This is a genomic window from Vibrio sp. SG41-7 (assembly GCF_014164465.1).
Classification (GTDB): Bacteria; Pseudomonadota; Gammaproteobacteria; order Enterobacterales; family Vibrionaceae; genus Vibrio; species Vibrio splendidus.
Map to the genome: position 1 here is coordinate 1 of NZ_JACJFF010000018.1, position 57,671 is coordinate 57,671.

Annotated in this window: 40 protein-coding genes and 1 pseudogene (1 of these 41 running past the window's edge); 18 read left to right on the plus strand and 23 right to left on the minus strand. The window is 45.3% G+C overall.

What is annotated here, in order from left to right; translation table 11 throughout:
- Nucleotides 1-116 (plus strand): annotated as a pseudogene (locus H5300_RS07185) (IS630 family transposase); the annotation flags it as partial.
- Nucleotides 117-325: 209 nt separating this feature from the next.
- The gene (hpt, locus tag H5300_RS07190; RefSeq protein ID WP_004735452.1) at nucleotides 326-856 is read left to right on the plus strand and encodes a hypoxanthine phosphoribosyltransferase; all 531 of its coding nucleotides are present in this window, start codon (nucleotides 326-328) and stop codon (nucleotides 854-856) included.
- A 78-nt stretch (nucleotides 857-934) separates the two neighbouring features.
- On the opposite strand, the gene can is transcribed toward hpt, so the two are convergent.
- The gene (can, locus tag H5300_RS07195) at nucleotides 935-1,594 is read right to left on the minus strand and encodes a carbonate dehydratase (protein WP_004735453.1); all 660 of its coding nucleotides are present in this window, start codon (nucleotides 1,592-1,594) and stop codon (nucleotides 935-937) included.
- A 287-nt stretch (nucleotides 1,595-1,881) separates the two neighbouring features.
- On the opposite strand from can, the gene H5300_RS07200 reads away from it, so the two are divergent.
- The 3 genes from H5300_RS07200 to H5300_RS07210 all read left to right on the plus strand — a co-directional run bounded on the left by H5300_RS07200 (nucleotide 1,882) and on the right by H5300_RS07210 (nucleotide 5,525).
- Nucleotides 1,882-3,513, plus strand: a complete 1,632-nt coding sequence (locus H5300_RS07200) for a SulP family inorganic anion transporter (RefSeq protein ID WP_029222729.1) — start codon at nucleotides 1,882-1,884, stop codon at nucleotides 3,511-3,513.
- Nucleotides 3,514-3,835: 322 nt separating this feature from the next.
- Complete coding sequence (locus H5300_RS07205; protein WP_017087409.1) at nucleotides 3,836-4,753, plus strand: ABC transporter ATP-binding protein; 918 nt, start codon at nucleotides 3,836-3,838, stop codon at nucleotides 4,751-4,753.
- Nucleotide 4,754: 1 nt separating this feature from the next.
- On the plus strand, nucleotides 4,755-5,525 hold the full coding sequence (locus H5300_RS07210; protein ID WP_004735456.1) for an ABC transporter permease: 771 nt from the start codon (nucleotides 4,755-4,757) through the stop codon (nucleotides 5,523-5,525).
- Between the two features lie 106 nt (nucleotides 5,526-5,631).
- Here H5300_RS07210 and panC read toward each other — a convergent pair whose 3' ends face one another.
- The 7 genes from panC to sfsA all read right to left on the minus strand — a co-directional run bounded on the left by panC (nucleotide 5,632) and on the right by sfsA (nucleotide 11,786).
- Complete coding sequence (panC, locus tag H5300_RS07215) at nucleotides 5,632-6,522, minus strand: pantoate--beta-alanine ligase (RefSeq protein ID WP_017079968.1); 891 nt, start codon at nucleotides 6,520-6,522, stop codon at nucleotides 5,632-5,634.
- 8 nt (nucleotides 6,523-6,530) lie between these two features.
- Nucleotides 6,531-7,325 carry a 3-methyl-2-oxobutanoate hydroxymethyltransferase gene (panB, locus tag H5300_RS07220; RefSeq protein WP_004735458.1) on the minus strand — a complete coding sequence of 265 codons (795 nt, stop codon included), beginning with the start codon at nucleotides 7,323-7,325 and terminating at the stop codon, nucleotides 6,531-6,533.
- 22 nt (nucleotides 7,326-7,347) lie between these two features.
- Nucleotides 7,348-7,833, minus strand: coding sequence for a 2-amino-4-hydroxy-6-hydroxymethyldihydropteridine diphosphokinase (gene folK, locus H5300_RS07225; RefSeq protein ID WP_004735459.1), 486 nt, complete (start codon nucleotides 7,831-7,833; stop codon nucleotides 7,348-7,350).
- Entirely contained in the window at nucleotides 7,830-9,185 is a 1,356-nt protein-coding gene (pcnB, locus tag H5300_RS07230; protein WP_004735460.1) for a polynucleotide adenylyltransferase PcnB, read from the minus strand. Before pcnB ends, folK begins: the two co-directional genes overlap by 4 nt.
- A 183-nt stretch (nucleotides 9,186-9,368) precedes the next feature.
- Nucleotides 9,369-10,244, minus strand: a complete 876-nt coding sequence (gluQRS, locus tag H5300_RS07235) for a tRNA glutamyl-Q(34) synthetase GluQRS (RefSeq protein WP_182795718.1) — start codon at nucleotides 10,242-10,244, stop codon at nucleotides 9,369-9,371.
- A gap of 198 nt (nucleotides 10,245-10,442) precedes the next feature.
- A complete protein-coding gene (dksA, locus tag H5300_RS07240; protein WP_017073117.1) occupies nucleotides 10,443-10,889 on the minus strand; it encodes an RNA polymerase-binding protein DksA in 447 nt (148 codons plus the stop codon).
- 135 nt (nucleotides 10,890-11,024) lie between these two features.
- Nucleotides 11,025-11,786, minus strand: coding sequence for a DNA/RNA nuclease SfsA (gene sfsA / locus H5300_RS07245; protein ID WP_019350583.1), 762 nt, complete (start codon nucleotides 11,784-11,786; stop codon nucleotides 11,025-11,027).
- Nucleotides 11,787-11,820: 34 nt separating this feature from the next.
- Here sfsA and hrpB point away from each other — a divergent pair, with 34 nt between their 5' ends.
- From hrpB to H5300_RS07295, 10 genes are all read left to right on the plus strand, one after another.
- The gene (gene hrpB, locus H5300_RS07250) at nucleotides 11,821-14,319 is read left to right on the plus strand and encodes an ATP-dependent helicase HrpB (protein WP_182795719.1); all 2,499 of its coding nucleotides are present in this window, start codon (nucleotides 11,821-11,823) and stop codon (nucleotides 14,317-14,319) included.
- Nucleotides 14,316-16,715 carry a penicillin-binding protein 1B gene (gene mrcB, locus H5300_RS07255; protein WP_182795720.1) on the plus strand — a complete coding sequence of 800 codons (2,400 nt, stop codon included), beginning with the start codon at nucleotides 14,316-14,318 and terminating at the stop codon, nucleotides 16,713-16,715. Before hrpB ends, mrcB begins: the two co-directional genes overlap by 4 nt.
- A gap of 38 nt (nucleotides 16,716-16,753) precedes the next feature.
- Nucleotides 16,754-19,087, plus strand: coding sequence for a patatin-like phospholipase family protein (locus H5300_RS07260; protein WP_004735524.1), 2,334 nt, complete (start codon nucleotides 16,754-16,756; stop codon nucleotides 19,085-19,087).
- 272 nt (nucleotides 19,088-19,359) lie between these two features.
- On the plus strand, nucleotides 19,360-21,948 hold the full coding sequence (acnB, locus tag H5300_RS07265; RefSeq protein WP_102534896.1) for a bifunctional aconitate hydratase 2/2-methylisocitrate dehydratase: 2,589 nt from the start codon (nucleotides 19,360-19,362) through the stop codon (nucleotides 21,946-21,948).
- 267 nt (nucleotides 21,949-22,215) lie between these two features.
- On the plus strand, nucleotides 22,216-22,584 hold the full coding sequence (locus tag H5300_RS07270; protein WP_017088701.1) for a YacL family protein: 369 nt from the start codon (nucleotides 22,216-22,218) through the stop codon (nucleotides 22,582-22,584).
- A 259-nt stretch (nucleotides 22,585-22,843) separates the two neighbouring features.
- Nucleotides 22,844-23,182, plus strand: a complete 339-nt coding sequence (glnK, locus tag H5300_RS07275) for a P-II family nitrogen regulator (RefSeq protein ID WP_004738200.1) — start codon at nucleotides 22,844-22,846, stop codon at nucleotides 23,180-23,182.
- Between the two features lie 27 nt (nucleotides 23,183-23,209).
- A complete protein-coding gene (locus H5300_RS07280) occupies nucleotides 23,210-24,439 on the plus strand; it encodes an ammonium transporter (RefSeq protein ID WP_182795721.1) in 1,230 nt (409 codons plus the stop codon).
- A gap of 297 nt (nucleotides 24,440-24,736) precedes the next feature.
- The gene (locus tag H5300_RS07285; RefSeq protein ID WP_017093921.1) at nucleotides 24,737-25,750 is read left to right on the plus strand and encodes a Fe(3+) ABC transporter substrate-binding protein; all 1,014 of its coding nucleotides are present in this window, start codon (nucleotides 24,737-24,739) and stop codon (nucleotides 25,748-25,750) included.
- A gap of 245 nt (nucleotides 25,751-25,995) precedes the next feature.
- Nucleotides 25,996-27,621, plus strand: a complete 1,626-nt coding sequence (locus H5300_RS07290; protein ID WP_017088371.1) for an iron ABC transporter permease — start codon at nucleotides 25,996-25,998, stop codon at nucleotides 27,619-27,621.
- Nucleotides 27,621-28,649: an ABC transporter ATP-binding protein gene (locus H5300_RS07295; protein WP_004734523.1), complete on the plus strand. Its 1,029-nt coding sequence runs from the start codon at nucleotides 27,621-27,623 to the stop codon at nucleotides 28,647-28,649. Before H5300_RS07290 ends, H5300_RS07295 begins: the two co-directional genes overlap by 1 nt.
- Before the next feature lie 152 nt (nucleotides 28,650-28,801).
- Here H5300_RS07295 and H5300_RS07300 read toward each other — a convergent pair whose 3' ends face one another.
- The 14 genes from H5300_RS07300 to hemL form a co-directional block, all read right to left on the minus strand.
- Nucleotides 28,802-30,214, minus strand: a complete 1,413-nt coding sequence (locus tag H5300_RS07300; RefSeq protein ID WP_182795722.1) for a phosphoglucomutase/phosphomannomutase family protein — start codon at nucleotides 30,212-30,214, stop codon at nucleotides 28,802-28,804.
- Nucleotides 30,215-30,288: 74 nt separating this feature from the next.
- Nucleotides 30,289-32,694, minus strand: coding sequence for a GH36-type glycosyl hydrolase domain-containing protein (locus tag H5300_RS07305; protein WP_182795723.1), 2,406 nt, complete (start codon nucleotides 32,692-32,694; stop codon nucleotides 30,289-30,291).
- Nucleotides 32,695-32,822: 128 nt separating this feature from the next.
- Complete coding sequence (locus tag H5300_RS07310; protein WP_182795724.1) at nucleotides 32,823-34,784, minus strand: beta-N-acetylhexosaminidase; 1,962 nt, start codon at nucleotides 34,782-34,784, stop codon at nucleotides 32,823-32,825.
- 12 nt (nucleotides 34,785-34,796) lie between these two features.
- Complete coding sequence (locus H5300_RS07315) at nucleotides 34,797-35,681, minus strand: N-acetylglucosamine kinase (protein WP_054541855.1); 885 nt, start codon at nucleotides 35,679-35,681, stop codon at nucleotides 34,797-34,799.
- Between the two features lie 2 nt (nucleotides 35,682-35,683).
- Nucleotides 35,684-37,405 (minus strand): glycoside hydrolase family 9 protein, encoded by a 1,722-nt coding sequence (locus H5300_RS07320; RefSeq protein WP_182795725.1) that lies wholly within the window; start codon nucleotides 37,403-37,405, stop codon nucleotides 35,684-35,686.
- 98 nt (nucleotides 37,406-37,503) lie between these two features.
- The gene (locus H5300_RS07325; protein WP_102487635.1) at nucleotides 37,504-38,499 is read right to left on the minus strand and encodes an ABC transporter ATP-binding protein; all 996 of its coding nucleotides are present in this window, start codon (nucleotides 38,497-38,499) and stop codon (nucleotides 37,504-37,506) included.
- An 87-nt stretch (nucleotides 38,500-38,586) separates the two neighbouring features.
- Entirely contained in the window at nucleotides 38,587-39,570 is a 984-nt protein-coding gene (locus tag H5300_RS07330; RefSeq protein WP_146454918.1) for an ABC transporter ATP-binding protein, read from the minus strand.
- A gap of 2 nt (nucleotides 39,571-39,572) precedes the next feature.
- Nucleotides 39,573-40,598 carry an ABC transporter permease gene (locus tag H5300_RS07335; protein WP_004734531.1) on the minus strand — a complete coding sequence of 342 codons (1,026 nt, stop codon included), beginning with the start codon at nucleotides 40,596-40,598 and terminating at the stop codon, nucleotides 39,573-39,575.
- Between the two features lie 2 nt (nucleotides 40,599-40,600).
- Nucleotides 40,601-41,587 (minus strand): ABC transporter permease, encoded by a 987-nt coding sequence (locus tag H5300_RS07340; RefSeq protein ID WP_004734532.1) that lies wholly within the window; start codon nucleotides 41,585-41,587, stop codon nucleotides 40,601-40,603.
- A gap of 169 nt (nucleotides 41,588-41,756) precedes the next feature.
- Nucleotides 41,757-43,439: an ABC transporter substrate-binding protein gene (locus H5300_RS07345; protein WP_182795726.1), complete on the minus strand. Its 1,683-nt coding sequence runs from the start codon at nucleotides 43,437-43,439 to the stop codon at nucleotides 41,757-41,759.
- Nucleotides 43,440-44,149: 710 nt separating this feature from the next.
- Nucleotides 44,150-47,539 (minus strand): response regulator, encoded by a 3,390-nt coding sequence (locus H5300_RS07350; protein ID WP_182795727.1) that lies wholly within the window; start codon nucleotides 47,537-47,539, stop codon nucleotides 44,150-44,152.
- Nucleotides 47,540-47,755: 216 nt separating this feature from the next.
- Nucleotides 47,756-48,778, minus strand: coding sequence for a 16S rRNA (guanine(1207)-N(2))-methyltransferase RsmC (gene rsmC / locus H5300_RS07355; protein WP_017080763.1), 1,023 nt, complete (start codon nucleotides 48,776-48,778; stop codon nucleotides 47,756-47,758).
- Between the two features lie 110 nt (nucleotides 48,779-48,888).
- On the minus strand, nucleotides 48,889-49,974 hold the full coding sequence (locus H5300_RS07360) for an AI-2E family transporter (protein WP_004734536.1): 1,086 nt from the start codon (nucleotides 49,972-49,974) through the stop codon (nucleotides 48,889-48,891).
- Between the two features lie 343 nt (nucleotides 49,975-50,317).
- Nucleotides 50,318-51,613: a glutamate-1-semialdehyde 2,1-aminomutase gene (gene hemL, locus H5300_RS07365; RefSeq protein WP_017084255.1), complete on the minus strand. Its 1,296-nt coding sequence runs from the start codon at nucleotides 51,611-51,613 to the stop codon at nucleotides 50,318-50,320.
- A gap of 296 nt (nucleotides 51,614-51,909) precedes the next feature.
- On the opposite strand from hemL, the gene erpA reads away from it, so the two are divergent.
- The 3 genes from erpA to H5300_RS07380 all read left to right on the plus strand — a co-directional run bounded on the left by erpA (nucleotide 51,910) and on the right by H5300_RS07380 (nucleotide 56,839).
- Nucleotides 51,910-52,251 carry an iron-sulfur cluster insertion protein ErpA gene (gene erpA / locus H5300_RS07370; protein WP_004734539.1) on the plus strand — a complete coding sequence of 114 codons (342 nt, stop codon included), beginning with the start codon at nucleotides 51,910-51,912 and terminating at the stop codon, nucleotides 52,249-52,251.
- A 339-nt stretch (nucleotides 52,252-52,590) separates the two neighbouring features.
- Nucleotides 52,591-53,715 carry an efflux RND transporter periplasmic adaptor subunit gene (locus H5300_RS07375; RefSeq protein ID WP_182795728.1) on the plus strand — a complete coding sequence of 375 codons (1,125 nt, stop codon included), beginning with the start codon at nucleotides 52,591-52,593 and terminating at the stop codon, nucleotides 53,713-53,715.
- Nucleotides 53,716-53,725: 10 nt separating this feature from the next.
- Nucleotides 53,726-56,839, plus strand: coding sequence for an efflux RND transporter permease subunit (locus H5300_RS07380; RefSeq protein WP_182795729.1), 3,114 nt, complete (start codon nucleotides 53,726-53,728; stop codon nucleotides 56,837-56,839).
- A 71-nt stretch (nucleotides 56,840-56,910) separates the two neighbouring features.
- Here the strand turns inward: H5300_RS07380 and H5300_RS07385 are convergent, their stop codons facing one another.
- On the minus strand, nucleotides 56,911-57,671 hold the 3' portion of the coding sequence (locus H5300_RS07385) for a peptidoglycan DD-metalloendopeptidase family protein (protein WP_050645391.1). 529 nt of this gene lie beyond the right edge of the window; only the last 761 of its 1,290 coding nucleotides appear in the window; the start codon falls outside the window, past its right edge; it ends in the stop codon at nucleotides 56,911-56,913.

The window sequence follows — 57,671 nt, forward strand, 5'->3', positions numbered from 1 at the left end:
AATTCAGAGAAGCCATCGAGAATTTTTGCATTGTGACTCTACCTGAGATCGCAGACTCTTTGACGTCTCGAATAAATGATAATTTTCAAGTGCTCAAGCCCGCATCTTCAAGTTGATTGGGTATAAAGCGTGATCAGGATTGATGTGAAAGGAAGCGAGTATTGGATAGGGCATCAGCGCACATTTAATTGAGAATCTCACAGTAAATTAGAACCATAAGGTGGTGTGGGTATTTGAGCAGTGCTAGACTTACTCACAAAATTGAGCGACACAACTGACGAAACTGTCAACATTCGTCGCAATCACCAAATAAAATGAGAGCAGTATGAAGCATACAGTTGAAGTCATGATCTCTGAGCAAGAAGTTCAGGATCGAGTGAACGTACTAGGCAAGCAAATCACGGAGCACTATAAAGGCAGTGAAGATCTAGTTTTAGTTGGCTTATTACGTGGATCTTTTGTCTTTATGGCGGATCTTGCTCGTGCTATCGATTTAACTCACCAAGTTGATTTCATGACCGCGTCTAGCTACGGCAACGGCATGGAAAGCTCACGTGATGTTCGTATTTTGAAAGACCTTGATGATGATATCCAAGGTAAAGATGTTCTGCTTGTAGAAGACATTATCGATACAGGTAACACACTGACTAAAGTGAAAGAAATTTTGAGTCTACGTGGCCCTAAATCTATCGAAATCTGTACGTTATTAGACAAGCCTTCTCGCCGTGAAGTGATTGTCGATACAAAGTGGATTGGTTTTGAGATTCCTGACGAGTTCGTTGTTGGTGTTGGTATCGACTACGCACAAAAATATCGTCACCTACCGTACATCGGTAAAGTAGTACCTCAAGAGTAATCACTGCTCTGTAAAGAAAAACAAAAAAGGCTCGCACAATGCGAGCCTTTCTTATATCTATTGGTTAGACGTTAAAGGTTAACCAAGAGTTGGAGACGATAGGATTTTTTCAAGAGCTTCTAAGTGACTATTTTCTAACGTGTCATTACTTGAACAACGAACGCCAAGGTCTTGTAGCTTGCCGTTACCAATACCATAAACTACGCCGTGGATTTCAATATCTTGTCCACGTTCCCATGCGGTTTGCATGATGGTTGAGTTACCAAGGTTATAGACTTGCTCAGCAACGTTAATTTCGCACAACTTGTCACCCCATTGTTCACGAGGTAGAGATTCAATTTGCTTACGGTACTTAAGGTAGTTATCGCGAATGTGGAGTAGCCAGTTGTTGATCAGGCCAAGTTTAGGGTTATCAATCGCTGCATTAACACCACCACAACCATAGTGACCGCATACAATGATGTGTTTAACTTTGAGTACGTCAACGGCGTATTGCACAACGGATAAGCAGTTGAGATCTGTATGAACCACTTGGTTTGCTACATTTCGATGAACAAACAGTTCGCCAGAATACAAACCAGTGAGACGCTCGGCCGGTACTCGGCTATCAGAGCAGCCAATCCATAGAAAGCCAGGGCTTTGCCCTTCTTCAAGCGTTGTAAAATACTCAGGTCTTTGAGATCGAATTTCTTCAGACCATTTAGAGTTGTTTTCAAAAAGCTGTTTAATCTCTGGCATTTTGCGTCTTACATCCCTTCATTAAGAATTGTAACTATACACAATGTTACAAATTCAATCCCGTAAAAACTGCGTCAACACGTACTCATCTGACGTGTTCTAGTCGTTAAGATCATTAACTTAGCACAGAAACTACCATCTGGTTATAAGTCATGAATAATGTGATTGAATTAACACTTTCTGTCTGATTAACTCATTTGTTAAAGTGATAAGGTTTGTCATTTTCATCATCAGGAAGGTGTGTTTTGTTTGGAAGTCGTTTTGCGGATATCAGTCTCAAAGGAGACATGTTTGGCGGTGTCACCACAGCCATCATTTCATTGCCTTTAGCGTTGGCATTTGGTGTTGCGTCTGGTGCGGGCGCGGAAGCTGGCCTTTGGGGCGCCATCATGGTCGGCCTATTTGCCGCCCTGTTTGGCGGCTCAAGCAGCTTGATATCAGAGCCTACCGGTCCGATGACGGTGATCATGACAGCAGTGATGACAAGCATGGTGGCCAAATATCCTGAAACCGGAATGGCAATGACCTTTACCGTGGTCATGATGGCGGGTGCTTTTCAGATATTACTTGGTACCTTAAAGCTTGGAAAATACGTTACTTTGATGCCATATAGCGTGATTTCTGGGTTTATGTCGGGTATCGGCGTTATTCTGATTATCTTGCAGTTATCACCATTGTTAGGACATGCGGCTCCATCTGGCGGGGTGATGGGCACGCTTTCCGCATTGCCTGATACGTTAGCCCATCTGAAAATAAGTGAACTGTTTTTAGGGGCATTAACACTCGGTATTCTGTTTGGCTTTCCGGCTAAATATCGTAAGTATGTGCCCGCTCAACTGGTTGCTTTGGTTGCTGTCACCCTTTTATCCGTCATTATTTTCGATACCGACTCTATTCGCCGTATTGGTGAGATCCCTGCTGGTTTACCCTCTCTCGTTATTCCGACAATCAGTTCTGAACAATTTACGACCATGGTTATTGATGCCTTGGTGCTGGGTACGTTGGGTTGCATTGATACGCTTCTGACTGCGGTTATCGGAGATTCACTGACTCGTAAAGAACATGATTCAGATAAAGAACTTCGTGGCCAAGGCATCGCGAATATGATCTCTGGTTTGTTTGGTGCGCTACCCGGTGCGGGCGCAACCATGGGTACCGTAACCAATATTCAGGTGGGTGCTCGCTCTCCACTTTCTGGTGTTATTCGAGCCTTAGTTTTGGCATTGGTGGTATTGGTTGCTGGTGGCTTAACCGAACCGATCCCTATGGCGGTATTGGCTGGCATTGCGATGTATGTTGGTTTCAATATTCTTGACTGGAGCTTTATCCAGCGAGCACACAAGGTGAGTTATGCCGGCATGGGTGTAATGTACGGCGTGATGCTGTTGACTGTATTCGTGGACTTGATTATTGCTGTCGGACTGGGTGTTTTTATCTCGAACATCCTGATTATTGAAAGATTGAGCCGAGAGCAAGCCAGACAAGTTAAGGCGATCAGTGATGGTGATGATGAAGACGATATCCCATTGACCGATAGCGAACGTCAGCTACTGGATAGTGCCAATGGTAAAGTGCTGTTCTTTTACCTTTCTGGGCCAATGATATTCAGTGTTTCAAAGGCGATTTCACGTCAGCACTCTAGTATCTCTGATTACGAAGCGATGATTCTAGATCTGACAGATGTGCCTATGATTGATGTGACGGTTGGGCTTGCACTAGAAAATGCGATTAAAGATGCGTTGGATGCGCAGTGTGAAGTGTACTTACTGTGTCCGAATGAGAATACTCGTCAGCAGCTAGAGAAATTCCACGTGCTTGATCTTGTGCCGGAATCCAACACTTACCGATTCAGATATGAAGCTCTGACAGCTGCAACAAGCTATGTTGATAGAGATGAACATCAATTTGAGTCAGTCTAATTTTCAGCAATAATCTGACATGAATCAGTGATAGACGCCAAATCTAGTATTGGTGATTAATGCCGTTAAGTGAATAACTTAACGGCATTTTTATGTTTACTGAACACTGAACTGGCCTTTACGTAGCTAATATTCTTGTTCGCTTTCGAAAGAAACCCTCACTCGGTATTTGTATTAATCGTTAATCAACGATAAACTTGTTTGCAAAATGGCCGAGTAAACAAGTTTGGGTTAGTTTTCTGCTAGCTCGTTTTAAGCAATTACTCTCTTCCTCAAGCTTGGTCATCAACATCTTATCTATAGCAAATGGCAGTCTATCTCTATGTATGCATTAGAAATTGAGCAATTAAGAAAAACTTATGCAGGGGGCTTTGAGGCTCTTAAAGGCGTTAGTTTACAAGTAGAAAAAGGCGATTTTTACGCTCTGCTTGGTCCAAATGGTGCAGGTAAATCAACCACCATTGGTGTTATTTCTTCACTGGTTAACAAAACTTCAGGCAAGGTTAAAGTGTTCGGCTACGACATTGATACCGATCTGGAGTTGGCGAAACAGAACTTAGGTCTAGTCCCGCAAGAGTTTAACTTTAACCCGTTCGAAACCGTTGAGCAGATCGTGCTACAACAAGCGGGTTATTACGGTGTGCCAAAAGCACTGGCGAAAGAGCGAGCGAAAAAATACTTATCTCAGCTCGATTTGTGGGAAAAGCGTGGCGAACGTGCACGTAACTTGTCTGGTGGTATGAAGCGTCGCTTGATGATCGCACGTGCACTGATGCATGAGCCTCATTTGTTGATTCTTGATGAGCCAACGGCGGGCGTTGATATTGAACTGCGTCGTTCAATGTGGGGGTTTCTGAAGGAGATCAATGAGAAGCAGGGCATTACTATTATCTTGACGACGCACTACCTAGAAGAAGCGGAAATGCTGTGTCGTAACATTGGTATCATTAACCGTGGTGAGCTGATTGAGAATACAACAATGAAGTCGCTGCTGGGTAAGTTGAGTGCAGAGACCTTTATTCTTGATCTTGAAGAGGGCGCGACTGAACCTAAACTTGAAGGTGTGAATAGCCAAGTGATGGTTAATGGTTCGCTAGAAATCGAAATCGACAAGAACCTAGGTTTGAATACCATCTTTGCTCAATTGAGTGAACAGCAGGTGAAAGTCCTCTCTATGCGTAACAAAGCAAACCGTTTAGAAGAGCTATTTGTGAGTATTGTCCGTGAGGGGAGTAAATAATATGTACAGCCTATATTGGACCGCTTTCTGTAGCTTGTTGACCAAAGAGATCAATCGCTTTACTCGTATCTGGGTGCAAACGCTTGTTCCGCCAGCGATTACCATGACGCTGTATTTCATCATATTTGGCAACTTGATTGGTGCGCGTATTGGTGAAATGAACGGCTTTAGCTACATGGAATACATTGTTCCCGGCCTGATCATGATGTCGGTGATCACTAACTCATATTCCAACGTTGCTTCGTCGTTTTTTAGTGCCAAATTCCAGAAGAACATTGAAGAGCTGCTTGTAGCGCCAGTCCCTAACTACGTGATCATTGCTGGTTTCGTAATGGGCGGTGTGGTGCGTGGCTTGCTAGTGGGTACCATAGTCACCTTCGTATCGCTTTTCTTTGTCGACCTGCAAGTTGACCATTGGGGCGTGATTATTGCGACAGTATTTCTAACGTCGGTTGTGTTCGCTCTGGGCGGCTTAATCAACGCTGTATTTGCACGCACGTTTGACGATATCTCTATTATCCCGACCTTTATCTTAACGCCGCTGACGTACCTTGGCGGTGTGTTTTACTCGATCAGTCTATTGCCTGAATTTTGGCAAGGTGTGTCGAAACTGAACCCAATTGTGTACATGGTTAACGCGTTCAGATATGGCTTCTTGGGCGTGTCTGATGTGGGTATTGTAACGTCGTTTGGTGTATTGGGGGTGTTTATCGTAGCGCTGTATGGCGTTGCACACTATCTAGTGACTAAGGGGATTGGCTTACGTAGCTAACCTTTGGTTAATCTAAGTCATAGGTAAAGAAAAAGGTCGATATAACATCGACCTTTTTTATGTTTTGCGTTTGGTGTTCTTGTTTTGCGTTAAGAGCAGAAGCCGACTATTCAGCCGTTTCTTCTTTTAATTCTTCTTTTGTTTCCGTAACCAAATCTAGAACTTGGTTATCGATAAGACGCGTCTTACCTAGGAAAGCTGACATCAGAATCACAGCTTGAGTCGTTTCTGACGTGATCGCTTGCAGCGTTTTCGCATCACAGATAAAGATCTCATCTGGTTGTAAGTCAGCTGCGCGTAGCTGGTCAGTCGCATCTTCAATCACTGACGCGTAATCATCGCGGCCACCACGAATAGCGCTGCTGATCCAACGCATAGTGCGCGCTAGAACTGGAGCTCGTTGACGCTCGTCAATCGTTAGGTTGCTATTGCGAGAGCTCATTGCCAAGCCATCCATTTCACGAACGGTCGCTACGCCGACAACTTCAATGTCTAACGCTAAATCTGTTGTCATCTGGCGAATAACAGCAAGTTGCTGAAAGTCTTTCTCACCGAAGCATGCAAAGTTTGGCTGAACGATATTAAACAGTTTAGCGACAATCGTTGATACGCCGCGGAAGTGACCTGGACGAGACGCGCCTTCAAGCATGTGAGATATGCCTGGAACTTCAACAAACGTCTGTTTATCTAATCCATCTGGGTACATGACTTCTGGTGTCGGTGTAAACACGAGCTCAACACCTTCGGCTGTTAACTTACTTAAATCAGCTTCTAACGTACGAGGATAGTTGTTCAAGTCATCAGTACGATCAAACTGCATCGGGTTAACAAAGATGCTTACCACAACAATATCAGCCAGTTCACGAGCTTTCTTGACCAGAGTCAGGTGACCTTCATGCAGGTTTCCCATTGTCGGGACAAAAGCAACCGTACGTCCATCACGCTTAAACTGTTTAATCTGCTCACGAAGAGCCGCTATTTCAGCAAAAGTTTGCATAGTTACTCCTAAGCGATTGTATGAGCATCATCAGGGAAACGTGCGCTCTCTACTTCTTCTTTGTATAGAGCGACGGCTTTACGCATATCACCTGTTTCAGCTAGGAAATTCTTAGAGAATTTCGGCATGTAGTTCGCAGAAATACCGAACATGTCATGCATAACCAAGATCTGACCATCGGTAACATTACCTGCGCCGATACCGATAACGGGTACGTCACAAGCTTCTGTAATTCTTTTTGCCAATGAAGCGGGCACACATTCAAGGAGAACGATTTGAGCGCCTGCGTTTTGCAGTGCTAGAGCGTCAGCAACCATTTTGTCGGCTTGCTCGTCGTCACGACCTTGCACTTTGTAACCACCAAAAATGTTCACAGACTGAGGCGTTAAGCCTAGGTGTGCACATACTGGTACGGCACGTTCTGTTAGCATCTTCACAGTATCAACCAACCAGCTTCCGCCTTCGATTTTTACCATGTTCGCACCAGCACGCATCAAGGTTGCCGCGCTCTCACAGGCTTGCTCTGGCGTTGCGTAGCTCATGAAAGGCATGTCAGCCATAAGAAGACAGTTTGGGCTACCTGCGCGCACTGAGCGAGTATGGTAAGCAATGTCTTCAACGGTTACTGGTAATGTGTCGTTATGGCCTTGTAGAACCATACCCAGTGAGTCACCGACAAGCAGAACTGGCATCTCTTGGCTTTCGAATAACTGAGCAAAGCTCGCATCATAAGCTGTCGACGTCGCGAATTTACGGCCTTCACGTTTGCATTTGATCAGGTCGTTAATGGTTACTTTTTTCATTGGTTTTCCTTAATGCGCTTGGCTATTGTTGCCAAACATTGAGCCCGTTCTTATCAACTATTTTGAGTAGTTCTGTCAGCTCAGTCCCATCAGGGAGTTGTAAACTTGGTGCGATTTCAGCAAGCGGGTAAAGTACAAACTCTCGTTCTTTCATTCCGTAATGAGGAACGATTAAGCGCTCTGAATCGATCACCTCATTGCCGTATAACACAATGTCGAGATCCAAAGTTCTTGGCCCCCAACGCTCGTCTTTACGGACGCGCCCTTGCTCTAGCTCGATCTTTTGAGTGCAATCAAGCAGTTCAATTGGCGTTAATTCGGTTTGGATTGCTACTACCGCGTTGATGTAGTCAGGTTGGTTTTGCGGCCCCATTGGAGTGCTACTATATAGCTGAGAGGTCGCAATAAACGTTGATCGCGGTAGGCTTTTTAGCGTTTCGATAGCCAAGTTTGCTTGGCTAACTGGGTCGGCAAGGTTGCTGCCGACCGCAATATAAGCCGTTATCATTCGGACTGCTTACTCTTTTTGTTTCGGTAAGTCTTACGGCGACGATGGCCTGATTTTGATGGTGCTGCAACGTCGTTAGCCATCGCTTGGCGCATGTTGCGGCCTGCGGTCTGATAACGCTCCCACCATTTTGCTAGTTCTTTGGTTTCGCCACCCTCAATCTCGCCACGCATTTCTAGGAAGTCGTAACCAGCACGGAACTTATTCAGTTCCATAAGACGAACAGCACGTTTACCGTTACGACGAGGCAGTCGCAATTGCAGTTGCCAAACTTCACGAACGGTCGCCGTGTGACGACGAGGAATAGCAATAGACTTAACTTGCTGGTCAAGAATGATGTTGCTCGCTTCCATGATCGCATCGTAATGCGCCATACCCTGCTCAGCGACAAGCTTGTCTGCAAGCTTGTTCATTGGGTACCAAAGAATCGCTGCAAACATAAATGCAGGGTTTACTCGCTTGCCATCTTCGATGCGAAGGTCGGTTGAGTCGAGTACTAAGTCAAGCATCTGCTCTGTATGAGAGTCGTAACCTTCCGTGAAGTGCTCTGCAATTGCAGGGAACATCTGTTGGAACAGATTGTATTCACGCATTAGGTGATAGGTTTCTAAACCGTGACCTGATTGAAGTAATTTCAGAGACTCTTCGTAAAGGCGCGCTGCTGGGATATCTTTTAGCAGGTGTGCCAGCTCTTCGATAGGGTCTGCTGTGTCTTCTTCAATATCGAAATCCAGTTTAGCGGCGAAACGCATCGCGCGAAGCATACGTACCGGGTCTTCACGGTAGCGAGTTTCTGGATCGCCAATTAGGCGGATCAGCTTGTCTTCTAGATCTTCCACACCACCCGCATAATCGTGAATGCTGTAGTCTGCAATGTTGTAGTACATCGCATTAATAGTGAAGTCACGACGCTCTGCATCTTCATCAACATTGCCGTACACGTTATCGCGTAGCAGCATGCCTTCATCAGATTGCGCAGATACGTTTTTCGATGGCTCTTGGTGGTGGCCACGGAAAGTTGCCACTTCAATGATGTCACGACCAAACATGATATGTGCTAAGCGGAAACGGCGACCGATAAGGCGACAGTTTCTGAAGAGGTTTTTGATTTGTTCTGGTGTTGCGTTGGTCGCAATATCAAAATCTTTTGGCTGTGAGCCTAATAAGATATCGCGAACACCACCACCGACTAGAAATGCGTCAAAACCCGCACCATTCAGGCGATATAGCACTTTTAGTGCGTTGTCGCTGATCTGCTTGCGTGAAATATTGTGCTCTTGACGAGTATATATATTCAGAGCTAATTCGTGGAATCCGCGTTGTTCGCTTGGGGTATTGTCGTTTGTATTCATTAGTTTAGAACAAAGTAGGTATCGCCAACTTTGTTTTTCTCTTAGTCCAAAGTGGTAGTGCAGAGTTTAATTGCGGCTAATGATAGCTTAGCGCGAGCCATTTGAGAACATCGTCTGCTTAACCACTGCAGTTGGTTATGGCATTTTTATGTGTCGTTTTTGCTATTTACCGTTGGTTTTGAGCTAATCGCTGTGCTCTTTTTGTAAACTATCAGGTAACTGGCTGACGTTCCATTGCTGAGTTCCCCATAACAAAATCTCATCCATTGAAGCCTCACAGAGGGCATGCGGGATACCAAAACCTAAGAATCGCATAGCGTCGAGCAGCGTTGGTTTTGGGTTGTCGAGATCGATCGCGGTGGCATGGTTCTGTTTTGACAGTTTATTCCCCAAGCCATCGGTTGCCAATGGTAAGTGCAAGTAACTCACGGTTTTTTGCTTGAGTGTCTTATACAAACTGATTTGTCGGCCTGTAGGCTCTATCAGGTCAGCGCCTCTTACGACTTCTGTTACCCCTTGATCGATGTCATCAAGGACAACCGCCAAGTTATAGGCAAACAATCCATCTCTGCGTTTGATAATAAAATCTTCTTCAGCCAATGCTTTAGGGATTTGAATCGTACCGTGACGAACATCGTCAAAAGACTCGACTGGAAAGTCCATGCACAAGCGCACGGCTTGTTCGCCTGAATCAATCAAACCTGCGTTTCGGCAGTGACCATTATAAAAGCCACCTAAAGACTTTATCTGCTTGCGTGTGCATTGGCAGTAGTAGGCTTGATTGTCAGCGACCCATTGATCGATTTGAGCTTGATACAAGCCATGACGTTGGCTTTGATAGACGACTTCACCATCCCAAAAGAGATGATAAGCCTCAAGCGTCTTAAGAATGAGGTCTGCAGCGCCGGCCATTTCTCTTGGTGGGTCGAGGTCTTCCATGCGAACTAACCATTGTCCTTGGTTAGATTTCGCTTGAAAGTAGCTACCAAGAGCAGCAACTAGTGATCCAAAATGAAGAGGACCTGACGGTGATGGTGCAAAGCGCCCGATATAATTCATAAGTGAAAAACCTAATCTTGATGGTACCGCAGTAGCCGATTCTTAAGACGTTTATCTATTACTTTGGTTCGTTTAGTCATCGTATTAATACGTACAAACAAGTCAAAGCTGTTGATTTACTATCAAAATCTTGAAATATTCAGCTTGGATAACAAACAAAAAAGGGAGCCAAAGCTCCCTTTTTTACATCCGCAAGAATTAACCTTGCATCTGTTTCTCTTTGATCTCTGCAAGTGTTTTACAGTCAATACAAAGGTCAGCAGTTGGACGAGCTTCAAGACGACGAATGCCAATCTCAACACCGCAAGAGTCACAGAAGCCGAAATCGTCTTCTTCGATCTTGTCTAGTGTCTTCTCAATTTTCTTGATAAGACGGCGCTCACGGTCACGGTTACGTAACTCTAGGCTGAATTCTTCTTCTTGAGAAGCACGGTCAACTGGGTCTGGGAAATTTGCTGCTTCGTCCTGCATGTGGTGCACAGTACGATCAACTTCTTCCCTGAGCTGGTTGCGCCAAGCTGCTAAAATTTTTGTAAAATGTTCCGTTTGCTCAGGTGACATGTATTCTTCACCTGGCTTTGCTTGGTACGGTTCAACACCTGCGATGGCTAGGATGCCTAGCGCTTTTTTCTTAGATTCTGGCATACAGCATCTCCTATTTACACCTAGTCAACTGCAAAGCAGCTAATTTTAAGGCGGGTATCTATAGCAGAAAGAACGAATGGTGGCAAATACTCTTGTTCAAACTTGCAATCAATGTGAATAGTTCAGCATTTTTGCTTAGCTATTGATAAATTCAACAGCTTGTTTTAGTTGTATTTGAGTACTGCTGAGCTCTGCTTTATAGCAAAGCACTTCAACACCAGCGTCTTGTGCTTGTTTAAGTAATAACGAATATTTGGCGTCTATATGGTGTGCCGCAGACACTTTTTCAATACCTGAATGCAAAACAGTGAATAAAAGTACGGCTCTATTTCCAGATTCGACCATTTCTGTGAGTTCACGCAGATGTTTCTGGCCTCTAGTGGTGACCGCATCAGGGAAAAAGCCTTGTCCTTTGGTTGACGTTTTTTGCTTAGTTGATATTTGTTGCTTAGTGGACGTTTGTTGTTCGTCGAGCAAAGTGACGCTTTTTACTTCGATATAGCAAGGCGGCTTTTCGTTATCTTCAAGCAGAATATCAATTCGACTATTCTCACTGCCATATTTCACTTCGGTTCGTAACGCGTTATAGCCTAAGAGTTCAACTATAGTATTATTTTCAATTGCTTCCACTGCCAACTGGTTTGCTCGCGCAGTATTTACACAAATACGGTGACCTTTGTCTGTTTCTGAGATCTCCCAGCTGTTTGGGTATTTTCTTTTTACATTATCTGAGGTTGAGTACCACACCGTATTGCCAGGGGTCGCACATCCCGTCATTGCTCCTGTGTTAGCGCAATGAATAGTACGTTCGCTGCCGTCTGGAAGTTGGATGTCAGTGAGAAAACGTTTATAGCGTTTAATAAGAGTCGCTGGCTCTAATGGAGGATTGAAGTGCATATTACTTATTTAGACAGGTAGGTTTTTATGTACAATGTTGCCAACATTACACCACAAGGTTCTCCCATTGCCACAACTGCCCATAGAAGCTGTGATGCCAGATCTGCTCGCTGGCGTAGAAACACACACTCAACTTATTCTAAAGGCCGCTCCCGGTGCGGGTAAGTCAACATTCTTCCCTTTACAGTTAGTTAAGACCAACGCCGTTCAAGGCAAAATCATTATGCTTGAACCGAGGCGTTTGGCGGCAAGGAATATCGCAACTTACTTAGCCAACCAATTGGGAGAAAAAGTGGGAGAGAGCATAGGTTTTAGAGTTCGTGGTGAATCTAAAACCAGCAGTGCGACTCGCTTGGAAATCGTAACCGAAGGGATTATGACGAGAATGATCCAAACCGACCCTGAATTGACTGGGGTTGATATGGTGATCTTTGATGAGTTTCATGAGCGCAGTATCCATGCAGATACCGCACTGGCCTTTAGCTTGGAGATCCAAGAAGCACTGCGTGATGATCTAAAAGTGGTGGTGATGTCGGCAACCTTAGATCAACACGCGCTGCAATCTTTGTTGCCTGATGCCAAGTATGTTGAATCACAAGGGCGAACTTTCCCGGTCGACTTCCGTTATCAGCCATTAGGCTCGAATGAATATTTAGCTCCTAAGATGGCCAACGTAATTCGTTCTCTGATGGAGAAACAGTCAGGCTCACTTTTGGCTTTCTTGCCGGGTGTCTCGGCGATAAAACAAGTCGAATCTCAACTAGAACAACTCGCCAGCGATATCGATGTGTGTCCTTTGTACGGTCAGCTCAGCTTTCCTCAACAACAAAAAGCGATCGCGCCATCAGACAAAGGGCGTCGAAAAGTGGTGTTAGCGACCAATATTGCTGAGACTTCTTTAACGATTGAAGGCATTCGACTGGTGGTCGACTCCGGGCTTGAACGTGTGGCAAAGTTCGATCTGAAAACCGGTATTACTAAGCTTGAGCAAGTGAAAATCTCGCAATCTTCAGCTGAACAAAGAGCGGGTCGTGCAGGGCGAATCGAAGAGGGCTTGTGTGTTCGCTTGTACAGTGAAACACAGTTGATGCAGCAACCTGCTGTGCCAGAACCTGAGATTCTTCATTCTGATTTGTCTTCGTTGGTGTCTGAATTGACACAATGGGGAGCCGCAAGTGCTGATGAATTGCAATGGTTAGACATTCCACCGAAAGCTTCAACAGAACAAGCCAAGCAACTCTTACAAAACCTGGAACTGTTAGACGGTAATAGTCAATTTACGGCACTAGGAAAACAGGCTCAACGCTTAGGACTTGAACCTCGCATCGCCAGTATGTTGGTTAAAGCGCAGCAAAGCAGCCAAGAGCTACTGAATGTCGCGATTGTTGCTGCCGCTTTACTTGAAGAGCCAGAGCGCAATGTGACGGATATTCAGCATTCGTTGCATCGACTGAAGCAAAGAAAACACTCAAAAAATAGCGTGGTGATGCAGCGAGCGAAAAGTCTCGCCAGCAAACTCAAACATCACTTAGATTTGTCACAAGTTGACGAATCATTGCTACCATTAGTGCTTTGTTTTGCCTTCCCAGACCGAATTGCACAAGTGAGAAGCGCAACCAGCAGTGCTTTCCTTCTTGCGAATGGCCACGGGGCTGAGGTTCGTGACGATGATCCATTGGCGAACAATGACTATATCGTAGTGATTGATTTGATGCGCAGCACAGGGCGAGCCAGTCAAATTTTCTTAGCCACTGCGGTTGATATTGCGCAGCTAGAAGTTGAATTTCCAAAACTGTTTGTGTGTTCCGATTACGCCGATTGGGATGAGAAGCGTGGTCGCTTAGTGGCAGAGCAGCGAGTGTCTTTGGGCAAGTTGATTGTCAGCATCAAAGCTTTACCAGAGCCAGATGCGAATCAGGCGAGCAAAGCGCTACTCAATTATATCGCTCGATGCGGACTGGATCGCTTACATTGGACCCCTTCGGCTAAACAGCTTGTTGAGCGTGTACGCTGTGCAGAGCTTTGGATGCCTGAGCATGATTGGCCAACGATGGATGACGCGAGTTTAGTTGAGCATCTTGATGAGTGGCTGTCGCCGTATTTAAATGGCATTAAGTCGGCCAAAGGGCTGTCGAATGTATCGATTGAACAAGCACTGTCGGCATACCTTGGTTGGCCGTTGAATCAAGAAATTGATCAATGGCTGCCTATCGACTATCTGATGCCGACGGGCAGTAAAAAAGCAATTCGCTACCAGTATCAGTCTGAGCCAGTGATCTCAGTTCGAATGCAGGAAGTCTTTGGTGAACGAGACTCGCCATTGATCGCGCAAGGGCGTAAAAAAGTGGTGCTTGAGCTACTTTCTCCAGCACAACGACCACTACAAATTACTCAAGATTTAGCTGGCTTTTGGGCTGGCGCGTACAAAGAAGTACAAAAAGAAATGAAAGGCCGTTACCCAAAACATCCTTGGCCAGATGACCCTGCTAACCATGTAGCAACCACTAAAACCAAACGACAGTTGAATCGATGATGACCAAAATGTTAACGCCCAAAAAGGCACCACCTAAAAAAGCGCCAGCAAAGAAGTCACTAGCGACCAAAGCCAAGCCTAGAAAGCCAAGAGCAGCAGCGAAAAAGACTAAACCTAAAGCTAAGCCGTCTGGTAAGAGAGGTTGGTTGAAGATCCTGTGGGGCATTTCTTGGAAAGCAGGCTTGGCTCTTGCTGCATTGCTGTTGTTCGTCGGTATTTATCTTGATTCCGTGGTCAAGCAGCGTTTTGAAGGTCAGTTGTTTGATTTGCCAACCGTGGTTTATGCGCGAGTGCTGGACCTGTCTCCGGGAACCCAGGTGAGTTTGGTGCAGGTAAAGAATGAGCTGGATGTACTCAATTATCGTAAGGTGAACGCTCCTCGTCACCCTGGCGAATACTCTTCTTCCTCAACCAAGATTGAAATGATTCGTCGCCCGTTCGAGTTTGTCGATGGACCGGAAGCGGATCGTCATGTGATGCTGCATTTCAACGGTAACGAGTTAACTCGCATTCAGTCGTTAGAGAAGAAAGGCGACATGGGGTATCTGCGTGTTGAACCGAAAATGCTTGGCATGCTTGAAAAAAGTAGCGATGAGCAGCGTCTGTTCTTAAAACGTAATCAGTTCCCTGAGGTGATGGTTGATGCATTGCTGGCAACCGAAGACCGAAACTTCTATCAGCACGATGGGGTATCGCCACTGGCAATCGCTCGTGCGATGGTGGTCAATGTAAAAGCGGGGCGAACCGTACAAGGTGGCAGTACGTTGACGCAACAGTTGGCAAAAAACCTGTTCTTATCTAGCGAGCGCACATTATGGCGTAAGGTTCGCGAAGCCTATATTGCACTTATCTTGGATCATCGTTACAGCAAAGATCGCATCTTAGAAGCTTACTTAAACGAGGTTTATCTTGGGCAAAATGGTGGACAAGCGATTCATGGCTTTGGATTAGCATCTCGCTTGTATTTCGGGCAACCGATTCAAGAACTCCGAATCGACCAACTAGCACTGCTGGTCGGCATGGTCAAAGGACCTTCGTATTACAACCCGGTTCGTTACCCTGAGCGAGCTAAGACTCGACGTGATTTGGTTCTACGTTTGCTGATGCAACAAGACATATTGACGCCGAAACAGTACGAAGAAGCCGCAAGCCGAGACTTGGATATTCAAGATAACCCACGTATTGCGAGCCGTCAGCCCGCTTACTTCCAGCAAGTAAACATTGAGCTTAAGAGATATGTCGGTGACCGATTTGAAGCTCAGAAAGGCATTCGAGTCTTTACCTCTCTGGATCCGGTTTCTCAAGATAAGCTAGAGAAGTCGATTGCTCGTAAAGTGCCTGATTTATCTAAAACGGCAGGTAACAAGCTAGAGGCTGCTGCTATTGCCGTGGATAGAAATACTGGTGAAATTCGTGCGATGGTCGGTGGTAAGCGTACTGGTTACGATGGCTTTAACCGTGCTTTGAATGCGAGTCGTCCTATTGGTTCCTTGGTTAAGCCTGCAATCTACTTAACCGCACTAGATCAACCCCAGAAGTACACGTTGGCGACAACATTGAAGGACACGCCACTGAGCTTGAAAGGCAGTAAAGGCAGCGTGTGGAGCCCAAGAAACTTCGATCGTAAGTTCCGTGGCGATGTGCCCTTGTATGTGGCGCTTTCTAAGTCTTACAACGTACCAACGGTTCGTTTGGGCATGCAGTTAGGTATTGATAGCGTTTCAGATACGATTGGCAAACTGGGTGTCGATAAAAACGAAATTCGTCCAGTGCCATCGATGTTTTTGGGTTCATTCTCATTGACCCCGTTTCAGGTAGCGCAGATGTACCAAACCATCACCAACTCTGGCCGTATCGCACCTTTGTCTGCGCTTCGTTCAGTTGTTGATAACGATGGTGAGGTTCTATATCAGTCGATCCCTCGTGTATCACAAAGCGTTGACCAGCAAGCAGCTTGGTTGACAACTTATGCCATGAAACGTGGTGTGTCTGAAGGTACGGGGCGTTTCCTGCAAGGTCAGTTTGCATGGGCAGGATTAGCCGGTAAAACGGGCACCAGTAATGACAGCCGAGACAGTTGGTTCGTGGGTGTTGATGGTCGCGAAGTCACTACCATCTGGCTAGGGCGCGATGATAATAAGCCGACTAAACTCACGGGCTCTAGTGGTGCGCTACGTGTTTATGCCGATTATCTGAAACATCGAACTCCAGAGCAGTTACTGTTGCCTTGGCCGAATGGCATTACGACGGCAAGTTTTACTCGAACTTCTCAAGGGGCTTTAGAGTTTGACTGTGACGGTACGGTTAAACTGCCGGTTTGGGATGAGAATGGAAACATTAAAAAGGGTTGTGAAAGTCAACCAAAACAGTGGCTAAAAAAGCTTTTTCAGTGGTAAAGTCGTAAAAGAAAAGAATGACAAGGATAGTTTAAAGAATGATTTCTCGTTGGATGGTGAGCGGCTTAGGCATTGTCGGTACTGTGATCAGTTTTCAGCTGTTTGCATCTACTGTGACACCGGTGGAACAATCTCAGCAAGCTGGACAAGCTCATAAAAGACCAACCGTTGCTGTTGTGCTTGCTGGTGGAGGAGCCAAAGGAGCGGCTCACATTGGTGTACTTAAAGCGCTAGAAGAGATGCAAATTCCGGTCGATTATATTACTGGTACCAGCATGGGTTCTTACGTTGGTGGGCTTTATGCGACAGGGATGAGTGCTGATGAGATTGAAAGTTTTATTTATACGGTTGATTGGAATCGCGGCTATCGTGATCGCGTTAACCGTAGTGATCGCCGAGTGCGTGACAAAGAATATGAAGACCGCTACCAACTGAACACCGATCTCGGTTTAGGTTGGGGCGAAATCAAAGCTAGGAAAGGTGTGGTTCAAGGTCAGAATATGTTGCGTATTCTGCGTGAGACCACAGGTAACCTATCTCCACTCGACTCTTTTGACCATCTTGCTATTCCCTACCGTTCAGTCGCAACCGACATTATTGAGCTTGAAGAAGTGGTCATCGACCATGGTCACCTTGTTGATGCGATGATGGCCAGTATGTCAGTTCCCGGCGCGCTTCCCCCTTATGAATTAGATGGCCGAATGCTGGTTGATGGTGGTGTCACCAATAATATGCCAGTCGACGTTGCTAGAGCGATGGGCGCGGACATCGTCATTGCGGTGGATATCAGTACCAATTACAAAGGCAAAGAAGACTTCACGAATTTTCTAGCGGCAGCTGACCAACTCTCTAATTATTTGGTCCAACGCAGCACTCAAGAGCAAGCTGAAACACTGACTGATGATGATGTTTTCCTGCGTCCTGATGTTGGGCAAATGGAGACGACTGACTTTGATAAAATGCCATCGGCTTTCCTCGCGGGCTATGAAGCCGCTAAGCAGCATACTGATGAGCTTTCTAAGCTGTCACTTTCTAACGCGGACTATCAGAAGTATATCGAGCATAAGCAACAAGCTCGAAAGCAGCTGAAACATGGCGATAAGACTGTCGTCGATAGGGTGGTCATCAACAACAACACCCACTATTCAGATAAGTTGATCGAAAACCGCTTAAACCTTGATTCTGGTGAGGTTTTGAAAACCAGTGAAATCGAATCTAAAGTGAAAGATCTCTATGCACTGGATAGATTTGAGTTGGTCACTTATGAATTTGACAACGTTGACGGTGAAGACCAACTTCAAGTCGATGTGAACGAAAAGTCTTGGGGCCCAAACTACCTCAACTTTCGATTCTTTCTTGAAGATGATTTCTCTACTACCAGTCAGTACTCGATCGGTGTCTCTGCCAACTTCACCGATATTAATAAGCATGGTGCAGAGCTAAGAACTAACGTCGAGATGGGTACTGACAAACGAATTGAAGCGGAACTTTACTCGCCCTTCTTTTCGAGTCAAAAACTGTTCACTTCTGCATCGATTGTTTACAGTAAGGAAAATAGAAACTTGTCAGTGGTTGAGGGGGAGGTTGGAGAGCCGACATTAGAGGCGACTACAGACTATGTCCCACTGACTTATAGTGAATATGTCGGTGAATTGGCATTAGGCTATCAACCGACGTTGTGGCAAGAACTGAAATTTGGTGCTCGTTATACTGATGGGGGTTTGGAGGTTTCTTCGCTACCATCTTTTGGTAACGGAGCGTATACACGTATAGGCGGGTTTATTAGTTATCGACTCGATACTTTAGATAATTTTAGTTTGCCAACGGAAGGTTACTTTGTCGATTTAGAATATCTTGTTTCCCATGATGACTTTGAGGACAACACGTCTGGAGATACCCCGGATCTAGGGGCTGAAAGCGATACGGTTTATGAGTTTTCGGCTAATTTCATGGCAGCAAAGAGTATTGAGAAGCATACTTTAGTCGCAAAGCTTGATTACGGTATTGTAGAGAGTAAGAACTCGATTTTTCCAATCGACCCCAAAGAGCTTGGCGGTTTCTTAAACCTGTCAGGTATTCCAAGGAATAGTATGATAGGTCAGAACTTGGCCTACACCAGCCTTATCTATCGTTATAAGTGGTTTGAAAATGACTTCGGCCTCTTTAAATCACCGTTCTACGTAGGTGCATCCATAGAACATGGTGGTGTTTGGTCGAACAATGATTTAACCATTGATGAAGCACCAATGTACACCGCAGGTTCTGTTTTTGCAGGTGTCGATTCGCCAATAGGACCGATCATTTTGGCTTATGGCCGAACTGAAGATAACTATGATTCGGTCTATTTGATTGTCGGTACTTCCTACAAATAATCATGCGTAGAGTAGCCGTTTAACTGCGTAATTAGGCAAAAATAGTGGGACTTTCGTCTTAACTTGCTATGTTGGTCAAAATGATAAGATTTTAATTTAACGTTAAATTTGCTATTCTATCGCCCACAGTTTGGCCTCTATGACGCCGCTCATCAATACAAATTGAATGACAAAAATGGCAATGGAGAGCCAAGTTTCCAAGGATGTTCACTTCTTTATTTTACTAACAATTATGAAGGTAAGAAGTGAACCGCAATGAGAGGAAAAAAGTCGTGCTTGAAGCCTACCGTAAACACGTCGAAGAACGTGCTGCCGAGGGAGTTGTTCCAAAACCACTAGATGCTGAGCAGGTAGCTGGCCTAGTTGAACTTCTGAAGAATCCACCTCAAGGTGAAGAAGAAATCATTCTTGACCTACTAGAAAACCGCATTCCACCGGGTGTAGATGAAGCTGCTTATGTAAAAGCGGGCTTTCTTACGGCTATCACTAAAGGTGAAGTGACATCTCCACTAGTAAGCAAAGCAAAAGCTGCACAACTGCTTGGTACTATGCAAGGCGGTTACAACATCGAATCTCTAGTATCTCTACTAGATGACGCTGAACTTGCTCCAATCGCTGTTAAAGCCCTGTCTCATACTTTACTGATGTTCGATGCGTTCTACGACGTAGAAGAGAAAGCGAAAGCAGGTAATGCTTCAGCACAACAAGTACTTCAATCTTGGGCTGATGCTGAATGGTTTACAGCTAAAGACAAAGTAGCGGAAAAAATTACCGTTAAAGTATTTAAAGTCACTGGTGAAACGAACACCGATGACCTATCTCCAGCGCCTGATGCATGGTCACGTCCTGATATCCCAGTACACGCGAAAGCGATGCTGAAAATGGAACGTGATGGCATTACTCCTGACGAACAGGGTAATGTTGGTCCAATCAAACAGATTGAAGAAATGCAAAAAGACGGCATTCAACTGGCTTACGTTGGTGATGTTGTTGGTACAGGTTCTTCACGTAAATCGGCAACGAACTCAGTGCTTTGGTTTATGGGCGAAGATATCCCATTCGTACCAAACAAGCGTACTGGCGGTGTTTGTCTTGGTGGTAAAATTGCACCAATCTTCTACAACACAATGGAAGATTCAGGCGCACTACCCATTGAACTGAACGTACAAGACATGAACATGGGCGATATCATTGATATCTACCCGTACGAAGGTGTTGTTCATAAGAACGGTTCTGTGATTTCAAACTTTGAACTAGGCAAAGTTTTGCTAGACGAAGTTCGTGCTGGTGGCCGTATTCCACTGATCATTGGTCGTGGCCTAACAGGTCGTGCTCGTGATGCTCTAGGCCTAGCTGAAACAGACCTGTTTGCTAAACCAATCGATCCTTCTGCTTCTGATAAAGGCTACACGCTAGCTCAGAAGATGGTAGGTAAAGCGTGTGGCGTTGAAGGTGTACGTGCTGGTCAGTACTGTGAACCTAAAATGACGACAGTGGGTTCTCAAGATACTACGGGTCCTATGACTCGTGATGAACTTAAAGATCTGGCGTGTCTTGGTTTCTCAGCAGACCTTGTAATGCAGTCTTTCTGTCACACATCTGCATACCCTAAACCGGTTGATGTAAACACTCACCATACGCTACCTGATTTCATCATGAACCGTGCGGGTGTTTCACTTCGTCCGGGTGATGGTGTTATCCACTCATGGTTAAACCGTATGCTTCTTCCTGATACTGTAGGTACAGGTGGTGACTCGCATACTCGTTTCCCTCTTGGTATTTCATTCCCTGCGGGTTCTGGCTTGGTCGCATTTGCGGCGGCAACAGGCGTTATGCCTCTTGATATGCCTGAATCTATTTTGGTTCGCTTTAAAGGTGAAATGCAACCGGGTATCACGTTACGTGACCTCGTACATGCCATTCCACTTTACGGTATCAAGCAAGGTCTACTAACTGTTGAGAAAGCAGGTAAGATCAACGAATTCTCTGGTCGTGTACTAGAAATTGAAGGTGTTGAACACCTGTCTGTAGAGCAAGCATTTGAGCTTTCTGATGCATCTGCTGAGCGTTCAGCTGCAGGTTGTACTGTTAAGCTGTCTCAAGAGTCTATCGATGAGTACCTGAACTCGAATATCGTTATGCTTAAGTGGATGATTGCTGAAGGTTACGGTGATGTTCGTACGATTGAGCGTCGTATCACGGCAATGGAAGAGTGGGTAGCGAATCCTGAGTTGCTATCTGCTGATTCAGATGCGGAATACGCGCATGTTATCGAGATTGATCTTGCTGATATTGACCAACCAATCCTATGTGCGCCAAACGATCCAGATGATGCTCGTCTTCTTTCTGATGTTCAAGGGACAGAGATTCAAGAAGTGTTCATCGGTTCTTGTATGACCAACATTGGTCACTTCCGCGCTGCAGGTAAGATGTTAGAAGAGTTTAACGGCTCACTTAATACTCGCCTATGGGTTGCTCCGCCAACGAAGATGGATAAAGACCAACTGACAGAAGAAGGCTACTACGGCATCTTCGGTCGTGCTGGGGTACGTATCGAAACTCCGGGCTGTTCACTATGTATGGGTAACCAAGCTCGTGTTGCTGATGCTTCGACGGTTATGTCGACGTCAACGCGTAACTTCCCGAACCGTTTGGGTAATGGTGCGAACGTTTACCTAGCTTCTGCTGAGCTTTCTGCTGTTGGTGCGATTCTTGGTCGTATCCCAACGAAAGAAGAGTACCTAGAGTACGCTGAGAAGATCAATGCAACCGCTGCTGATACATACCGTTACCTGAACTTCCATAAAATGGGTCAGTACACGGAAAAAGCAGATACCGTTATCTTCCAAGAACCAGCTTAGTTCCTCGTTATATTTGTAGCTGCAGCGTTGTTGACTGCGTACGTTCACCCTAATCACATAGAGCTTCTATGCTCATAGGGATGAACGTACTTGTCGCCTAGCTGCAACTCCAACTATTTAGAGGAACCCAAATGATAGAACGTCTACTTCGGTAGGCGTTTTTTTATGTCTGAATGTTAGTTTACGAGCGACTCGATCTCTTGATGACTTCGCTATATACTCTCGCCTCATTTTTTACCCTATCTGTCATTAGTGCGCGGAGCCTTTATGGAATTTGAATTTACACGAAACACTTTAATGGGCGAGTACTATGTAAAGTGCAGCATGGGTCATGAAATTGTTGGCCGCTGGCTTCAAGAAGAGATCGGGAAAGATAAGCAGAAACTGGATCACGTGATGGCGTTGATTGAACAATCTCGACAGGATCTGAGTAATGAAGTGACGCTGCTTGGCAAAGAGATCAGCCTTGCTATCAATGAAGATGACGTAACGATTCAGGAAAACGTGTTAGCGCATGAGCAAGAGATGGAAGAGGGCAGTGAATTCGACTTCTATAACTGTGAAAGCCAAGCAAGTTGTGGAATCGATGATTTCGAGCGACTTATCGAACGCTGGATGGACTTTTTAGGCTATTAAGGTCTAACTTTCTACTCGCTAGTTAGCCCCAATTCTTGAGTCATTTAGAGCTTTGAAGGCTTGGTTGCCCAAAACTGGAGCAACAATAGCGCAACGCATTAAGATAGTGAAAAGGCCGCACCATATTGGTGCGGCCTTTTTCGTTTTTATGACCTTATCATTTGCATATTATTTAAAATCAATGACTTAACGTTTTGGCACGCTACTTGGATTGTAATAAGAGAATTAACGGATTAAGTGAAGAATTTAAGGAACGAATATGAAATTAATAAATGCCATTGTTAAGCCATTCAAATTAGACGATGTACGCGAAGCGCTCTCTGATGTGGGTATTGAAGGTATGACAGTTTCTGAAGTGAAAGGTTTTGGTCGTCAGAAGGGACACACTGAATTGTATCGTGGTGCGGAGTACCAAGTGGATTTCCTACCAAAAGTGAAGCTAGAGATTGCTACCCAAGCTGAAAACGTTGACCGAGTTGTTGAAGCGATTAGCCAAGCAGCACATACCGGAAAAATCGGTGATGGCAAAATTTTTGTGTATGACCTAAGCCAAGCCGTACGTATTCGTACTGGTGAAATGGATGCTGAAGCACTTTAAAGAATTACAAGGACTGGAGACTTTAATATGGAACTTACGACAACAGTAATGGAACTACGTTACGCACTAGACACTTTTTTCTTCCTCATTTCAGGTGCGTTAGTCATGTGGATGGCAGCAGGCTTCGCAATGCTTGAAGCTGGCCTAGTTCGTTCAAAGAACACCACAGAAATTTTAACCAAGAACATCTGTTTATACGCTATTGCTTGTACGACTTTCTTAGTGGTTGGCTACAACATTATGTACGTAGATAACGGTGAAGGTGGTTGGTTACCTTCATTCGGTACTTTAATTGGTACTCAAGGTGAAGGCGCAGACCATTCACTAGAATCTGACTTCTTCTTCCAAGTTGTGTTCGTTGCAACGGCAATGTCGGTCGTTTCGGGAGCAGTGGCTGAGCGTATGAAGCTTTGGTCATTCCTTATCTTCTCTGTGATTCTAACAGCGTTTATCTACCCAATGGAAGGTTACTGGACTTGGGGTGGTGGCTTCCTATCAGAAGCAGGCTTCAGTGATTTCGCAGGTTCAGGTATCGTGCATATGGCTGGTGCTTCGGCTGCGCTTGCTGGCGTATTGTTACTCGGTGCTCGTCGAGGTAAATACGGTAAAAATGGTGAAATTTACCCAATCCCTGGTTCAAACATGCCGTTAGCAACATTAGGTACATTCATCTTATGGTTTGGTTGGTTCGGCTTCAACGGCGGTTCTCAGCTAATGGTTTCAGATTTTGAAAACGCGACAGCGGTTGGTCAGATCTTCCTTAACACCAACGCAGCAGCAGCAGCAGGCGCAATCGCAGCATTACTAGTATGTAAAACAACTTGGGGTAAAGCAGACTTAACAATGATTCTTAACGGTGCGTTAGCTGGCCTAGTAGCAATCACTGCAGACCCTCTATCACCATCACCTTTATTTTCTGTAGCGATTGGTTCGGTATCTGGTGCCTTGGTTGTATTCAGCATCATTGCTCTAGATAAAGTGAAGATTGATGATCCAGTAGGTGCTATCTCAGTACACGGTGTATGTGGCTTCTTCGGTCTAATGGCTGTGCCTCTGAGCAACGCGGATGCAACGTTTGGTGCTCAACTATTGGGTGCAGCAGTAATCTTTGCATGGGTATTCGGAGCTAGCCTAGCGGTATGGGCAGTGCTTAAAGCAACAATTGGTATCCGTGTAACCGAAGATGAAGAACTAGAAGGTATGGACATGCACGATTGTGGTGTTGGCGCTTACCCTGAATTTGTATCAGTAAAGTAATCAAAGAATAAAGCTTAATGTAGACAAAGAGTAAGCTAGTTTAAGAAACCCCATAACCATTGGTTATGGGGTTTCTTGTTATCTATGTCTAAGCAACAATGATCTCTCAAGAGAGAGTGAGCGAGTATTTTGAATAGGAGATGACATGAATATCCCCTGAAATACATTGTTACAAAAGTGCGAGCTTGATGGTGCTGAGTAGACGAATTTTTTGTCGGACATCATTGTAATTATGTTACTGATGAATATAATAACGCAACTGATATAGATTATCATTTCGATATAAAGGATTTTACAATGAAAAAACTGCTAACACTTTCAGCTCTAGCGTGTAGTGTGATTGCCCCGACAGCAATGGCTGCGGAAGAAGTGAACGTATACTCTTACCGTCAACCTTTCCTAGTTGAGCCTATGTTCAAGGAATTCACGAAAGAGACTGGCATTAAAGTAAACGTTAAGTTTGCTAAAAAAGGTTTAGCAGAGAAGTTAGCTCAAGAGGGTGAATACAGCCCAGCTGACGTTGTATTAACTGTCGATATCAGTCGTTTATCTGAACTAACTAAACAAGGTCTAGTTCAGTCTGTTGAAAGTGATGTACTTGAAAAGAACATCCCTGCTCAGTACCAAGATACTGCTAACGAGTGGTTTGCTCTAACAACTCGTACACGTAGCGTTTATTCTTCACGTGACCGTGTTGGTCGTCTAGGCGAAGAGTTCACTTACGAAGATCTAACTAAGCCTGAATTTAAAGGCAAAATCTGTACTCGTAGCGGTAAGCACCCATACAATGTTTCTCTAGTATCTTCGATGATCGCTCACAAAGGTGAAGCTGAAACGAAAGAGTGGCTAGAAGGCGTAAAAGCAAACCTAGCACGTAAGCCTCAAGGCAACGATCGCGCACAAGTTAAAGCGATTAAAGAAGGTCTATGTGATGTTGCTCTTGGCAACAGCTACTACCTAGGTAAGATGGTTAACGATAAAGAGCAAAAAGCTTGGGCTGACTCTGTTTACATTAACTTCCCTAACCAAGAGACAACAGGTACTCACGTGAATATCTCTGGTATGGCAATGGCTAAATACTCTCCAAACGAAGAGAATGCAGTTAAGCTAATGGAATTCCTATCTGGTAACACAGCGCAAAGCATGTACGCAGAAGTGAACTACGAATACCCAGTGAAAGCAGACGTTAAACCTTCTGAGCTTGTTGCTTCATGGGGTGAATTCAAAGCTGATACAATTTCTCTAGACCAGATCGCTGACCACCACGCAGCAGCAATCAAGTTATTAGATGAAGTTAAGTTCGATCTTTAATTTATTACTGTAGGCTTCGGCCCAAGTAAAATGACAACCTCAAGTCGCCATTTTCGGTCACTTGGGGTTGTTTGTTTTTGGAAAATCACTTTTTGATACAAAGCTCGTCGTTGATCCCTTGAGTTATTAGCATCTCACCTTGAAGTCGTTACAGTATATGGGTATAAATAACCCCACCATTAAAAGGATATGAGATGTATTTGCAAATGCATTTGTGTTTCATTAAGCCTCGTTGTAGTTAGGCGATGAAAGAAAAGAATTATTTATGGAACACCAGTAGCGGCATTATTGCAGTATTGCTGGTTTTACCGATCTTAGCGATTTTTACGACGGCTGTTGGAGAAACAGATGAGCTATTTTCTCATCTGATGTCCACAGTGATGCCCACCTATGCTTACAATACGGTGGTTTTAGTCATAGGAACCATGTTCCTGTCTTTAGTTTTTGGTATTCCGTCTGCTTGGATTATGGCAATGTGCCGTGTGCCGGGTGAGCGTGTTTTACAGTGGGCACTGGTACTGCCATTAGCTATGCCAGGCTATATTGTCGGGTATATCTTTACCGATTGGTTCGACTTTGCAGGCCCTGTTCAAGTGCTACTGCGAGATCTGACTGGGTGGGGGCCCGGTGAGTATTGGTTCCCGGATATTAGAACCTTATCGGGTGCCATTATTGTTCTGTCCCTCGTTCTTTACCCTTATGTTTACTTGTTGTGCCGCGCGGCTTTTATGGAGCAAAACGTCTCCTTATTACAATCCGCTCGGTTGCTAAAATGCTCACCTTGGGAAAGCTTTCGTCGTATCTCTTTACCGCTTGTTCGTCCTTCTATGGCGGTAGGTCTATCGCTTGTCGCAATGGAAACCATCGGTGACTTTGGTACCGTGAGTTACTTTGCAGTCAACACCTTAACGACAGCGGTTTACGATACCTGGTTAGGTTACTCAAGTTTAACGGCTGCAGCGAAAATATCGGCAATTATGCTGGTTATCGTGATCCTACTGTTGAGTTCAGAGCGCTATAGCCGTCGTAAACAGAAACTGTTCCAGAATCAATTCAGCAGTCGTGAAGACTTTCGCTACGACCTGTCCGGTTGGAAAAAATGGTTGGCACTGTTCTGGTGTTGGGGATTAGTGTGCGTTGCATTCTTGTTCCCTCTTGGCCAGTTGATGATCTATGCCTACAAATACTTTGCGCAAAGTTGGACGCCTGAATTCAGAGAGTATGCGGTTAACAGCCTTTATGTGTCAGTAGTCGCGGCGATTATTGGCGTTATCATTGCGATGATTGTGAATTTTAATCAGCGTGTTAGCCCAGGTAAGAAAAATCAGGCTTACATGCGTATTGCTTCGATGGGCTATGCCGTCCCAGGCACCGTATTAGCGATTGGCGTGATGGTACCTGTATTGTTTATGGATCACTTGGTCAATGACATTGCTAAAGTGATGGAGTGGGGACGACCTGGTTTGATCTTCTCTGGTTCCATGTTTGCGCTTATCTTTGCAATGGTCGTGCGTTTTTCTGCAGTGGCGATCGGCAGTATCGAAAGTAGCTTGAGTAAAGTATCTCCTTCATTGGATATGGCTTCTAAAACCATGGGTTGTAATACCAACCAGATGTTACGTCGTGTTCATTTACCTTTGATTAAACGCGGCGCGTTGATCGCAGGTTTACTGGTGTTTATCGAATCAATGAAAGAGCTAAATGCGGCATTGCTGTTACGTCCTTTCAACTTCGAAACATTGGCGACCTATGTCTATAACTATGCCTCAGATGAGCACCTAGAGTTGGCGGCAATGCCTGCTGTATTATTGGTGTTGGTGGGTTTAATTCCTCTGATCATCGTTAACCGTTCTTTGGAGCAGAAACACTAATGAGTTGTGCATTATCAATTAAAGATCTGACTTGCAAATATGAGTCGCAAACCATCTTGGAATCGCTCTCGTTAGAAGTTGAGCATGGTGAAATTGTTTGTCTTCTTGGTGCCAGTGGCTGCGGAAAAACGACTTTGCTTAAGGCGGTTGCAGGGCTGCTTCCATTAAGTAGCGGAATCATGAGCTTGAACTGTCAAACCATTGATGATGGTGATAATTGGTTGCCACCAGAGCAACGAAACATCGGTATGATTTTCCAAGATTACGCCCTGTTTCCGCACCTGACGGTAAACCAGAATGTTGGTTTTGGCCTTAAAGATCTCTCTGATCAGCAAAAGAAAGAGAAAGTCCAAGAGATGTTGGAGCTGGTTCATTTAGATGAATTCGGTGACCGATACCCACATCAACTTTCTGGTGGTCAACAGCAGCGCGTAGCGATTGCTCGTTCTTTAGCATACAAGCCAGATTTATTGTTATTGGATGAACCTTTCTCAAATATCGATACTCAGGTTCGCCATGAGTTGATCTCTCAGATTCGTAAAATATTTAAGAAGCAGGGTGTGACGGCTATTTTTGTGACTCACAGTCGTGAAGAGGCGTTCGCGTTTGCAGACAAGATGGCAGTAATGAACCATGGTGTGATTGAACAGTATGGTTCGGCATCGGAGCTTTATTTCCACCCTTCGAGTAAGTTTGTTGCAGACTTTTTGGGCGGCGGCAGTTACCTCAATGCACAGCGTATTTCAGAGCTGGAGTTTGAAACCAGCTTGGGTGTGGTTGAAGCTAAACCACAAACGGAGATTGAATTTGGCAGTGCGTGTGAGCTTCTTTTAAGACCACAGCATATCCAAGCTAGTTACGAACAAGACAGTGCTATTTCAGTGCTAGAACAGCAATTTATGGGCGACCACTGTCGTTATGTTATTGAAGCACATGGTCAAAAGCTATTGGCAACCTCGTCAGAAGCGCTTGAAGTTGGTATGCCGGTCAACGTAAAAGTGGATACCAAAGGCGTATTGGCTTTCTAATTAGGTACAACTCATAGTACCGATAATTCGTGATGAACCATAAAAAAGCCCAGCACTTTAATCGAAAGTACTGGGCAAAAGTTCTTCATCTATAGGGGTTAACAAGGCAGTGATTTGTTAAGTCCCATACAAGACTGCTGCGCTCTATAAGCCTATAGAGAGAGGAAGTCTTTCACTTTTTGAAGAACATGTTCTGCAGTGTCTTTATCTTCCATTTCAGCGAAGATTCGTAGCAATGGCTCAGTTCCTGAGAAACGAGCAATCACCCAGCCGCCATTCTTGAAGTACACCTTGGCACCATCTTCATAGCTGACTTTTTCAATTTCGTATTCAAATTCAGGCAGTTGTTTTTCGGCGTAGATCTTGGTGTAGAGCGCTTCCTTCTCTGAAGGTTTAAACTTGCAATCGCCTTCTGCCGTATACGCATAGCCATACTTAGAGTAGATTTCATCAAGCAGCTCAGAGAGTTTCTTACCTGTCACACTGATCATCTCAACCAGTAAGCTCGATGCGAACACGCCATCCTTACCTTTGATGTGACCTCGAATAGTTAAACCGCCAGAGCTTTCACCGCCAATTAGTGAATCATCGGCTTCCATTTGAGAGCTGATATGCTTAAAGCCTACAGGAACCTCAAAGCTCTTCTCACCATGATCTGCCGCTACTTTGTCGAGCAGATGTGTGGTGGCGATGTTACGCACGACAGAGCCTTTCCAGCCTTTGTATTCCAATAAGTAGTAGTAAAGAAGCAGTAACACTTCGTTAGGGTGAATGAAGTGACCTTTCTCATCGATGATGCCTAAACGGTCGGCATCGCCATCGGTACCAATACCAATGTCATAGCCTTCTGCTGCTACCAAATGCTTCAAGCGATACAGCGTAGCTGCATTAGGAGATGGCATGAGACCACCGAAATCTGGGTTCTTACCATCGTTGATCACGTCGACATCACAGCGGGCACTGATTAGAACGGTTTGCAGTGCGTTTTTTGCCACGCCAAACATTGGGTCGATCAGGACTCTTAGGTTGGCTTGTTTAATCGATTCGATATCAATAGCGTTAATGATCGAGTCAACAAAGGCGTTCATCGGATTGATGATCTCAATTTCTTTGTCATTCAATGCTTGTTCAAAATCGACTCTGACGACATCTTCACTGGTTAGGGTCGAAATCTGTTGTTCGATCTTTTCTGTGATGATCTCATCAGCATCTCGGCCACCTTCAATGAAGATCTTTATGCCGTTATAGTCCGCTGGGTTGTGAGAAGCGGTAATACAGGCTGAGTAAATACATCCCATCTCTTTTGCTTGGAACATCACGATAGGAGTCGGAACGAACTTGTCGATAAAGCTCACTTTGATTTTGTTGGCTGCCAATACTTCAGCAAACCAGCACGCGGCTTTATCTGAAAGGAAGCGGCGGTCATAGCCGATAACGAAGCCGTTTTTCGCTGCATCTTCATTATTGATGATGTTAGAGAGTGCTTGTGCCACTAAGCGGACGTTTTCTCTAGTGAACTCTTCACCAATAAACGCGCGCCAGCCGCCAGTACCAAATTTAATCATTAGAAAATCCTTTTAGTCTCACTATCTCAAGCCAGTAAAGACTTGAGATAGGAGCTGTTCATCAAATTGAGTGACTAGCCTAGAACAACGACAACATCGTTCACGCTGCCTTCTGCTTGCACTGGAATTGCACCTTCAACCTGTTCACCATTAATAGTGATAGAGGCAACGCCTTTGCTTACTGCATTCGGGTTCTGCACTGTGATGTTGTAAGTTGCGCCACGCCATTGACGAGTTACTTCAAACTCAGGCCAATTAGTCGGGATACATGGATCAACTGTTAAGCCTTCAAAGCCTGTACGAACACCAAGAATGAAGTTGGTTACCGCGAAGTAAGCCCAACCAGAAGTACCTGTTAACCAAGGGTGGTTTGCACGACCATGGTCTTGGTGATCTTTACCCATGATGAACTGCACGTACGAGTATGGTTCTGCGTAACGCGTTTCAATCATGTCGTTTTGGTTGTACGGGTTAAGTGCGTCGTAGAACTTCATAGCACGGTCACCACGACCTAGCTTCGCTTCTGCTACCCAAGCCCATGGATTCGGGTGAGAGAAGATTGCACCATTCTCTTTAACGCCTTGGTAAACGCGAGTTACAAAGCCGATATCGTCGTTTGGTGTTGCGAATGAAGGAGAGTTTAGGTGTAGGCCGTATTCAGAGAAAAGGTTCTCATCGACAGCGTCCATCGCTTTCTCGCCACGCTCTTGAGATACCGCGCCAGATAGAACCGCTAGCGTGTTTGACTCAAGGTGCACACGACCTTCAGCTTGTTGTGCGGTACCGATCTTGTCGCCATTTTTAGTCAGACCACGGATGTACCAGCCACCCTCGTCATCCCAAAGGTGTGTTTCACATGCTTCACGAACGTTCGCTGCCATTTCAGTGTATTTAGTAACGTCTGCATCGTTATTACGAAACTTAGCAAGATCTAGGAATTCTTGTAGCGCCCAGAAGTGTAGGAATGAAACCATTGAAGATTCACCACCACCTAGGTTCAAACAGTCGTTCCAGTCTGCACGAAGACCCTTACAGATACCCGTTTGACCTACGTATTCTGCAGAAAAGTTCAGTGCGGCTTTCATGTGCTCGTAAACCGTTGCTTCGCCACCGTCTGCGTATGGAATCACTTCGTCAAAGAAATCGTGTTCACCGGTTTCCATCACGTACTTGATGATAGTTGGTACGATCCACAAGTGATCATCAGAACAGGTATCGTCAATGCCGTGGATCTTGTCGTCGTCTGAAGGCGTTGGAACAACCGTTGGTGATTTTGAAGGCTCAACGTCTGCTTTCTCTGGATCGAACCAGTCAGGATCGAACAAGTGTAGACCGTAGCCCGCTTTCACTTGGCCACGAAGCAGATCGATAATACGTTTCTTGGTCATTTGTGGGTTGGCATGAGGTACTGAGATCGCGTCTTGCGCAGTATCACGGTAACCAAGGCCAGTACGACCACCGACTTCAATGAAGGATGCAAAGCGCGACCAAACTACACAGGTTTCCGCTTGGTAAAGCGTCCACGTGTTGATCATTGTGTCTAAGCCTTCGTTTGGCGACTTAACTTGGAACTTGTTGCAGCGTTCATCCCAGTGATCTTTGATGCCTTGGAAAGCCGCATCTACGTTGGCAGTGTCTTGGTACTTCTCACGTAAGCGTTCACCGTTGCCTTTACCGATACCTAGTACGTACGCAAAGCGAACCTCTTCACCCGGTTGAATCGTAAATTGCTTGTGCAGAGAACCACAGTGGTTGTAACAAGTTTGAGCACTGTTAGAACATTTACCGTTCTCAACGGCAATTGGGTTCGCTTCATCACGGTACATGCCAAGGAAGTTGTCACGTTGGCCGTCGTAGCTATCTGGTGAGAAAGTTGAAGCTAAGTAGTAGAAACCTTCAAAGTCGTTAGTGTTGTAGTACAAGTCGTATTCCAGAACACCTTCTTGGTAAGACGTGCCTGCAGAGTACAAGGACATCTGATGGTTCTGGTTGTCTGATTGAATGTGGCTGAAAGAGAACTCAACGAACGAGAATGTGCTGATGGTTCTTGGTTTGTCAGTGTTGTTCTTCAGTACGACATCCCAAACTTCTGCATCTTCACCCTTAGGAACGAATAGCGTTTTAGTTGCGGTAATACCGCTGTATTCACACTTGAACTTAGAATATGACAGGCCATGGCGTACTTCGTAGTTCGCTTCATCTAGGTTTTTTGCCACAGGCTGCCAAGAGATAGACCAGTAATCACCTGTCTCATCATCACGCAGGTAAACATAGTGTCCTGGACGGTCGAATGTGCCGTTTGGACGGAATTTAGTAACACGGTTGTATTCCGGAGAATTGTAGAACGAGTAACCGCCCGCATTGTGCGAAATTACGGTACAAAACTTTTCAGTACCTAGGTAGTTTGTCCAAGGTGCTGGTACATCAGGGCGAGTGATGACGTATTCGCGGTTGTCGTTATCGAAATAGCCGTATTTCATTGTCATTTCCTTTTTAACAAACTGCATTTATGCAGCTAATTTTTAAATAGTGATGCTGAGTCGTATCTAACTGAGCACCTTAATTTGAGTCAGCAACCGCTCGATGTGAGTGTCGCTTTGATTTTGTTTTATTGAGCTTTCCAAGGGTTGCGATAATCAACATTGAGTCTGTCGAGTAATGGCAGATGCCCCTTTAGGCGAGATAGGTAATCTAGCCAGTTTCGGTTGTTTTTATGTGTCCAACATCCTTCAGCTAAAGCGCTAATTCTTGGGAATACCATGTAATCCATACGCTTTTGGTTGGTGACGATCTCACACCATAGAGCACACTGAATTCCGCGGATCCGCTTACGAATTGGGTCGGTGTCGGATATCTCAGCAAGTGCTTCGTAGGTGTAAGCTTGTTCTAATGGGATAACGGCAGCCCAATCTACGCCCGGTTCTTCCGGTGCATAATCTTGGGTCATGTCGAGATAGGTAAACTGTGCAGGTTGCAGCACCACATCAAAGCCTTGGCGAGCGCAATTCACTGCAGCTTCTTCACTGAGCCACGAGTAGATGATGGTCTCTTTACTGACTTTGTCGCCGTGTTGCGCTTCTTCCCAGCCCACCATGCGCTTGCCAAGTTGCTTGAGTTTGTTCTCGGCATAACGGAATAGGTGGCCTTGTAAGTCTTTGCTGTCTTGATATTGATGCTTTTTCATCAAAGCTTGAGCAGCAGGGCTGTTGGTCCACACGCCCGGTGGTACTTCGTCTGCACCCATGTGAATTAATTCGCTAGGGAACAGCTCTGCCACTTCTTCAATAACTGCATCTAGAAATTGGTAAGTGCCTGGTAAACCTGGGTTTAGTACGTTGTCGTTGTAGTGCTGAATGCTCTTGTATTGAGTGATATCAGCTTGCTCTACCAGCATGTCTGGCAGTGATTTGATTGCGGCGCGACAGTGTCCTGGGATATCGATTTCAGGAATAACCGTGATGCTGCGTTGCTCTGCGTATTCAATCACTTCGCGAATCTGTTGCTGCGTGTAGAAGCCGCCATAGTTATCCGCAATGTGGGTGTATTGCGGTTCTAATGCATGGTCAGGACCACGCCAAGCGCCAATTTTCGTTAGCTGAGGCAGGCTCTTGATCTCAATTCTCCAGCCTTCATCATCGGTTAGGTGCCAGTGAAAAACGTTGAATTTGTACTGCGCCAGTTGGTTGATCAAACGCTTCACTTGATCGACTGAGTGGAAGTGACGAGCGCAATCCAACATCATGCCGCGGTACTTAAATCGAGGTTGATCGGCGATTTTGCAACATGGTAGAGAGAAGTTCTCCGCGTCCAGTTGTTGAACTAACTGGATCAAGCTTGCCACAGCGTGTGTAAAGCCCGATTGGCTGCCTGATTCAGCAGTAATCTGTTGTGCAGTGATGGACAGCTTGTATTCGGCTTCATCTAACGTCGGGTTGCTGCGAAATAGAATGTCGCCGCTTTCGTCTTTTGAAAGTTCAGTTGAAAGCGCGTTCGAAAGAGACAACTCAAAGGTCGAGAGCAATTCTTGCTGGAACCAAGAGACTGCCTTATCAGCAAGATGAGATTGAACCTCAATTCTGCATTCGCTGCTTAGCGCGAATCTACTTAGCGCGAAACTACCTTGCTGAAATTCGATCTGATTCGGCTGAGGAATCAATGCCACTTGAGCTGCGCTCACTTCAGGAATTTGATTGCGTTCACGGTATGGCGAAGCCAGTACAATGGGTGATATCGCGACAGGCAGTACCGATGTTTCCCCATCATGATGTGACTGGATAAAGGCATCGTTAAGGCCATCAGAATAGAAGCGGAATGGTGCGCTTTGAATACTGAATTCAAGGTAGAAATGGTTATTGGCTTTTAACACTGGCGAATTTGGTTTGAACGAGCAAAAGCTTCCTACTTGAGTCAATTCACCTTGCGACAAACTCTCAGGAAGGATGAATCGGTCAAAGGCAAAATGCAGTGACCAATCTTGTACGTCGAGGTCACTTAAGTTATGTACCGTAAGGCCGAATCGGCAGTTATTTTTTTGTTCAGAAAGAACAGCTAAGTCGATGCGATAATTCATATAACTTCCCTGCTAAGCCTGTTGATACAAGTTGTGTTGTGATTTTCCGGCAAACATCAATGCGCCTTCGATAGCGTCGAATTGAGGTTTAACGATCCATTGTTGTACTGGTGGAGATAGCCAGTTGAGAATACGCTCAGCGATACTTCCCATTAAGCACACCTTGTCAGCGCCTTTTCGGTGTAGTGCTAAGACAAACATTTCGATATCAGCAGCGGTTTGCTTGAGCATCTCGATAGCCAGTTCATCACCTTCATTTGCCAGTTGAAAAATAACTGGAGAAAATTGGCCGTAATCTTTTGGAATCGCGCCTTTTGACCACGCCACGATCGCATCAACATCATTATTGAAGTGATTCATAACATGCTGAGTCAGCGGAGTTTTGTTGCGAATGCCATCTTCAGCGAGTAGAACTTGCTGAATTAAACGAAGGCCCATCACTGCGCCGCCGCCTTGGTCTGAAATTGGGAATTCACGACCGCCAACAACATGTTGTTCGCCGTTGTTTAGGTAGATACCACATGAACCTGTGCCACCAATCATGATTGCACCGTCTTGGCCGTTGTGAGCACCAATGCAAGCGCCGTAAGCGTCTGTATTGAGTGTCATACTTGCGAAAGGGTGAGCTTGTACCATGAAGTCGAGCCATGCTGATTTTTGCTCTGCGCCAGCTAGCGCCAAACCAACATGCATATTAGAAAAATCGTTAGAGTCGAGTTGGCTTTGTTGTGCGGCTTTGGTGATGGCGTCAACGATAGAGTTCATTGCAACATCAACACCCAATAGAATGTTGGCACTGCCACTCTTTGCTTCACCAACCAGCTTGCCTTGGTCATCGCGAATTCGAGCTCGACAAGAAGTGCCTCCACCATCAATACCTACGTAGTAAAGAGTCATGATTATTGCTCCTTACTTTGTGCTAGGAAGTTGAATTGCGCAGCCGTTGCCAATAGGAACCAAGCGCCGTGAGGGATCCATTGTTCACCCCAGCGCCAGTTTTGAAGCATGTCGTCTTTCTGTGCTGGTGGGTTGAATGCGATGTCTTGTTCGTCTTCGAAACCAGCCGTGATGCCGTTGCAGACACCACCTTTTGCATTGAAGAAACCAAGCTGAGGTAGGTAGTCTGGGTTGTTATGGCCGTGACCATCGAGCATGCACATGTGGTATGGGTTGAGGCCCAAGATCCAATCAAGGCTGTTTTGTGAAAGCTGGATTAGACGCTGTTGAAGGTCATTATCCTTAATGTGCGGTTGAACTAGGTAAGCCATGGTTGCGAGTGAACCAAGGCGAGCATTTTCACCTTGCCACCAGTAACCTGTCTCGTTCTGTTGAGCGACGAAGAAGGCATCGCGTTTATCACCATCGACAGATTTAACGTACTGTCTTGGGTAGCCGAATGGGTTGGTGACTTTGTCGGTAATATTGATTTCGAACTGGCAAGCTTGCTCAACGGCTGTGCGAGCCTGTTCTTTTAATCCAGCATTGGTTTCGTTGTCGATGTATTCGCATAGCGCAATCACCGGAAGGCCAGCTTCTGCTGCATGAAAGTATGGGCGAGAGCCATCAGAATTTGCAGACCAGAAGTGCTCAAATGAATTATCTGACTGTTGGCGAGAGATTAAACGAGTCGCCCAAGTTCTTGCTTCTGTTAGGTATTGCTGGTCTTGAGTTACGCGATACAGCTCATTGGCTGCGAGCAGGGCACAATACTCATCGATGATGTTCTCTTCACCATCGTTTAGGTACTGGAGGTTGTACTCTTTTAGGTGCCAGTAACCCTTAACAGCGGTTTCAAGGTAGGTGTGGCTTGAGTAACTGCCAGAGGTTTCAAGCTCAGATGCAGCAGCCAGTGCTGCAATAGCGACGCCTGCACCTTGTCGGTAGCCAGCTTGTAAGTCTGTTGATTTATGGCCTTCTTGAGTCGCATAAGCGCAGATGTCGCGCTGATTGATATCTTTGCTCCATTTGTCGAATACCGTCATATAGAAGTATCCGTCGGCGTCTTGCATACGCACTAAGAAGTCGGCACCGAACAGAGCCTCTTCCGTTAGACGAGTCATGGAGAATTTCGGGAAATCTGGATTATGGCTAGTCAAGCGCACGCTTTTTAGCATGTTCCAAACGACCATTGGAATTTGTTGTGGGTTTAGGTAGTTACCATAAGACAGGTGGCTAAAATACTTACTGACATCTCCTGATGCGTCATACCATCCTCCGTGGACATCGACGTATCTGTCGGTACCTAGAATTTGTGCTTGTCGATCTTTTTTGTCGAAAATACCGCCACAGCGTTGTGACTTAAAGTAATGAAGCACATCAGAGAATGTGTGGTTCATTAATAGGTTGCTACCAATCTCAAATACTTCTGAACGCAGGTTGTCAAAACGTAGGTAGTAGCGACCAGATTCAGTAACTGAACTGAAATCGATAGTGAAGAATTGCCCTTGATGCCAATTTGCTACGCGGCCTTGTTTAACCACATCAAAACTTCCGACAGTCATATGATTGTCTGCACAGACGAGTAAAGCCGTAGTGCTCGATAGACGAGCTTTCTTTGTTTGTAAGATAGCTTGCTTTGGGCCTGTGGACTCATAGCCAATATGGTTGGTCAATAACAGCATCAATATTCTCCGACAGTCCTAGTTTCTATTGGCTAGGTACTTGAATGTTTTGGATATAAATAGTTAGGGCCCGCAGACCCTAACTTGGACTTTATTGCTTAGCTTTCGTGCAGGTAACAACGTACAAAGTGGTTATCAGCTAACTGTGTAACCCCTGGCAGCTGCTCTTTACACTTGTCCATCGCGTGAGTACAACGGCCTGCAAATGGGCAACCTGCTGATACTGGTGTCCAAAGTGGGATCTCCCCTTTGTTACCTGCTAGTTGGTCGTGGATCGATTTCTTAGGATCTGGAACTGCCGAAACCAATAGCTGAGTGTAAGGGTGTTGAGGGTTAGCAATAACGTCATCGGTATCGCCCCATTCCACCATGTGTCCAACGTACATTACGGAAAGATCTTCAGCGATGTAACGAGCCGTTGCGATGTCGTGAGTGATGTAAAGTAGAGACATTTGCTTCTCAAACTTCATCTCTTCCATTAGGTTCAAGACACCTGCACGAATCGATACATCAAGCATTGAGGTTGGCTCATCTGCGAGAACCACTTCCGCACCTACCGCGATGTTACGTGCAAGGTTGACACGTTGACGCTGGCCACCTGAGAGTTGGTGAGGGTACTTTTCTGCCGTCGCTTGCGGTGGTACTAACCCCACTTGCTCTAGAAGATCGTATACACGTTCCTGTAACTCTCTCTTGTTGCCCGGAGATACTTTTTTGTGGATCAACAAAGGGCGAGCGATGTGGTGGAAGATATTGTGTGTTGGGTTCAGTGAACCAAACGGGTCTTGCCATACCATCTGCACACCTTCACGGTAGTGCATGAGATCTTTTCTGCTTGAGATCTCTTGGATATCGCGACCTTTGTATTCGATCGTACCGCCCGAAGGCGCGTACATTTTTGCGATCATTTTTGCTGTTGTTGATTTGCCTGAACCAGACTCACCAACCACTGCTAGGCCACGGCTTTTGTACATCTTGAATGACACGTCGTTAATCGCACGCATCATTGGGGTTTGAATGGTGGTACTGCTTATTGGGAAGTCTTTTACGACATTCTTGCCTTCTACCAATAATTGACCGAAATCTTTGCTCATAATTGTCTCCAGAATCCTTGTTCGCTTTGCTTGCTTTTCGGCGGTCGAGCCGCCTTATTCGTTATCCACGCTGAGTCAGCGTGCAAGCTATAGCTTCCTTTGTACTATTGGGTCACCGTACAGGTGGCAGTTAGACAAGTGTCCAGGGTCGATAGAGCGCAGCTTAGTTGGCACCTTAGTACAAGTTTCGTGTACACGGTCACATCGAGCTTGGAAACGACACCCTTCAGGAATCTCTAAGAGGTTCAGAGGGTTACCCGGAATACCCGCTAGTTTTGTCTTTGGCCCTGTTAGTGGAGGGAAAGAACTACCCAGCCCTTTGGTGTAAGGGTGGTAAGGGTTTTCTAGAATATCTTGAGAGTTTGCGACCTCGATAAGTTCACCGGAGTACATGATGCCGATACGGTCAGAGAACTCGACCATCAATGACAAGTCATGGGTGATGAACAGAATTGAGAAACCAAACTCTTCTTTTAGTGCATAGATCTTTTGTAGGATTTCGCGTTGAACAACCACATCAAGCGCGGTCGTTGGCTCATCCATAATGATCAGCTTTGGATTCAATGCTAAAGCGATAGCAATAACTAAGCGTTGACGCATGCCGCCAGAGAATTGGTGAGGGTAGTCACTCAATCGGCTCGGGTGAATATCGACGATTTCAAGTAGACCTTCAGCGCGTTGCTTAGCTTGTTCACGAGTCATGTTGGTGTGATGCATAATCACATCACAGAACTGCTCTTCCATTGGAAGTACAGGGTTGAGTGCGTTCATCGCACTCTGGAATACCATCGACATCTCGCTCCAGCGGAACGCTTGCATACGTTCGTCACTGTATTCAAGGATGTTCTCACCATTGAAGATGACTTCACCACCACTGATGTAAGCGGGCGGCTTATGAAGACGCATAAGAGAGAAAGCAACGGTTGATTTACCACAGCCAGATTCACCAGCTAAGCCGAATACTTCACCCGGAGCGATGTCAAAACTTACGTTATTACACGCGCGAACATCGCCAGACTCTGTGATGTAATCCACGCATAAGTTGCGGATTGAAATTAGTGGTTCAGACATGATTATTTATCTCCGCTCCAAAGTGCATTTTGTGGTGGTAGTTCTGGTTCACGTTCTTCTTTATCTTGAGCCGCTAGTTTTTTCCAACGCTTCATGCCTTTGTGAGAACGCAGTTGCGGGTTGGCAATTTCATCGACCGCGAAGTTAAGCAGAGCAAGGCCAGTTACAAGTAGTGTTAATGCGATACAAGGAGCTAACAGTTCCCACCAAGCGCCAATCAGCATTGATGAAGAGGTTTGAACGTTGTAAAGCATGATGCCCCAGCTGATTGTGTTCGGGTCACCAAGACCTAGGAACGAAATCGTAGCTTCCATCATGATTGCGTACATCACCGAACCGATGAAGCTCGCGCCAACGATAGAGATAAGGTTTGGAAGAATCTCTACGAAGATGATACGGAATGAAGATTCACCCAAAACTTCAGCGGCTTTTACAAACTCTTTTTCACGCAGTGCTAACGTTTGGGAACGAACAACACGCGCGCCCCAAGCCCAGGACATAAAGCCGATAACCAAGGTTATGGTGAGTGGCCCTGCCTCACCGATAAAGGCTGCAACGACGAACAGTAGTGGGTATTGAGGAATAACCAACATGATGTTCATTGCGGCTGTCAAAATGTCATCGACACGGCCGCCAAAGTAGCCCGCGGAAACACCGATAACCGTTGCTAGTAAACATACGGTAAGGCCTGCACCAAAACCTACAGCCAGAGATACACGTGCGCCGTATACCACTTGTGACCAAACGTCACGGCCCATACGAGTTGTCCCCAGTACATGGTCTGCTTTCTTAGACATGATAAGTGTGCGACGGTCGTCTGCTAGGTTTTGAGCAACCCAGCCGTCAGGGTTCGTTTGTGCAGACTTAACGACGAAGCCAGGGTACTCGTGTGGGTTACCTGTACGCTTGTCGGGTACATGTTTGGTGATCAATGGAGCCGCAATAGCACCAAGAATAAAAATACTTAGGATGATGACACCGGTTAGGGCCATCGGATTGCGCCAAATGAGTTTTAGAATATCTTTCATGATTATTTACCACCCTTACGAAGACGAGGGTCAAGAACAACGTAAAGCATGTCTGCAACAAGGTTAAAGAACAGCATGAATAGCGTCATGATAAGCAGTTGGCCTTGCAATACTTGGTAGTCACGAGCGTTAATTGCGTTGAAAAGTACGCTACCAAGACCTGGGTAGTTAAAGATGATTTCGATAATTAACTGACCGCCGATTGCCATACCTAGAGACATCGAAAGCGCCGTCACACTTGGCAGCATCGCGTTACGAGCTGCGTAATTGAATACCACTCGGTTTTCGCTAAGGCCTTTGCCTTTCGCCATGGTGATGTAGTCTTCTGCGAGTAGGTTGATCATGTTGTTACGCATGTTTACTAGGAAGCCACCAATTTGAACAACCGAAGCACATACCAGAGGCAAGAAAGCGTGGTAAGCAACGTCTTTGATGAATGCCCAACTTGTCCAATCAGGTATCGTACCAGCGGTATAGGCGTAGCCAGTTGGGAACCACTTCAAACCAATTGCGAAGGTAAATAGCGCAAGCATTGCAATAACAACTTGAGGAACGGCTTGTAGAATAAGCATCCCTGGAGTAACAAAGGCATCGTATTTACTGCCACGTTTCCACGCTGCAAAAATACCTAGGATTGAGCCAATCGAGAAAGAAAGAATAACGGCAGTGCCTGCTAAGAATAGCGACCAACCGAATGCGCCACCTAACAGTGTATTTACTGAAAGTGGGTAGAATTGAATTGATGTACCAAGCTCCCAGCTTAGAATGTTCTTCATGTATGCGCCGTATTGAACCAGTAAGCCGCCATCAACGAAGCCTAATAGTTCTTTCATTGCCGCAATACGCTCAGGAGTAACTTGAACAGAAGCGTTCGCAAACATCATGGTAACCGGGTCACCAGGCATTGCTCTTGGAATAATAAAGTTTAACGTCGCTGCAACTAATAGCGCGACAAAATAAAATGACAAACGTCTTAAAAAATAACCCATAACTCACACCTTACTCACCCAGATTGTTTCCCTGTTTCTGGATTCAGGTCGCTCCTAGCGAAATTTGGAACGAAAAATCCCCTGACGACTAGCGCCATACTTTCAATTGATAGTGTGGGGATTTTTATAAGCGGCGTAAGAAGTTACGCCGCAAAGATTGAACGATTACTTATTTAACTGGTTTTAGGTCCAGTACATGAAGTAGACGCTCTGGAATACCAGCCCAAATGTTTGGACGGCCTTTTGGATTTTCTTCGTTCCACCAACCAGTGAAGCGAGTCGTGTTGTATTGGTACATGTAAGCACCAGACATCACTGGGATTGTCACTTGGTCTGCAGCGATGATTTGCTGGATACCGTGTGCAATATCTAGCTGCTCGTTCTTGTCAGCTGTTTTGTAGAAGCTGTTTAGAAGACCATCTAGCTTGTCGTTTTGGTAGAAGTGCATCGCGAAACGAGGCATACCATCACCAGATTGAAGTGATGAGTTGTAAGCACTGTTCCAGTACGTGTATGGATCCGCACCGTGGAAGTAGTTTGTGTATGCTACGTCGTATGTACCTTCAAGCATTGCTTGGTTGTAAACAGAGAAGTCAGGTGTACGAGCTTTCGCTTTAATACCGATTTCGTTTAGCTGTTCTACCGCTAGTTGAACGGTGTTGTTGAAGTCAGTCCAGCCGTTTGGCGATTGAATCATTAGTTCGAAAGACTTGCCTGATGGAGTATCAACAAAACCATCTTTGTTTACATCTTTGAAGCCAGCGTCAGCAAGAAGCTTCTTCGCGCCTTCAGCGTTGTAAGTGTTGAAGCCTTTGTACTTGTCATGGGTTTTTTCATCAGACCAAGCTTCAAATGCGTAGCCAAGACCCGATGCGAAATCGTTCACAGTACCGCCACCGTAGAATGCGATATCGATGATAGTTTGACGGTCAAGAGCCATAGAGAAAGCACGACGGAATTCAACGTTGCTCAATGCTTCATGCTTCGCAGCATCAGGGTGCTTGAAGTTAACGATGAATGCCTGTGTACCTGCTGGCGGGTACCAGTAGTGGTGTTTAGGGCTAGCTGCAGCGTATGTACGATCGATATCTGGAACGAAAGAAGACGTCCAGTCCATTTCACTGTTTACAACTTTACCTAGGAACTGGTCGTTGTTCGCAATTTGTGGAACACGTAGACAGTCAACATCTAGGTTGTCTGCATCCCAGTAGTTCGGGTTAGCACACTGGATGTATAGCTGAGCTGTAAACGTATCGATTTCTGTAAACGGACCAGAACCTACTGGGTTCTCATTGGTAAACGTTGATGGATCTTTCACGTCTTTCCAGATGTGCTTAGGTACTACAGGTACTTTAGCAATCTCATAAGGTACGTTTGAGTTTGCTTCTGTTAGGCTGAACTTAACTTGGTAGTCGTTCAGTTTTTCTACAGAAGTTACCCAAGAGTTGATACCAGATTGGTCAAGCTCTGGCTTCTCTTTTACAAGGTTGAAAGAAAAAACAACATCATCAGCAGAGAAAGTTTCTCCGTCAGACCATTTAACACCCTTACGAGTGTCGAAAACTACGCTCATCAGATCATCTGACATTGTGAAGTTTTCAGCTAGACGGAACACTGGAGTGTTACCGTGCATTTCGTTGAATACTACTAGCGGCTCATAAAGGAAGTCGGTTGTAGTATGTAGGTTAGTAGCACCAAGGTACGGGTTAAAGTTACGTACAAATGTAGTGTACTCTTTCGGGTGAATAGTCAACTCACTGCGTTCTGCAGCTGTTGCTACTGATGCAAAACCTGTTGTAGCAGTTGCAATAATTGCTGTTGCTATTGCTGTTTTTTTTATATTGGCAAGCATAGCTGTTCCTTACTATTTGCTTTCATTTCACTAATGGATTGAATGTTATCTGTCGCTAAATTGTTTAGTAGATACACACTCTAGTTAAAGGCCTACCTCTTCTTCATTGCTCCAGATTCATCGTTGATTCTGAGAAGTGGTAAGAGTGGCCTGTAGGCCTTTGGCAGGAGTAAGAAAACACCTTATCGATGAATTAATCAAACTCGTTTCCCGTCAAAAACGTTAAAAACAAGCAATCCCACGTCATTAACGTCAAAATGGGGTGCTTTGGTGGTTTTTTGTGCGCAATTGTTAAGGTGATGTGACTCGCATTTGGTTTTGCTGTATCGGTTGGGTGTAAGTGGTCACTAACTACCTAGGCTTTTTATTATAAAGCTTTAGGCTAGAGTTTTGTAATTGTAGATCTTGGTCACTTGCCGATTTTACGTTAAATTTCCCTAGAAAATTAAATCTGCCGTTCTGTTGTGACTCGCTTCTCAAACTGCAACAAAGAGTAAGATAACGGTCAGATATGATTGAGAATAGAACGAAAAGTACTGATGGTTACGAGCACGCACTATGCGTAATTGGCGTGAATTCCTCCTTGTTTAAAGACGTAAAAAAAGTGCGTTGCAAGCGTTGGGATTCTACTTTTTGTGATTATTAGGCGTACAAAAAAGCCCACGCTAAGTGGGCTCCATTATTTACAGTATCGTGATCTTACTTCAGGGTTAGCTGGTCAGTAGTTTCTGTAGTTTATCCCTTAGCATCTCGATATGAGTTCTTTCTGGTGTTTGTTCTTTACAGTGCTCAAGTATGAATTCGATAGAGCTCAGTACCGTTCGCCAGCGAGGTGTTTTCGGTAGAGTTTCTACTCGTAGGTATTTGTCTAGCGTTCTAGTTTGTAGGGTACTGCGGTCTAAGTAGACTCGCCATAAGCTACTCTTTTCTGCGAAAGCAAACTTGGTCTCCCCAGTAACAGACTCCCAGTAGATAATGGCATTGGTCATGACATCGACTAGTACTTCACGCATCAGCTCTTGCTTGTTTTTACCCTCACCAGTTGCCTTATCAGCAAGGCGAGTAAATTCACCGCCAAGCTCCTTCAGTTGTTGAAGCTTATCTTTGTCACCTTCAAAGGCGTAGCTTGAAAGTGCCTCAACCGCTGTTTCAAGGTTATTGACTCGGTTTGAGTTAACGCCACCACCGACATTGAAGATATACATGGTGTCGAGCCCTGAGCCTTCAGGTAGCTTAAGGATATCACTTGGAATACGCTGACGTGTGTCGTCTATATAGATATCAATATCACCACAGTAGTGAGCTTGTTCCACCTTCAGGTATTTAGGCGCGATGATCTCGTCGGCCATTGAGCGCTTGAGTTGTTCTTGCCCACGTCTAAACAGCTTAGCAGCCGCTTCGTTGGCGAAGCGAATACGTTGGTCATCACGAATACAGATGATGGCCTCAGGGGCTGATTCTAGCTGCTCTAGCAAGCGCCCTTGAGTTTCTAGCAGGTTAGCTTCAACCATGGCCCTGTGTTTAAGCTCTAGTTGCAATTGATCATTCTCAAGACGCCTTTGCTCAGCTTTGCTTGCTGATAAGTGAGCCGTAATTCGCGCCGCCAGTTCTTGTTTGTTGAACGGTTTAGACAAGTAATCGTTGGCACCCGCTTCGAAACCGCGAACACGGTCTTCCGCTTGGTTGAGTGCCGTTAGCATGATGATTGGCAATTGTGCATGATCGTATTGCTTACGCAGTGCTTCACAAACCTGATAGCCGCTCATACCTGGCATCATGATGTCGAGCAGAAGTAACTCTGGTTTCTCTTTTTCAATCAGTTCAATGGTCTCAGGGCCGTCACAGGCGGTGCGAACTCGATAACCTTCTAGCTTCAAGAAGCTGTCTAATACGCGCAGGTTCACCGGCTCATCATCGGCGATAACCAATAACGGGCCATCTGGGTTTTCACTGATAGCGCTGTTTTCTTGCTGAGTGTTATCAATTAAATCCGGCGCTTGGAAGTGTGAGTAGCTCCCTGACTTACTGTAGCTATCCAGTTCTTCTTGGGTAGCTAAAGGTAATGTGAAGCTGAATGTAGTGCCAAGCATCGGCTGGCTACTTACATACAGCGAACCACCCATCAACTCGATTAACTGACGACTGATGGATAACCCAAGGCCGGCACCTTGGCGATAGTTACTTGCGTCTTGGCCAGCTTGAATCAATGGCTCAAAGATGTGTTCAAGATATTCAGCAGGTATACCTTGGCCGGTATCAACAACTTGTACTCGAATGTTGTCGTCGATGACGCTTGCTGAGATAACAATCTTACCTTCTGATGTGTACTTGATAGCATTGCCAACCAAGTTATACATCACTTGCTCAAGTCGTTGAGGATCCGATGAAACGAGACCTAAATCACTTGGCACTTGGTTAATGATGCGGATTGGCTTGTTACCTAACAGGTGATGAGATAACTCAAGCACTAAGCTGGTGGCTGCAGATAAATCAACAGCAGACTTCTTAATATCCAAGCTGCCATAGCGCATCTTGTGATAATCAAGCAGGTCATCAACCAGTGTCGCCAACCTCTGACCACTATTGATGATGATATCCAATTGGTACTTCTGGTTGGCAGGAATAGGGCCGTTAGCACCAGATATTAGCGCTTCAGCGATGCCAACCATGCCATGCAATGGCGTTCTCAATTCATGTGAGGTGGTGGCTAAGAATTCATCTTTAAGTTTGTTCGCCAGTTGCAACTCTTCATTTTGCTTTTGAATGGTCTTAAGGTTGTCCTCAAGCTCACCGTTTTGGCTCTTGATGAGCTGCATTTTTTCACGGATCGATCGCTGCATTCTTTCGAAGCTAACCGCCAGTCGGCCTATTTCATCTTTGCGTTCGGTATTGATCATGGTTTCATCAAGATCACCAGCAGAGACTTTCTCGGCAGCCCACGTCAGTTTGAGGAGAGGGGAAGTGATGAAATTGGACAGATAATGCGATGCGACAAACACAAGAATGATCGCTGTGAGCATCACGATCACGAAGATCTTTTCTAACTGATGAATACGGGCAAACGCCTCTTTTTCTGGCAGCTCTACGACAAGAGCCCATGTTGCGTATTTCAGCTCAATTGGGGTATATGCTGCGATGATCGCTTGATCTTGAGTGTTGTTGAACGTACCAACGGCTGTTTCGCCAGCCAATGCTTTGTCGACAACGTCTAAGCTCAAATTAATCGACTCTTGCGAATGGGCGAGGCTGCGTGGCAGGTGATCATCCCCCACAAGCAGTGTTTGAATATTTGAACTCTTGTTGAGATCCGCAATTAGCTTCGTAATCCCATTGATTGGCAGCCTAAACATGGCGTAACTGTGCAGGTAGCCTTGTTGAACAATAGGCGCACCTAACCAAGCCGTCTGCTTACCGTTCTCATCTTTAAAGTCAGAAACGATAACCGGTGTATAGTCCTCGTTGGATTTACGTTTGTCTTTTACGTCTTTTGCTAAGCGTTGAAAGGTAACGCCTAGGTTTGAATCTTTGTACTTACCTGTTAGCAAGTTAGTGCCGTAATCATCACGCTTAAAGATTGAGTAAGCGACGTTACCGTTAATGTCGACTAATAGAATGTCATCAAAGTCTGAACGCTTAAGCAATTCTTGATATGAGTTATGGTAGCGCTTGTGAAGCAGTCGATAACGTTCGCTGCCAATAAAGCTACTAGATTCTGGAAGAATCGATGTCTTTATTTGATCGCCAGAGCCTTGAATGTAACGCTGCTGCGCATTACTGCGCGCTTCGTCAATATCTAACCCTAAGCGTTGGAACGCATTGATTAAACCATAGAATCGCCCGCCACTGGCATTGGCAAGTTCTGAGCGAACAAAGCCCATGACTTGGGACTCTTGAGCTTGTAGGTAATCGACAATTTGCTGTTGCTTAGTATCACGGACCGAAACAAGGTGCGAAGTACTTTGTTCCTGAAGATCCTGACTGTGCGACTGGAGGAAAAATATCGCGATAAGTGTCACTGGGGTAATACTGAGGACAAGAAATGCCAGCATTAGGGTATTTTGAAGGCGCTTAAACTTCTGCTTACGATAGAATCTAAACATAAATTGGGTACTACTTTCCTTTGATGTACTGCTAAAAGGGGTGAAAACAAGTACAGAGAATAGAATTAACGGGTTCCAATTTAACGAAATTAACGAGTTTTTTTACTTTGACAAGTAAGTGGTATTTAAAGCGTGTGCAAAAGCTCATTTTTATAGAGTTTTGACAAAAATATGAACAGACAGCGCAGATAATGACCCTGCGCTGTGCTAGATAGGCTATTTGTTTGCGTGGTAGATCGCGAATTTAGTGGTCTTATTTAGAGTCGCGCATTTTCCAAACGCTTGTTCAATAATTGGAACGTATTTTAAGAAACTGTTCGCAACAATAATCATCTCGCCAGAACGCTTCAAATGCTTAGGAGCCTGAGCAAGTAAGGTCTCAGTCGCGCTGTAGCTTGTATCCAAACCAGAATGGAATGGTGGGTTACTGATGATGAATTGGTAGTCTTTTGATGTGTCGGAATAGACATCTGAGGCGAAGACATTTCCCGTTAAACCGTTCGCTTCTAACGTAGCTTGGCTTGATGCCACGGCAAATGCACTGATGTCGCACATTTCTAGCTCGATATCAGGGTGACGAGATGCCATTACCGCGCCTAGTACACCTGCACCACAACCGAAATCCAGTACCTTACCTTTCAGCTTTGGCAGAGTATCAAGTAGCAGTTGGCTACCTACATCAAATTGGCCGTGACTAAACACACCTGGAAGGCTTTTTACAGTCAGTGATTGCTCATCAATGTTAACCGTATAGGTTTTAAACCAGTCTTGCAGGTTAAAGGCTTGTGGTTGCTCGAAGCATTGACCCCAGTAGAAAGAGCAACGGCGCGCCGAATCGTATTTCACGACTTTGCCGTAAGGAGTGAACATCTTCTCGATACTTTTAACACCAGAACGATTCTCTCCAACTACGACAATCTCGGTATCTTTACCTAGCTTGGCAAATAACATCGCCAACAGAAATTCCGCTTCTGCTTTAGCCTTTGGCCAGTACAGCATCACTAAGTCGGCTTTGGTTTCTTCGGTAAACTCCGCACCATAAAAACGTTGGATGGTGTTGCAGCCTTCTAATTGACGGTAGTAGCTGTAATTAGAGGTAAACACGGTGACTGATTCACAATGTTTCGCTAATTCAACAGGAAATAAGTCTTCTGCCTCACCTGCAACTAAAACATGTTTGCCTTCAAAGTAGGCGAGTTGGCGTTGAGCAATCTGGCTTGGGGCAATATAAGCTGACATAGGACACTCTATTGAATCGTTAGCAAAAAATGAGGGCGGATTTTCGCATAATCCGCCCAAAGCTTGAAGTGTTTAATACGGGTTCGCCAATCAAGTTGACGTCAAGTTCGTTAACTTTTGTCTTGCTGGTTTAAAAAGTCTTTAAACTCTTCATCGTAGATGTTGAATAGGACAATGGTAATCGCAAAGATTAGTGGGCCGTAGATAAGACCAATTAAGCCGAACAATTGAATACCACCTAACAGTGAGAAGAAGATCATCAGGGTATTCATGCCTGCACTGCCTTGCATCAGCAGCGGACGAAGCAGGTTATCAATCGAACCAACAATCGCTACACAGTAAACCGTTAGGAAAATCGCCCATGTGGTATCGCCTGTTAGGAACAAGTAGGTCGCCGCAGGGATCCAGATTAGAGCGGTACCCACAACTGGGATGAAAGAGGCAAAGCCCATCATAGTGCCCCAGAATAGGCCAGGGAAACCAGCAATCCACATACCTAACCCGCCCGCAAAACCTTGCGCTATTGCGGTTAAGAATGAACCCATTACAGCTGATTTCGATACTTGCTCAATCTCGGTTAGCAATTTGTCTTCTTGGCTACGAGATAAAGGCAAAATATGACGAACCACGCTGATGATTTTGTCGTGATCTCTTAATAAGAAGAACAGAACAAACAGCATCAAGAAGAAATCCATCAAGAAATTGGTCGCATCACCAAGGATTTTTGCACTGATACCAACCAGTTTTGAGCCAAAGCTGGTCGCAAATTCACCGACTTTCTGTGCGATGGCTTGAGGCTCAATGTTGTCGAAAGGCAAGTAGTTATTCACAAATGACAGCGCTTTGACCACTAATGGGTGTGCAAATAAAGTCTGAATACCGCCGTGGGTCACCCATTGGTAGGTGTTCTGAGAGAACAGAGAACCTTGCTGAACAATTGCTGCGAATACTGCCAATAAAGGGATAACAATAATGAAAGTCAGAATCACACAAGACAACAGAGAGACGATGTTTTCTTTATTCGGGAGCTTTTTTTCAAGCCACTCATGGATTGGGAACATCAATAGTGAAATGATAAAGGCCATCACGATTGAGTTGACGTACGGCTCTATAAGCAAGTAACAAGCATAAGCCGCCGCAAGTAGGGCGATGATGATCACCCAGTGGCTGGTATTGATTTTGAGTTTTTCTGACACGTTAATGGTCTCTATATTTGCGTTCTGAGTTTATAATGGCTGCAAAACAGAGAGTTAGCAATGAGGAGTTTTGATAATGGGATGCTGTAATAAAGATAAGAAATGCCAAGATGAAGAACAGCAAACAAAAAAAGAGATCCCTTGGTTCAGAATGTTCCTTGGCACCTTGATGTTGTTGGTTTTTCTTTTCTGGGAACGTTAGGCGTTTTAGGTTCAGTTTTAGCCTTAATCGAAGGGTAAATAAGCTGTCATATTTGTGGTCAGCGAGCGTGATGTATTAAAAAGGGCTGCATCTAATGCAGCCCTAAATTCAATCGGTTAGCGACTTATAAAGTGCTTTCGACTATTTGCTTTCAGCAGCAATGATCGCAAGAGAGCGATCAGCAGCTTCTAGTGTTGCATCCAGTTCTTTTGAACCATGAGCAAGAGAAGTAAAGCTTGCTTCGAATGCTGAAGGTGCAAGGTAAACACCGTGATCTAACATTAGGTGGAAGAAGCGCTTGAAGCGTTCGACATCACACTTAGTTACATCTTCGTAGCACGTCACAGTTTCTTGGTCAGTGAAGAAGAAACCAAACATACCGCCAACTTGGTGAACTAGCATTGGAATACCGTGCTTGTCTGCAAGTTGCTTGAAGCCATTAGCCAGTTGCTTAGTTTTTGAAGCTAGACGCTTTTCGTTGCCTTCTTCTCGTAGAAGGTTCAAACATGCGTAGCCAGCAGCCATTGCAACAGGGTTACCTGAAAGCGTACCCGCTTGGTAAACAGGGCCAGTTGGTGCGATGTATTGCATCACATCTTTACGACCACCGAAAGCACCTACAGGCATGCCGCCGCCAATCACTTTACCAAGACACGTTAGGTCTGGCTTGATGTTGTAGTAAGCCTGAGCACAACCTTCAGCAACGCGGAAACCTGTCATTACTTCATCAAAGATTAGCAACGCACCTTCTTGGTCACAGATTTCACGTAGGCCTTCGTGGAAGCCTTCTACTGGAGGGATACAGTTCATGTTACCCGCTACAGGCTCAACGATGATACAAGCGATCTCACCTTTGTTTGCTGCGAAGATTTCACGTACTGAATCTAGATTGTTGAAGGTTGCTGTTAGCGTTAGTTTCGCAAAATCAGCTGGTACACCAGGAGAGCTTGGTTGACCTAAAGTCAGTGCGCCAGAACCTGCTTTTACCAGTAGGCTGTCTGCGTGACCGTGGTAACAGCCTTCAAACTTAAGAATTTTGTCACGACCAGTAAAGCCACGAGCAAGACGAATCGCACTCATTGTTGCTTCTGTACCTGAGCTCACCATACGCAGCTGTTCCATTGATGGAACCATCTCAGAGACAAGTTCAGCCATTTTGATTTCAGTTTCGGTTGGAGCACCGAAGCTAAGGCCGCGTTGCGCTGCATCAATGACAGCTTCACGGATAACTGCGTGGTTGTGACCAAGGATCATTGGGCCCCAAGAGCCAACGTAATCGATATATGCTTTCCCATCAGCATCAAAAAGAAGTGGGCCGTCAGCTCTATCAACGAAGATTGGAGAACCACCTACACCGTTAAAAGCGCGCACTGGAGAGTTAACGCCACCTGGAATAGTTTGCTGTGCCTTTTGATACAGTTCTGCTGATTTGGTCATTGATATATCCTCTTTTGACTGTCGGACCAATTGGCACGCATTGTACCTATCCAGAATCCAACTAGGAATGCTTTCGCCGATATAATCCCCCGAATCTGGTTGTTTTGTGTGGTTACACGTTTTAATTGTCAGATATGGGCGAGTTTACGACAGTAAAAGGAACGATCCTGTGGTGAATACTTGAACGTTTCAGTCAGGTATTAGATAATCACCAGAATATAAGAAAATACTCAACAACTATGGTCTCGAATTAGATTTGTATCATGTTGTTTTTGACACAGGTAAGAGAGGTTGTCGTGAGCGAAGTAAATATCCCATTGTCTTTTTCTGATGCAGCAGCTACACGCGTACAAACGCTAATTGCTGAAGAAGAAAACCCAGAACTAAAACTGCGTGTATACATTACAGGTGGCGGTTGTAGTGGTTTCCAATACGGCTTCACATTTGATGAAAAAGTAAATGATGGCGACACTACTATTGTAAACAGCGGTGTTACGCTGGTTGTTGACCCAATGAGCCTACAGTACTTAATGGGCGGCATGGTTGATTACACTGAAGGCCTAGAAGGCGCACGCTTCTTTGTGAACAACCCGAACGCGACAACAACATGTGGTTGTGGTGCATCATTTAGCGTCTAACGTGAACTGAAAGGTAGCTTGATCTGAGAGCTACATTAGAAATATTTTAAACGCTGAGCTCATGCTCGGCGTTTTTGTTTTTAAGAAATACATCATATAAAACAGACAGTAATTCGACCTATTCTAGCCATATACACCAAGAGGTATTTGGGTGGGGAATGTGTAATCTTTGTTTTATCCACCTGACTTATAGTAAACGCCATATTTTTTAAACTGTCGATAGAGTCCAACTTCGTTGGGTGTGGGTCTGTTAAGGTTACCGCAGTGCATCAGGATGTTGCATATGACAGTGTTAAGCTAATTAGCGCGCCTTAATAACATCGGACAAAAGGATTTGCTATGCCCACTCTATTTGCTAACTCTCCACTTTTTCAGAAACTGAAGCAGCCGTGGTTGGTTTCTCTGATTCTAGTTGTGCTGTTGTCGATTTGGCTTGGTTTAGGAGTGGGGCAAGCGGAAGAGTCGTCTGAGAAAAAAGTGACAGAAATTCCGTTGGCGAAGGTCTCTTTTCAAACATTTACTTCATCACCGACCTTTAAAACGATTGATCTCTATGGTCGAACGGCGCCCGATAGACATGCTCGTTTGGGGGCTGAAGTTGCGGGCAAGGTTGTTAGATTGAACGTTGTTAAGGGCGATGCGGTTAAAGTTGGACAAGCCATTGCTCAGATAGATAAAGGTGATTTAGAGATTCAACTAGAGCGAGCATCTGCGTTATATCGCTTGAAGCAGAAAGAATTCAAAGCGGCGCAGTCTTTGAAGAAAAGAGGGCTGCAAGGCGAGATAGCTTATACCACCGCTGAGGCTTCATTAACTGAAGCAAAGGCCATGAAGCGCAATGCAGAATTGGCTTTAAAGAATACTGTGATTACTTCGCCTTTTTCGGGTGTGGTTCAAGATTTGATGGTGGAGCTCGGTGATTTCGTTGGTGTTGGCGATCCGGTTGCTGGCGTGATTGACCTCGATCCTTTGGTTATTGAGGCCGATGTCAGTGAGCGTCATATCCAGCACTTGTTAGTCAATCAATCTGCTTTGGTTCGTTTGTTAGGGCGAGAAGAAGCGGAAGGCCGTTTACGCTATGTTTCTCGTATCTCTTCTGCTGCTACTAATACCTTCCCAATAGAGATTGAAATCGATAATTCCAAAGGCCTATTACCTGCAGGTGTCAGTGCAGAAGTAACACTCAACCTAGAAACAAGAGATGCAATCAAGATTACACCTGCCATGCTGGCACTGGATGAGGCAGGTAACCTTGGGGTCAAAACTTTGGTTTCAGTCGATGACTCACCAACCGTGAAATTTGTAGGCATTCAGCTAGTAAAGGCAGAGCAAGATGGAGTGTGGCTCACAGGACTTGGACAACGCGTCGATATCATCACCGTAGGTCAAGGGTTTGTGCGTGATGGTGATTCAGTAATTGCTGTTGAGCAAGGCGCTGAACTCTCTAATGTAATTGCTGAGTAGGAGATAGCCGATGTATTCAATTATTGATGCAGCCTTGTCTCGTGCTCGAACAATGCTCTCCCTTTTAGCGTTAATCCTTGTCGCCGGTGTCGTCACCTATATCACGATACCCAAGGAATCGAGCCCAGACATTACCATCCCAATTATCTATGTTTCGGTCGGGCATCAAGGGATCTCGCCAACGGATGCAGAACGTTTATTGGTTCGACCTATTGAGCAAGAGCTTAGGTCAATCGAAGGCGTAAAAGAGATGACAGCAACCGCAGCAGAAGGGCACGCCTCTGTGGTGTTAGAGTTTAATGTTGGCGTCGATCTTACTAAAGCGATGGCTGATGTTCGTGACGCGGTTGATCTGGCTAAGCCCAAATTGCCAGAAGATAGCGATGAGCCGACTGTAAATGAAGTTACCCTCGCTTCTGAGCAGCCTGTGTTGTCTGTGGTTCTGTTTGGTACCGTGCCTGAGCGCACCATAGTACAAATCGCTCGAGAGCTCGGAGATAAACTCGAAAGCTATCGTCAGATCCTTGAAGTCGATATTGCAGGCGATCGCGATGACATAGTAGAAATCATCGTTGATCCATTATTGATGGAGAGTTACAGCCTAGATCAAGCGGACATCTATAATCTGATTGCTTTGAATAACCGAGTGGTGGCCGCAGGCTTTGTTGATACAGGCTACGGGCGTTTTTCGGTCAAAGTCCCTTCGGTGTTTAACTCCTTAAAAGACGTACTTGAGTTGCCAATCAAAGTTGATGGCAAGCAGGTGGTCACTTTTGGCGATGTCGCCACGGTTCGCCGAGCGTTTCGAGATCCTGAAAGCTTTGCCCGTTTAGATGGCAAATCCGCGGTTGTCTTGGATATCAAGAAACGTGCGGGTGAAAATATCATTGAAACCGTTGAGCTAGTCAAAGCGGTAATGGCTGGTGCTCAGCAGCAAGCTGAATGGCCAAATAACCTATTGGTCAAATACACCTGGGATGAATCTAAAGATGTGAAGATCATGCTCAACGATCTTCAAAATAATATCTTATCCGCCATCATTTTAGTGGTGATCGTGATCATCGCGATTCTTGGTGTTCGAACCGCGCTATTGGTCGGAATTTCAATTCCTGGATCGTTCCTCACGGGATTGTTGGTGTTGTCTGTGTTTGGTCTAACCGTCAACATCGTGGTGCTGTTCTCGTTGATCATGGCGGTTGGTATGTTGGTCGATGGCGCAATTGTGGTTACCGAGTTTGCCGACAGGCGAATGCAAGAAGGTGAAGGGCGTAAAGCCGCTTACCGAGATGCAGCGAAACGGATGGCGTGGCCAATAACGGCATCAACGGCTACAACCTTGGCTGCATTTGCTCCATTGCTGTTTTGGCCGGATGTAACGGGCGAATTCATGAAGTTCTTGCCATTAACGTTGATTGCAACCTTAACCGCTTCATTGATTATGGCGTTGTTGTTTGTGCCTGTACTCGGTGGTTTGATTGGTAAACCTCAATACGTATCGCCCAAAAGCCAAGCGCGAATGGTGGCACTGCACAACGGTGATTTCTCACAGGCTACAGGCTTAACTAAGGCGTATTACCACACACTGTCGATTGCGATTAAGCACCCATTTAAGATCCTCTTCAGTGCGATATTACTCGCGGTTGCAGTTGGTTTTACTTATTCAAAAGCGGGTCTAGGTGCAGAGTTCTTCCCAGAAGTTGATCCGCCATTCTTTAATGTCAAAGTTCGTTCTCATGGTGACCTGTCTATCCAAGAAAAAGATGACATCATGCGTGATATTGAACTGATGATGCTCAATCATGATGAGTTTGATACTGTTTACACGCGTACTGGTGGTGACGACCAGATTGGTTTGATCTCAATTACGCCTGTTGACTGGCAATATCGCCGCAGCGTTAAAGCGATTATTGATGAGTTAAAAGTGCAAACTGATCAATACGCAGGTGTTGAGATTGAATATAAGTTTCCAGATGCAGGACCTCCAGTTGAAAATGACTTAGTGATTGAGCTGTCGGCACGAACGCCAGAGCAACTTAATCAGGCTGCAAAAATTGTGAGAGGTTGGGCAGATGGCAATCAAGCACTGACCAATATCAGTGATACCGCGAGTAAAGACGGCATCGATTGGAAGGTGGATATTCGCCGCGACGATGCCGCGCGCTTTGCTGCTGATGCGACCTTGGTGGGAAATACCGTTCAATTCGTGACTAATGGTCTCAAGATTGGTGATTACCTCCCAGATGACTCTTCAGAAGAGGTCGATATATTGGTACGTTACCCGAATGATAAAAGGGATATCGGACGCTTCGACCAGCTGAGAGTCAAAACACCTGCGGGCTTGGTGCCGATCACCAACTTTGCTCAGATTGTTCCCGACCATAAGCAAGATACGATTAAACGCCTTGATGGTAAGCGTGTGGTGAACATCATGGCGGATATGGAAGAGGGTTATAACCTTGCCCTTGAATTACCAAAGATTGAGCAAGCGTTGAGTGAGCTGGGGCTACCGAGTAGTGTAGAATTTCGTATCCGCGGTCAAAACGAAGAACAAGAAAACTCGTCAGCCTTCTTACAAAGTGCTTTCTTGGTTGCTTTGGCGGTAATGGCGTTGATTCTGATTACTCAGTTTAATAGTTTCTATCAAGCATTCCTGATTTTGAGTGCGGTGCTGTTCTCGACGGTTGGTGTGTTTGTTGGTCTGCTTATCTTTCAGCGCCCGTTTGGCATAGTGATGTCTGGTATTGGAGTGATTGCACTGGCAGGTATCGTGGTGAACAACAATATCGTGCTGATCGATACCTATAACCAGTTGATTAAAAGAGGCTTGGATAAGCGAGATGCGATTCTAAGAACCGGTGTGCAACGTTTAAGACCTGTAATGCTGACTACGGTCACCACCATTTTAGGCTTAATGCCGATGGTGTTAGAGATGAACATCGACCTGATTAATCAAAAGATAGAATTCGGCGCGCCGAGCACGCAGTGGTGGTCGCAACTCGCTACGGCAATTGCGGGAGGTTTAGCGTTTGCAACGGTACTTACCCTGGTGCTGACGCCTTGTTTGCTGATGTTAGGGCGAGATAAGAAGCCCGATGTGATCCCAAGCAACGACGGTGAAAGATAAGTCCTAGTTCGACGGAAATAAAAAGAGCGCCTTAGTGGGCGCTCTTTTCGTTGGTTTATATGGCTCTTAATCTAATTGGTCGCCAGTAACTGGCCGTATCGCTCTAGGTTATTCAGTCGAATCTCTGAGTTGGCAATAAAGGTTGCTTTTGCTTTACCCGTTAACGACTTAGATTGAGGCAATTTCACGGTACGCGCATTCTTATGTACGCCATTAACCAAGAATTCATAGTGTAAGTGCGGGCCAGTTACACGACCTGTGCCACCCAAAGTACCAATGGTTTGGCCTTGTTTTACGCGCTGACCTGTTTTCACCATACGTCGCTTCATGTGCAGGTACTTGGTGATGTAGGTGTTGCTGTGGCGGATAAACACGTAGTTACCATTGAATTGGTTGTAACCCGACTTCTGAACAATACCGTCACCGGCTGCCCAGATAGGCGTGCCAACAGGAGCTGCGTAGTCAGTGCCACGGTGAGCTCGAACCTTACCGGTTACTGGGTGTCTCCTGGTCGGATTAAAATTCGATGTTACGCGACGAAAATCAATTGGTGAGCGCAAGAACGCTTTCTTCATTGCTCGACCATTTTCATCGAAGTAGTTGCCGCTCTTATCATCCAATACCGCGGTAAATGAATCGCCTTGGTTTTTGAATACGGCTGCCATGATCTTACCGCGACCAACCACTTCACCTTCAACCACTTTCTCTTGGTATAAGATTTTGAAGCTGTCGTTCTTACGAATATCTAACGCAAAGTCGATATCCCAACCGAAGATGCCCGCCAGTTCCATAATTTGGTTTGCGGTTAAACCTGCGCTTACGCCAGCGTTCC

Excerpts from the sequence above, each read along its gene's own strand:
- H5300_RS07305 (WP_182795723.1), bottom strand. The coding sequence starts at position 32,694 with ATGAAATACGGCTATTTCGATAACGACAACCGCGAATACGTCATCACT.
- H5300_RS07315 (WP_054541855.1), bottom strand. The coding sequence starts at position 35,681 with ATGACTCTTTACTACGTAGGTATTGATGGTGGAGGCACTTCTTGTCGA.
- H5300_RS07200 (WP_029222729.1), top strand. The coding sequence starts at position 1,882 with ATGTTTGGCGGTGTCACCACAGCCATCATTTCATTGCCTTTAGCGTTG.
- panB (WP_004735458.1), bottom strand. The coding sequence starts at position 7,325 with ATGAAAAAAGTAACCATTAACGACCTGATCAAATGCAAACGTGAAGGC.
- hpt (WP_004735452.1), top strand. The coding sequence starts at position 326 with ATGAAGCATACAGTTGAAGTCATGATCTCTGAGCAAGAAGTTCAGGAT.
- gluQRS (WP_182795718.1), bottom strand. The coding sequence starts at position 10,244 with ATGAATTATATCGGGCGCTTTGCACCATCACCGTCAGGTCCTCTTCAT.
- H5300_RS07270 (WP_017088701.1), top strand. The coding sequence starts at position 22,216 with ATGGAATTTGAATTTACACGAAACACTTTAATGGGCGAGTACTATGTA.
- H5300_RS07295 (WP_004734523.1), top strand. The coding sequence starts at position 27,621 with ATGAGTTGTGCATTATCAATTAAAGATCTGACTTGCAAATATGAGTCG.
- H5300_RS07380 (WP_182795729.1), top strand. The coding sequence starts at position 53,726 with ATGTATTCAATTATTGATGCAGCCTTGTCTCGTGCTCGAACAATGCTC.
- H5300_RS07260 (WP_004735524.1), top strand. The coding sequence starts at position 16,754 with ATGATTTCTCGTTGGATGGTGAGCGGCTTAGGCATTGTCGGTACTGTG.
- H5300_RS07320 (WP_182795725.1), bottom strand. The coding sequence starts at position 37,405 with ATGCTGTTATTGACCAACCATATTGGCTATGAGTCCACAGGCCCAAAG.
- H5300_RS07325 (WP_102487635.1), bottom strand. The coding sequence starts at position 38,499 with ATGAGCAAAGATTTCGGTCAATTATTGGTAGAAGGCAAGAATGTCGTA.
- H5300_RS07290 (WP_017088371.1), top strand. The coding sequence starts at position 25,996 with ATGAAAGAAAAGAATTATTTATGGAACACCAGTAGCGGCATTATTGCA.
- H5300_RS07330 (WP_146454918.1), bottom strand. The coding sequence starts at position 39,570 with ATGTCTGAACCACTAATTTCAATCCGCAACTTATGCGTGGATTACATC.
- rsmC (WP_017080763.1), bottom strand. The coding sequence starts at position 48,778 with ATGTCAGCTTATATTGCCCCAAGCCAGATTGCTCAACGCCAACTCGCC.
- folK (WP_004735459.1), bottom strand. The coding sequence starts at position 7,833 with ATGATAACGGCTTATATTGCGGTCGGCAGCAACCTTGCCGACCCAGTT.
- H5300_RS07375 (WP_182795728.1), top strand. The coding sequence starts at position 52,591 with ATGCCCACTCTATTTGCTAACTCTCCACTTTTTCAGAAACTGAAGCAG.
- H5300_RS07300 (WP_182795722.1), bottom strand. The coding sequence starts at position 30,214 with ATGATTAAATTTGGTACTGGCGGCTGGCGCGCGTTTATTGGTGAAGAG.
- hrpB (WP_182795719.1), top strand. The coding sequence starts at position 11,821 with ATGTTGCCAACATTACACCACAAGGTTCTCCCATTGCCACAACTGCCC.
- H5300_RS07280 (WP_182795721.1), top strand. The coding sequence starts at position 23,210 with ATGGAACTTACGACAACAGTAATGGAACTACGTTACGCACTAGACACT.
- mrcB (WP_182795720.1), top strand. The coding sequence starts at position 14,316 with ATGATGACCAAAATGTTAACGCCCAAAAAGGCACCACCTAAAAAAGCG.
- hemL (WP_017084255.1), bottom strand. The coding sequence starts at position 51,613 with ATGACCAAATCAGCAGAACTGTATCAAAAGGCACAGCAAACTATTCCA.
- H5300_RS07210 (WP_004735456.1), top strand. The coding sequence starts at position 4,755 with ATGTACAGCCTATATTGGACCGCTTTCTGTAGCTTGTTGACCAAAGAG.
- H5300_RS07205 (WP_017087409.1), top strand. The coding sequence starts at position 3,836 with ATGTATGCATTAGAAATTGAGCAATTAAGAAAAACTTATGCAGGGGGC.
- H5300_RS07350 (WP_182795727.1), bottom strand. The coding sequence starts at position 47,539 with ATGTTTAGATTCTATCGTAAGCAGAAGTTTAAGCGCCTTCAAAATACC.
- pcnB (WP_004735460.1), bottom strand. The coding sequence starts at position 9,185 with ATGAATACAAACGACAATACCCCAAGCGAACAACGCGGATTCCACGAA.
- H5300_RS07335 (WP_004734531.1), bottom strand. The coding sequence starts at position 40,598 with ATGAAAGATATTCTAAAACTCATTTGGCGCAATCCGATGGCCCTAACC.
- H5300_RS07345 (WP_182795726.1), bottom strand. The coding sequence starts at position 43,439 with ATGCTTGCCAATATAAAAAAAACAGCAATAGCAACAGCAATTATTGCA.
- H5300_RS07285 (WP_017093921.1), top strand. The coding sequence starts at position 24,737 with ATGAAAAAACTGCTAACACTTTCAGCTCTAGCGTGTAGTGTGATTGCC.
- glnK (WP_004738200.1), top strand. The coding sequence starts at position 22,844 with ATGAAATTAATAAATGCCATTGTTAAGCCATTCAAATTAGACGATGTA.
- H5300_RS07340 (WP_004734532.1), bottom strand. The coding sequence starts at position 41,587 with ATGGGTTATTTTTTAAGACGTTTGTCATTTTATTTTGTCGCGCTATTA.
- can (WP_004735453.1), bottom strand. The coding sequence starts at position 1,594 with ATGCCAGAGATTAAACAGCTTTTTGAAAACAACTCTAAATGGTCTGAA.
- H5300_RS07310 (WP_182795724.1), bottom strand. The coding sequence starts at position 34,784 with ATGAATTATCGCATCGACTTAGCTGTTCTTTCTGAACAAAAAAATAAC.
- panC (WP_017079968.1), bottom strand. The coding sequence starts at position 6,522 with ATGCAAACTTTTGCTGAAATAGCGGCTCTTCGTGAGCAGATTAAACAG.
- sfsA (WP_019350583.1), bottom strand. The coding sequence starts at position 11,786 with ATGCACTTCAATCCTCCATTAGAGCCAGCGACTCTTATTAAACGCTAT.
- dksA (WP_017073117.1), bottom strand. The coding sequence starts at position 10,889 with ATGCCAGAATCTAAGAAAAAAGCGCTAGGCATCCTAGCCATCGCAGGT.